Genomic DNA, 57,671 nt, shown 5'->3' on the forward strand with positions numbered 1-57,671 from the left:
AGCCAGCGCCTTCCTGAATTTGGCTGCCACCTTCTCTATCTTGCAATACGCCGCCCCCATTTGGATAAGATCCAGTTTTGCCGTCATCCCCATAAAAGGCGCGGCGCTGAAACCCAAAAAATGGGTACGGTCATCCATCGAAGTGGTTCGGTCATAAGCATAAGCCAGTCCAATATTGATGAGGTCCACTTTGAGCTCAAGCAGTTGGTAGCTGCGGGTGCCTTTTGAATCCGGATCGGGCGCCAGGTATTCTTTGGTATAACCCAGCAGTTTTTCCACCCGATTGATAGCCTCTAAATTGGGCAGAGTTTTCCTCACCTTATTCACTTCCGCAAACTTCGCCGAGTAATCCATATCCTGAACCGTTAAAGCATATTCGACGTTAATGGCCGTCTGTCGGGTCAGATAAAATGGGTCCGTATGGGTTGTCCACCCACTGCGCAGTTTATTGCCATTTTTAGGCTTGACATTTTCCATCGCCAGACGCGCTTTTTTCTGTTCATCACGCCGCTCCTTTACAGAACGTTCTCCATGAGAAAAATCAAAGCTCAATCCAACCGAAACCATAAAACTGACCGACGGGTAAACCGCTATCGTCGCGTACTGTCGACTCTCCAGGCAACCTTGAGTTATTAACTTATAATAACGCGGCTCACTGTACATATCTGTCGGGTTGGCAAGATTAGATAAATAAAACCAGACACTTTCCAGGTCACTTTCAATCTCAGCGTCTTGCAGTTGATCTTTATAAAATAATGTCACCTCCTGTGGCGCATTAAATTCTAGCGTTTTCTCTTTCTGTCCCCCCGTCAGCACCGCATGATGTTTAGCCGTGTTATTACATTTACCTTCAATCTGTATCGTCCCTTTTTGACCTTTTCCATTATCAATCAGGCTCATCTTAATTACCGGCTTTTCAGGCCAGACCTGCGTATTCCGACCAAAAGTGACGCTGATTTTATAAATACAGGGGTCCGGGTTGTCGCATGTCATGCAGGCAACACCAGCGCGGGATGAAATAGTTTGTTCAGCCATATCTATTACCTTATCAATTACCTTTTAATTACCTAATCGGGGATAAAACCCAATTCGCTTTTTAATAACGTTTCCATCCGATAATAACCCGGCCACTGGGGGTCTCTGAGCGCGGTTAACCATGCCGGCGCCAGAGCAAAACAGTCACTTTGCCCACCACCAAACATCGTGTCTGCGCGGAGTGCTTCCAAACGAAATTGACTCATGCGCTCGCCACGCTCATCTTTAAAACGCCCGGGAAAATCATAGTAAGTGTAACTGGGCAAATCTGAACGTTGGTGGTTAATTTGGCGTTCGTGATAGTAATAGTCAGCCCCCCACAGTGGATTTTTAAACGTACGATCCTTCAACTCAATATTGGCAATCCCGACCTGTAAGAGAGCCGACAATAAGTGTAAAAATCAATCCTGAATCTGCCATTACATTCCTCCTGATCCCGTGAGGTCGAGGCTCAGGGAATTAAACAGATCATGTAAAACAACCATAATTTCACCCTCTTTTACTTAAATGATTACCGAACATATTCACCGGCAGATTCATTAACCAAACTTTTCCCTGTTCAACATATGAACGGGAGGGTAGCAGATGGAAGAAATAATCAACTTATTTTTTTGAAAATACGATATTTTATTCCAATGTGAATGAGGGGTTTTAGCAGAAAACTTCAATATATTGAATGGGTTACGTTAAAATGAATTATAATGATTTTATTAACCAAAATTGCTGGCCTAAATCAGTAATAAAAATATTGATAAAAGGAAAGCAGAGAGCAGGATTATTTAAATAATAAATAATTATGCAGGATATTTAATTGAGAAAATCGCTGGCCTGAAAACCAGCGATTAAAGTAAAAATGAAAATTAAATTAACGAAATATTTCAAACAACGACATGCCTTTCATATCGGTAAATGTCTTATACGATGCTTGAAGTACGGCTTGTTGTTGATAATAATTCGAAATCGCTGAGTTCCATTCTACGTCAACCAGTTGACTCAAACGGCTTTTATTCGCCAGGCTGCGTTCCGCCCCCAAACTATCTAAGTCTTCTATTTCTCTCAGTTGTAAACCCAATACCGATTCCACCGAAGAGATATTATTCAACGCATTGCGGGCGCCGCGGTTAGCCTTATTCAACAATTCCAGCGCATCATCACGACTCTTTTGATCTGCTTCGACAAATGGTGTTTTCAATGACTGAATCGCCATGTCTATGGTTTTAAATATATCAGATTCACTCGGGCTGCCATCCGGCTCTTTGATCGGATTGCTGGTAGACGAGAGAAAAACTTGCTCTCCGGTATGTCCAATAATCATAGAGCGGTTGTTATCCACTTTCTGCGTCATTTCCTCAGAGCCGCCTCGATAGCTAACTGTACCGCTTGTACTCTCATCAAAAGGTTTCGCATCCGTTTTATAGCCGGCAAAAATATAGCGACCATTACCATCGGTGGTGTTGCCCAAATTCACCAGTTGTTCTTTAAATCCTGTCAGTTGAATAGCCAACGAGTTACGATCTTCATCACTCAATACACCATTTACTGTGGCTACCAAACTTTCATGAATATTTTGAACCACCCCGACAGCTTTGGATACCACACTCAATTGCATGGAAATCGCGTTCTTAGCAAACGAACGAGCCGTTATATATTGCTGGTTCTGAGATTCAGCTTGAGCGACCATGACCCCCTGAGAGGCCGCCATCGGATCATCGGATGGATTTATCACCCGCTGACCACTGGATAACTGTGCTCCCTGCTGCATCCATTTCGACTGAGCAGTCGTAATACTCGTCATTTTCTGGTCGTACAATATATTGGTACTTACGCGCACAATTTCATTCCTTTTAAATATTCAGCTAAATGCCTAAGATATCTCAGGCTATTTTTTATTAAATGGCACGTTTATTAGCGACGGAGATCCAAAATGGCATTAAATAACGTTGTGGCAGTCTGGATAACTTGAGCATTAGCCAGATAATATTGTTGAAAACTTTGCAACGCGCCATATTCTTCATCGATGTTGACGCCGGAAACCGACTGCTGATTAGCGTAAAGTTGTTTAGTAATATTATTCTGAGTTTCTAACTCAATATTCGCCGTGCTGGTTTGGTTACCAATGGTGCTGACCATCGAAGCATAAGCGCCAGAAAATGATGCTTTCCCCTCTACCAATTTTTTATTCTGCAACTCAATGAGTTTTTTGGCATTGACGTTATCACTCGCCCCACCATCTTTAGTACCGGCAGCCGCCAATTGCGACGCATCTTTAATATTTACCGCCATACTGCCAATAACACCGTTGACCGCTTTCAGTGTATATCGGTCATGCTCTTTTGCATTGGTTGGGTCAATTTCAACTTTTAATCCATCAAATTCCAGTGTATTACCTGTTACTTTGGCAGCAATATCCGCCTTATCAGAGGCACGCTGAATTTTCCAATTAGCCCCATCGTAGCTAATATGGTAATCACTGGCTTTTACCGCTGAGGTATCTGTATATTCCACTTTAAAATCAGCAGAACCTTTATTTCTACTATTGGCAACCACATCTGGGTTATTAAATGTGAAGAAATCTTCACCCGGTTTGCCTTTTAAATCAAAACCAGCACGGTGAACCTGATTAAATTGATCGCCCAATACCAACGCTAATTGGTTTAACTGATTACGGGAATTATCCAGCACTTCACTACGCGCCCGTAATGTGCCGCTTAATTGCCCTTTATCAATGAATTTTTCATCAATTTCAACAACATCACCAAAACCACGATCATAACCTAATGTAATGCGACTGCTATCCGCGTTGGATGAAATCGCTTCTACTCGGTAAGCGGTTGTTCCCTGAACCAGTGTCAATCCTCCTGCAAAAGTGACATTGTAAGAATCGCTATCCTGCTGAGTCACACTCACGCCAACCAGCTTATTCAGTTCATTGACCAATTGATCACGCTGATCCAATAATGCATTCGGCTCAGCACTACCGCCGCCTCTCATACGGGTAATTTCACCATTGAGTTTAGCAATTTGCTGCGCATAGTTATTAATAGATTCAGCCGAATTAGCTATTCCCCGATTAATGTTATTTTCCATTTTACGCAGGAAGGCATCCGCACTTTGCAACTGGTTTACCAGCCCCTTTGATTTACCAATCGTTGTCGTTCTGGCTGCATCATCTTCCGCGTTACTGACGACATTTTGTAAACTGGTAAAGAAGTCATCAATGGTGTTGGACAGGTTATTCGCTTTGTCTGCCAGCAAATTATCAATCTGGGAAATTTGCTGAGAATAAGTGGTTAACGCGCCTTGTTTCGCCTGAGCCGCAGACAATTGTTGATTAATAAATTCGTTATATTGACGGTTAATACTGGTAACAGTAACACCATTTCCGATAAAGCCAACGGACGTCATCGTGCCGCCGTTTTGATTGACAACTGTCGATTGCCGGTTATAACCAGGAACTTTGGAATTTGCGAGGTTATTACTCACGGTTCCCAGAGCAATTTGAAACGCTTGAAGGCCACTCATCGCGGTATTAATAAGACTGTTGGACATCAGAAGATCCTTTTACGTTTTATTTATGTCTCCGCTAACGGCGGCAAACAATCTTTCAGATAACTAAAAACAAAGTCTGAACTGCTTTAATTTATCGGCTGAACTCAATAAAACTTGAGCAAAATAGCGATCAGAATAGTTTACTCAAATCGTAGGTATAGGCTTTCACCGCCTTTTCTCCGGCATCTTTTAGCTGTTGAATAACTGAGACCAGTTTTTTCGCATATCCGGGATCGGTCGCATAACCTGCCTGTTGTAAGGAATAAGCCCCTTGCTCCGGGGTAACAGAGCGGGCAACGTTGGCGTAACGAGGACTTTCTGTCAGTAATCTGACGTAATCCTCAATCGCTTCCACATAAGAGCCATAAACACGGAAGTTATCCTTCATTTTCTGAGGCTCGCCGTTGATATATTCTGTGGTCAGGATATTGGTTACCGGCCCTTTCCAACCTTTACCCGCTTTAATACCAAACAGATTATGACTTGGCTTGCCATCAGCGGTCAGAATCTCTCTTTGCCCCCAACCAGACTCTAATGCGGCCTGAGCAATAATCAGCAAATGAGGAATACCGCTGCGTTGGCTGGCTATCCGGGCAGGGGTCGAGAGCGTGGATACGAAATTCGTACTGTTCAGCGGCAGCGGTTTAGGCGTCGTCTCGGGTTTTGGTACCGTTCGACGGATAAATTGCTCAAGCGCCTGCCTCGGCAAAGTCTGCAAAACTTCGTTATCCAGCGTCATGGGTATTTTACCCGCTATTTCGCCAGGGGCGGTTTTAGCGCCAGAAAGTTGCTTGAGCATCATATCGGCAAAACCTAGCCCCTTCTGAGCCAAGTTCTGCGCGATTTGCTGATCGTATATCGAAGTGTAGAGGCGGGTCTGTTCACTGCTCAACATGCCATCTTTAGGCAGAGCCGAGCGCATGCTTTTCAGCATCATCTGAACAAAGAGCCCTTCCATTTGTTGGGCTACTTGCCGTAGCCCCTGTTGTGGATCTTTCGCCAGATTGGATTTTAATGTGTTAACCGACTGGACATCGTAAGCCGCACCGGGCAGGGTTAATAAATCATTCATCAAATGATCTCCAGTTTCGCCCGCAGACAGCCTGCACTTTCCATTGCCTGTAAGATTGACATTAAATCATTCGGGGTCGCACCCAATGCATTCAATGCTTGAATAACATGGCTCAAACTTGCACTGGCGTTAACCTGCTGCAACGCGCCATTTTGTTCACGGACAGCAACAGCGGGATTACGGGTGACAACGGTACTGCCGCCTGCTAACGGTGTATTTGGCTGACTAACAACCACCTGATTATCAACAATGACAGAAAGATTCCCTTGAGCAACCGCGCAGCTATCCAGCATGACATTGCGGTTCATCACGACAGAGCCGGTGCGAGAGTTGATAATCACTTTGGCATCACCGACATCAACGCGAAGAGTCAGATTCTGCACATGAGAAAGGAATTTAACCTGCTCACTTTTATCTCTCGGCATACGCAATTGTACTGTGCGAGCATCCAGCGGCGTTGCCGTTCCCGTTCTCCCAGCACGATTGATGGTATCGCTGATTTGCTGCGCCAGTGAGAAGTCTTCGTTATTTAATTGAAGATTCAGTATGCCATTTTCGCCAAATTGCGTAGGCAATTCGCGTTCAATCACTGCACCGTTACTAATCCGACCACCCGCAAGCTGATTGACTTTTACACTGCTTCCCCCCGCGCTGGCGCCGGCGCCGCCAACCAGAATATTACCTTGCGCCAGAGCATAGACCTGATTATCGACACCTTTTAGTGGTGTCATCAGCAAAGTACCGCCACGTAAGCTTTTAGCGTTCCCCAGTGAGGAAACCACTACGTCAATGTTCTGCCCGGCACGGCCAAACGGAGGCAATTTCGCGGTGACCATCACGGCAGCCACGTTTTTTAACTGCATATTGGTTCCCGGAGGAACAGTAATCCCCAATTGGGATAACATGTTGCTTAAGCTTTGAGTGGTGAATGGCGTTTGAGTCGTCTGGTCGCCGGTTCCATCCAATCCAACCACTAATCCATAACCAATCAACGCATTTTCCCGTACTCCTTGAACCGTGGTGAGATCACGGATACGTTCTGCGGATACCGTCGTTGTCACCAGAGTCAGCAATACAAGAAGAAGGCTGACAGCAAATTGTTTTATCATAACCATCCCCTGTTAAAATGGTGCGACATTCAGGAAGAAACGCTGTAACCACCCCATGTTCTGCGCTTCATTAATATAGCCGTTTCCTACATATTCAATGCGGGCATCCGCGACCTGATTGGAACTGACGGTGTTATTAGCATTAATTGTCCGTGGATTAACGACACCGGAGAAACGAATAAACTCGGTTCCCTGATTGATAGCAATCTGCTTTTCACCGACCACATGTAAGTTGCCATTTGCCAGTAATTGATCGACTGTCACGGTAATCGTCCCTCTGAAGGTGTTATTCGCATTAGCGCCGCCTTTCCCACCAAAAGTATTCTCAGCTTCCATATCCAGATCGGTTTTATCTCCACCAATCAACCCTTTCAGGAAACGGGGAGTCAGTGCCGCGGAAAACGTGTTTTTCCCATTACGGCTGGCATTGGCCGAAGAGTTCTTACTGGCGCTGACATTTTCCTGCAATGTAATCGTCAAGGTGTCGCCAATATTTCGTGGTCTGCGATCTTCAAATAGCGGCTGATAACCATAATAAATCGGCTGTACTACTTGAAAAATAGCGCCATTAGGGACTGGCGCGGTTGCCACAGAAGGTGCCGCGGTGGTTGCCCCTTCAACCAGGGGTTTCTGCGGTATATACGCGCAGCCCGTTAGTGACAATACCGCCAGTGCTATACTGCAACGCCATTTATTCGCCATATTTTTCCGTAAACGGCGGAACTGGCAAACGGCGCTGGTCTCGGCAACAGCCATTGTATCCATCTTCGATACTCTTAATTTATCCCTGAATAACGGGGAAACTGAGTGTTTCCCCGCGGTTCTGATTGACGATTAGGTTATAACTGAGTCAGTTTTTGTAGCATCTGATCAGATGTCGATACCGCCTTACTGTTAACTTCATAAGCACGCTGAGTCTGAATCATGTTGACCAATTCTTCCGCGATATTGACGTTAGATGTTTCGACATATTTATGCTGGAGCAACCCTGCGCCATTGATTCCCGGTGTGTTTTCAATCGGTACGCCAGAGCTGCTAGTTTCTACATAAAGGTTTTCACCAATACTTTCCAACCCACTGTCATTGATAAAAGTTGTCAGGGTAAATTGACCAACTTGCTGAGGCGCCGATTGCCCCTGTACTTTCACACTGACAATACCATCACTGCTAATGGTGAGGTCCGTCGCGTTATCAGGAATAGTAATGGTAGGGAATATCAAAAAGCCGTTAGCGGTTGTCAACTGCCCATTTTGATCTTCCTGAAATGAACCGTCACGGGTATAGGCGCTGGTCCCGTCAGGTAACTGAACCTGAAAGAAACCCTTCCCTCTAATGGCGACATTGTGACTGTTATTAGTTTCAGATAAGTTTCCCTGACTATGTATACGCTCTGTCGCTACCGGACGCACCCCGGTACCTATCTGTAAACCAGAAGGCAGGCGGGTTTGCTCCGATGACATCGCCCCCGGTTGACGAATGTTCTGGTAAAGCAGATCTTCAAAAATAGCACGCTGGCGTTTAAAACCATTGGTGCTGACGTTCGCCAGGTTGTTGGCAATCACATCCATATTGGTTTGCTGGGCATCCAGCCCAGTTTTAGCAATCCATAATGATCGGATCATCGGTTTTTTATCCTCTGTGTCTAAATCAACCCATTGCTAATAGCTGATTTGCACGTTGTGCGTTTTCATCTGAGCTATGAATGACTTTCATCTGCATTTCAAAACGACGGGCGTTGGCAATCATACTCACCATACTTTCCATTGGGTTGACATTACTGCCTTCAAGCACACCGGGCACTAATTTCACCTCGTCGCTGGCTGGCAAGACGTCACCCTGTAACGCTCGCGCCTGTTCCGTCATGTGAAAGAGGCCATCATCACCGCGGATTAGCTGATCGCTCTCCGGTTTCACCATTTTCAATCTGCCAAGTTGCCCCAACTGTGTTGGCGGATCACCGGGAATCAGCGCAGATACAGAACCATCTGTCGCCAAGGTTAACTCAGCCTGTGGCGGAATATTGATCGGGCCGTTGTCCCCCATCAGCAAGTTACCTTGGATGGTTAACTGACCTTCCGCTGAAATCTGAATGCTGCCGTTACGGGTGTAAGCCTCAGAACCCTCTTCAAGCTGAACCGCCAGATATCCCCCCTGCCCAATCGCCACATCCAACGGACGAGAGGTATAGTTCATCGGCCCCTGACGATTGTCAGAACCGGGCGTTGAAGCCACAACCAAAGTTCGGGTGTTAAAGGCGGCCCCTTCAACAGGTACCGCCCGCAAAGCAGCCAGTTGCGCCTTAAAACCCGGCGTCGATGCATTCGCCAGATTATTTGCCGTCACTGCCTGATGCTCTAGTGTCTGACGAGCGCCGCCCATTGCGGTATAAATGACATGATCCATAATGCTATCCTGAAACTATTAGCGCATACTGACCAGCGTTTGCAGGATCTGATCTTGGGTTTTAATGGTTTGCGCGCTGGATTGATAGTTGCGCTGGGCAACAATCATATTAACCAGTTCCTGGCTCATATCGACGTTGGACGCTTCCAGCGTACCACTGAGCAATTTGCCAAAACCGCCAGAATCCGCAATACCAACAACAGGGTTGCCAGAAGCCCCCGTCTCTACCCAAACGTTGTCTCCCTGCGCTGACATCCCCTCTGGGTTAGAAAAGTTAGCCAGCACGATCTGACCCAATAACTGGGATTGTTTATTGGAATAGGTGCCGACAACGCTGCCATCTGACTCAATACGGTAGCCACTGAATTCACCTGCGGCATAACCGTCTGTCTTGAGTGTCGATATGCTATCAGCATCAATTTTTTGCTGTTTACTGCCATTAAAATCAATAGTGATATCAGCGGCATTAGAACCATTCAGAGAGGGAACATTAAATGTAAACTGATTATTGTCACCAATCAGTTTACCGTTGCCATCAAATTTCAACGTCCCCAACGAAGCGGCTTTGGCGCCCTCTACCGCACTATCCTGAGCATGAACCTGCCATTCATTATCGTTCGTTTTCACAAAGAAGACCTTGATATTATGTGGGTTACCCAAGCTATCAAAGGTGGTGACACTAGCAGGATAGTTATACGAATCCTTGTTTTCTGGCGAGAAAGCGTCTGTCGGTTTTTTATGCATCGAATTAAGGTTGGTTGTCATCGTAACCTTAGTTGTCGCCTTAGCCGCCAACATACCTTGAGGTATTGTAATCGGCTCCGGGTTAGCCCCTTTCTGAATCTCCGGTGCGCCGCCATTGACACTGGCTGCGGGATAGCCGGTCAATTTCATGCCTTGCATGTTGATAATATTACGGTTCTCATCCATCTTGAATTGACCGTTACGGGAATAGTAGATCTTACCATCACCGCCTTGCATACGGAAAAAACCGCTTTGAGTGATCGCCAAATCAAGTGGGCGATTGGTCGTCGTCGGCGTACCATCTTTAAAATTCTGATTAACACCCGATATTTTTACCCCCAGCCCCACTTGAGAACCGGCGAAAATGTCAGAAAAAGCAACCGTGCTGGATTTAAAGCCATATGTCGCCGCGTTGGCGATATTATTACCAATAACATCTAAATTACCCGCCGCGGCATTCAAACCACTTACTGCTTGTGAAAAAGCCATACTACTCTCCGTTAAAATTCTTACTTGTTAAAGAATCTGACGTATCTGATCCATAGTGACGGCGCCAATCCGTCCTAAATCTAACTTAGCGCCATCCGCGTCACGAGTTACACCATTCACCGTCGCGAACCTCAGCGGCTGAAACACTCTCTGCTCACCTTGATAGCTGGCCGCAATGGTGATTCTATAAGCGCCATCTTCCGCTATAGCGCCATCTTCTTTTGTGCCATCCCAAGTGAAATTATGAACACCCGCTTCCAACGCACCGATATCAATTTGGCGTACAACCCCGCCTTGCTTATCAATAATGGTGACTTTCACACTATCCGCCGGTCTTGCCAGCTCAATACCAAATGGTGTCGTACTGACGCTCCCATTTTCTTTATTTGAACCCACCAGAATGGTATCCCCAGGGATCATCACGCCTCGTCCAATCAGAGCCGACGCCTGTACAGGCTGATTATTATTTATCTGACCGACAATAGACCCCAGTGTGGTATTCAGCTTTTCGATCCCCGCTAGTGTGTTAATCTGCGCCAAATGGGAGGTCAGCTCATTGTTCTTCATCGGGTTAGTTGGGTCTTGATTTTTCATTTGCGCGACCAGCAATTTCATGAAGTTGCTATTTAGCTCTTCACTATTCTTTTTCTTGCTAGTCGACGCTGACTCCCCAGCAATCATGTTATCCAGAGATCCATTTACTGAACCGGTAATAGCCATGAGCCGCTCCTGTTATTGGCCTAACGTTAATGTTTTCAACATTATCGATTTAGTTGTATTAAGCACTTCAACGTTGGCTTGATAACTACGGGAAGCGGAAATGGTGTTAATCATCTCTCCGACCACATCAACGTTCGGCATCCGCACATAACCCTTCTCATCGGCCAACGGGTGTCCCGGTTGATACTCAAGGCGGAAAGGAGTGGGATCATCCACAATTTCACTGACCCGTACTCCCCCGGTTTCCTGCCCTGCCGGTGCGGCAACACGGAAAACCACCTGTTTAGCCCGATATGGCTGACCATCAGGCCCCGCGACACTATCGGCATTTGCCATATTGCTGGCGCTGACATTTAATCGTTGGGATTGCGCTGATAACGCCGAGCCGGCAATATCAAAAACACTGAGTAAAGACATTGCTCTTATCCTTGTTGTAAGACAGACATCATGCTTTTAACCTGAGAGCTGGTCGCAGTCAGTTCAGCCTGATATTTCAAGCTGTTATCCATAAAATTACCGCGTTCCATATCCATATCCACCGTGTTGCCATCCATCGCCGCCTGATAAGGCACCCGATACAGCAAATCCATCTCCATTCTCTTCTGAGGCTGAATAGGAATATGCCGATCGGATGTCAGCGTCAGCCCGATCCCGTTTCCGGTGACCCGACCGTGTGCAATGGTTTTTTTCAGTTGAGTGGCGAAATCAATATCCCGCGCTTGATAACCGGGCGTATCCGCATTAGCGATGTTAGCGGACAATATTTCTTGCCGCCGTGATCGCAATGACAGAGCTTCCTGCTGAAAATGAAAGGCTGCATCTAATTTATCGAGCATATTCCTCCCTCTGATGTGACTGACCTGTGTTGTGAACCTTTAATAGCGAATAGCGCTTTTCGCGATCGCGAAATTCGCAGTAAACAGAATAAACGCAGAAGGAAAAGCCTATCGGATGAATAGACGCTAATTGGATTGCTATTTATCCCATTGACCGATATTCAATGCGGGTAAACTTACACGCGACTAAACAGCGGCGTATTGACCGACAGAAATAATGAGAGCGAGAAGATGCAAGCTATAAACATTATCGGGCTGTTCGCATTTTTCTTTATCACTTCGATGGCATGGGGCAATAATTTACCCCAAGCCATAGAGCACTATTTCCAACAGATACATAGGGATAATCATCACAAAGTTTCTATTAACATCAAAACCCCTGAACAACAATGGCCCCAATGTGAACGGCCAGAAATTCAACCCGCTATTAGTGGTCAAAACTGGGGAAATCTCTCTTTACCTGTTATCTGCCATCAACAACGCAAATTCATTCAAGTCGCTGTCAGTGTGACAGGAAATTATCTGGTTACCCGTCGTGTCCTCGCACGTAATGATATTTTGTCAGAGAAAGATTTTCAGGTCAGAAGCGGATTGCTGGAAAAACTCCCGCATGATCTGGTTATTAACAAAAATGAGATAAAAAACAGTATCGCTATACGTAACATCCCGGCGGGGCAAGCGATAACGCATAATATGTTACGCCGCCCGTGGGTTGTACGGTCAGGCCAGAGTGTCGCGGTAGTTGTTCAGGGAAATGGCTTTCAGATACGGAACGAAGGGAAAGCTATTAATAACGCCGCTATTTCTGATAAAGTCAGGGTTCGAATGAATTCAGGGCATGTTATAACCGGCCAGGCATTAGAAAACGGCAATGTAAAAATCATGTTATAAGTCACTAAAGTTTTCTTTCATTGTGCCGATATAACCAGCAGAGCACGATTTGCAGGTATGCAAATGGCATGTAACCTGCTCCGATCCATAGGTGAACCTATGCCTGGCCATAAAGGATAATAATTATGAGTATCGAACGCACTCACCCCTTATTAGCTATCGCTGCTGTTCAACAGCGCCCCACTAATGAAAGCGCCCAAGGCACCCGCAAAACCTCCGGCGTTGCCTTACAAAGCAGCGATGCACAAGTAAAACTGAGCGAAGCACAAACAAAACTGGTTCAACCAAGCAGTCAGGATATCAATATCCAAAAGGTACAAAAGCTGAAAGAAGCGATTGCTCAAGGAACCTTAAAAATGAACAGCGGTAAAATCGCAGATGCTTTGCTCAAAGAAGCCGCCGAAAACTTTCAGTACGATAAGAAATAATTGAACCCGCTATGGAAGAACTACAACAATTACTCGAACAGCAAGTGACCTATTTGACCTCGCTGACCCAAACTATGGCGGAAGAACAGCGTATTTTGTGCGAGGGTTTTATTGAAGCACGAGATTTGCACCAGATGACAGAACGAAAAAATTTTTTGTTATCTGCGCTTAGCCATTCAGAACAGCAACGTCTTAATTTGAGCAAAGCATTAAACATCATTGCGCCCTATGATAAGCAACCTTTGCTTGCCACATTATGGCAACAGATCGGCAAAGCGGTTACTCAGGTTCGTGATTTAAATACCCATAACGGCCTGCTATTAACCCAACATCTTGAACTAAATAGCCAAGCTATCGCTTTTCTAAAAAGCCGCCATAGCCCTTCTCTTTATGGCTCAGACGGCCAAGCTGCCCGTCACTCCGCGCTTTCCGGCCATAGAGCTCAAGTTTAATTCAGCGCATTACCGCCCATTGCGGTAGTGCTGCTTTTTATTGTTGATAACTCCCTTTATTGTTGATAGTTCCCTACTTTCATCCCACCTCCCGGTTATTTTCTGCTACCGACAATTAATTTCCTACCACATTGACAACTCAACGCCTCCCACAAGGTAATACTTTGGTGAAAATAATATAAGCAAAAAATATTCATAATAAAAACTATGAAATTTATGAAATATGTAGAAGCACCTACATTTGCAATAATATCAAATTAGACTGCTAATATTTAATGTTTTTAATTTGGCAAATCAATTATAAATAAAACAATCCCTTAATACCATACACTTAAATTATGAGCCGTTTCATCGATATTTTTATAAGTGACCTCATAGGTGTTTTTATAATTTATCGTCTACGCTTTGAGAATATATACCCTATAGATTTCAAGATACATCGCAACGGCAAGGGAGCGAATCCCCGGGAGCATAGATAACGATGTGACTGGGGTGAGTGAGAGCAACCAACAAAAAGGCAACTTGAAAGATAACGGGTATAGACTATTAGCAAAACAACAATCGTGATTCATTATAAATAATACAATATCAACTTAACTGTATTACTATAGGACATATTTACAACATTATAATTTTCAATGAAATATATAATTGCCTAAATGCCCGTGGTACTTCCACTCAATGTTCATAACTATTTGTTTTAATAAACAAGTTATTTACTCATAACATTTACACTATGCAGAGAAAACTATGACAGAACAAACGATCGATACAATATCTATCACTGAGTTATCCTTACCAAAAGGAGGCGGTGCGCTAAAAGGGCTGGATGCAGAATTAAATTCTGCTGGTGTCAGTGGCATGGCGACTTTCACTATACCACTACCCATTTCATCCGGCAGAGGCTACGCGCCTTCATTGTCTTTGCAATACAGTAGTGGACAAGGGAATAGTGAATTCGGCGTCGGATGGCAGCTCCCTTTATTACGTATCAGCCGAAGAACACAAAAAGGGGTTCCTAATTATGGCCAGGAAATCGATAAAACAGGGAAAATTGATCAATTCGTTGGCCCTAATGGTGAACTATTAATATCAATAGAAGAAAAAATAAAGAAAGATATTATTAATCACGATGAAATTCCCATATCCTATAATATCACTCGTTATTGTTCACGCTCGGAAGGTAACTTCTTACGATTTGAACATTATCAGTTAAATACAGAAGACGCAGGCCATTGGCTTATTTATTCTCCAGACGGGCAAATTCATTGTTTAGGTAAGACAGAAAAAGGCCGAATTTCCGACCCTGAAAATAAAAACAAAGTCGCCATCTGGTTATTAGAAGAGTCGTTATCTCCCACCGGAGAACATATTGGCTATCACTATTTGGTTGAAGATGGTGAAGGACTACCAGAACCACTTCCAGAGTGGGAATTAGGAAGAAAACGTAACGCACAGCGTTATCTTAGCAAAATTACTTATGGCAATTTAGAACAACATGAATTCCTTTATCTGGCATCGTCATCTGTGTTACCTCAGGAGGGATGGCTCTTTACTTTGGTTCTCGACTACGGAGAAAGAGGAACCAATTTCGATGAAGTTCCCCCCTTTGATATACCAGAAAACGGACAATGGTTAGTGAGATCAGATATTTTTTCTCGCTATGAATATGGTTTTGAGCTACGGACTTATCGCCTTTGTAGACAAGTGCTGATGTATCATCATTTTCCTGAACAATTAGGTGAAAATAATGTGCTAGTAAAACGCCTGTGGCTTGAATATGAAGATAACCCGGTATTAAGTACACTACGCAGCGTAACGGTAACAGGTTATGGAGAGCTGTCGTCTCAATCTCTTCCTCCTATAGAATTTAGTTATACACCATTTTCTCCAAACAATAATACTGGCTGGCAATCATTTAATTTACCGGATACAGATTTTGAAGGTGTATATAAAGGTCAAAAATTTCAACTAGTTGATTTGTATAAAGATGGCGTTGCCGGGATCTTATATTTTAATGCGGGAGAATGGAAATACCGTTCACCAATACGTGATGTGACAGCCGATAATCCCGATGCTGTCACCTATTCCGATTGGGAAACATTACCGTTAATTCCGGGATTAAGGCCAGAAAATTCCTATCTCGCCGATATAAATAACGATTCTGAACTTGATTGGATTATCACATCGCCGGGATTGTCAGGCTTCTTTACTCATCAAAACCATAGCTGGTCAGAATTTACACCTTTTAATGCATTGCCGCTCGAATTCTTTTCCAGAGATATTCGTTTCGTTGATATTAATCATCGTGGTTTTAGTGATTTAGCGTTATTAGGCCCTATGTCAGTTCGCGTTTATCTCAATAGTGGCAATGGATTTGAGGCAGGTGTTGATGCCTCTTTACCCGCAACAGCCGCTATTGGTAATTGGCGACACGATCATGCTAGTGTCGTCGCTTTTAGTGATGTTGCCGGCTCGGGTCAACAACATTGGATGAAGGTTAGTGAGGAAGGAGTTAGCTTTAGTCCAAATTTAGGAAACGGCCAATTTGGCCCTATTATTAAGCTTAGTGGGTTTAGTCCAGAAATACCGTTTAATCCTGAACGTATCTATTTAGCCGATATTAATGGCTCAGGAACTACCGACCTGATTTATGCTGATTCAGACAAACTTTATTTATATCTAAACCAAGCAGGGAATTCATATGGAGAACCTCATATTATTCCGCTGCCTGATGGGCTCCGCTATACAGATCTATTAAGTAAGCTACTGATCGCAGACATAAGAGGAGTAGGTGTTCCCAGTTTAATATTAAGCGTTGTCGGAGACGATGGTTATTACCATCATTGGCGCTATGATTTCACCCCAGTTAAATCCTATTTACTGTCTTCTGTGAGTAATAATATGGGAGCTTATACCGAATGGGGATACCGTAGTTCCGCGCAATATTGGTTGGATGAAAAAAAGGAAACACCTGAAGCAATATCTCGTTTACCTATGCCGATATATGTCCAAGCATATTCATACGTAAAAGATGAAATTAGCGGTAATTCATTAAGCCAGTCTTATACTTATCGGCATGGAGTGTTTGATCAGAGTGAGCGAGAATTTCGTGGATTTGGTTATATATCAATCACTGAGTCAGCAATCGATCTCAGTAAGAATGACTCGCCAGATGATAAAAATACGCGCATTGATTCCTGGTATCATCTTGGTTATGAAGGTGATGATAATCATCTTATTAATTGCTGGCTTGGTGATGAAGAGGCTTTTACACCTGCGCCAATACAATTGACCTATTACGATGCAGAGAAACAGCAAGATATTATTTTAGAAAATCCAGACGAAGCTACGCTCAAAGGATTATATCGTGGCTTACAGGGGATGCTGATACGTAAAGAAATTTGGGATATCAATAACACTGCGCCGTTTAATGTACAAACTACTCGCCTACGTGCCAGATTAGTACAACCCGTTGTTTACGATGATAATCGTAATAATAAGGTAATAAAAGAACCCGTGATTATGCCTGTAGAGTTAGAAAAAATAAACTATAACTATGAAGGAATAACTAATGATCCCGTAATATCTCAACAGATTATGATACAGCAGGAAGAATATGGCGCGATATTGCATCAGGTAAGCATAAATTATCCACGCCGGGATAAGCCCCTAACGAATCCCTATCCTCCCCAATTTCCTGAAGAGGTTTGGCACAATAGCTACGATGAGCAACAGCAGACATTACATGTGCTTGAAGAACGATTTCAGTTTATTCATTTCGATGAACAAAATATTTGGCGGCTAAGTGTGCTTCAAGGAGAAAGACGAAATTATCTGACACCGGATCTTGCGGATATTCCACAAGGGCAAGGATTTAGTTTTGAAACAGTGACGGCGCCAGGAGGTATATTATCAGCGAACCGTCCCCGCCAATTTGCCGGACAAACCCAAATCCATTACGCTACTAATGTACCAGAAGTTTTAGCTCTGATTGATCATATCGATATTGCCAAATTTGATGATGAAAGTTTATCTGCATTCAAAGACGTTATGAGTGAAACAGAACGCGACAATTATCTGATTTCAGCCGGATATCACCAAAGTGAACGTATTTTACCGGTACAGGGAGTAGAACCTGAAACAAAAGTATGGGTTGCAGGTAATACATATACAACATATGCAGAAAAGAGTGAATTAAAATTCTATCGACCATTGGCTCAACAAAAAAGTCTACTCAGTGGAGCAATTAACTATGAATATGATCAATTTATCTGTGGCATTATAAAAACTCGTGACGCTGCCGAAAATATCACTACGGTTGAATATGATTATCGTTTTATGCAACCTTGGAAATTAATAGATTTAAATAATAATTTTTTCGAAATTAAATTCAATGCATTAGGACGCATCATTACTAATAGTTTTTATGGGAAAGAAGGAGAACAGGGTGATGATGGTTCCTATATCATCAGCGGGTTTTATCCAGTGAATGATTTTGTCTTACCTGACGGTCATGTTGCAGAGATGATTGAACACGCTTTGCAAAATAAAGAACAAATAGTTTCCCAATATAGTGGCATTGAATGGTTTAGTTGGATGGGAAATGTCAGTAAAGAAAAGGTTGAAAATATTGTTATTGATAAGAAACCAATAAATGTAGCCAAGAATTTATGGGATTATTTACTTAACCGCCAATTTATCACTCCATCTGGAAATGTTCGCACCGAAGCCTATCGCTGGTTGGAAAGGCAAAAAATTTATGACTACGGAGATGCTTTACTTTCGTTATTTGGTAACAAAGATTGCTTGAAAAAGAAAGATATTCATCAAACTAAAACCCATTTGAATTTATCCAGTGAAGCACTCTGGTGGCGTTTAGTTAAAGCAAGAATTATCAGTGTCCAGGGAGAGATTCTTCTTCCTATATCCTGTTGGCAACAGGATGCTCAAAGTGATGGATGGGGAGGAATAATGCGCAATGTGTTGGAAGAGGTTTCACAAACGCCGGTGCATGAAGCTAGCTTTATTGCTGACAACTATGCCCGACCTAAACGTGAACAACGTATTCGTATTACAGTTAGATTTAGTGATGGTTTCGGCCGCATATTACAAGCATCGGCGCTCAATGAACCTGGTTTATCTTATTTACTTGACCCATCAGGGGAATTAGTTTTGGACGATGAGAATAAACCAAAACAAAGCGAATCTGAACCTCGCTGGGCTGTCAGTGGACGAACTGAATATAACAATAAAGGATTAGTCAAACGTACATATCAACCCTTTTTCCTCAACGACTGGCATTATATGTCCGATGCCAGTTTACGTATTAATCAGTATGCGGATAAATATGAATATGATGCTTTAGATAGAGAAATCAGAGTAGAAACAGCCAACCAGAAGTTACGAAGAACGTCTTACTTCCCCTGGTTCAATGTGCATGAAGATGAAAATGACACAGAACTAGAAATGGAGGAACAACGTAATAATATGAAATAGGTGATATTATTTCTTGAGAGTGTTGACAATATTCAATATGCTGTGGTGCGACACAGGGCTGTTCCTATGATTATTTTAGCCAATAAATTAATCTGGGCGAAGAAGCTTGCTGTCTCACCACAATCTTTCCTCGTGTCTGTATATTAACAGTGACGTTAATGTACAAAACTCAGGTAATACTGTCGCTCGGATTTATTAAGCTATAGAATATAATGAATGAAAGAACACTTCACTCGCAATATATTATTTTTTCATTAAAAAATACGACCATTAATATAAAAAAACAAGAGTCATCTACTTGTAATCTATATGTAAATAACTTTTCCAGAATGACACTATTTAATATCATTACAATATTTTTATTGATGAAATTATTATTCCAACAATGGAGAATAAGTTTTTATTCAGTTAAACAATATAACAAAAATGTATATATCTGATTTCAAGCTAATAATTAATTTTTCACATGAGAATTATTGATTAATTTCAGACATAAGCTACTGTTTATTGCATCTGCCTGAAATTTTAGCTGCTAAGACATACCATTGAAAAAACCTTACTTAGATAGAGGATTATGTATGGCTGATAAAAAAGTCCCCCAAGATGATGGCAATTTATATATTTCCCCAGATCCAGGCACCAAAGATTTAAAAGAGCCTGAAAAAGTATGGGGAGCTGGCGCTGCTGAAAAAACCTATGCCGCTAATAAGTTCGATCCTGCCACATCAGATAAACAGCTCTCTTATACTCCAGGAAGAGTGGTTAAAAACCTATTTAATAACTACCAAACTAACCCTGATTTTCAGGTATTTGGCTACCTTACTGACTGGGGTATTTATGACAGCCGCTATGGTGAATTTGCCGGAGATACCAACGTCGATTATACAATAGGAGGCCGTGGTACAGATATCATGCGTTTGAAACATGATAACTACCCACGTTACGACAAAATTATCGTGGGCTTTGCAGGAATTATTGGTGATGAAGGATCAGAAAAAGACTCGATCAACAAAGGAGCCGTAGATTTCGCGATTGCCCAAGACGCAGAAGACCTGATTAATCACCGAGGTAAAGTGACCTTCATTGATGCCTGGGCAGATGTTCAAGCTTACCTAAACTGTGGGTTTGCAGGTTGGGTACCCGGCGATCCGCCGGAAATGTTTGATCCAAATAAAGCGCAAGGTGTTCTAGGCGCATTAGTCAAACTCACTAAAGTCGCCAAGCCCCCCAAAGTTGGTTTGAGCTTGGGTGGTTGGACAATGAGTCAGGCATTCCACCATATCGCCAAAGAACCTGAATCCCGCGAAAGCCTGGCTGAAAGTCTTAAAAAAATCTTTGATACCTTCCCGATGTTTACTGACCTTGATCTTGACTGGGAATATCCCGGTGTCGAAGGTGCTCCAGGCAATGATTATGGTGACGAAGATGCAGCAAACTATGCCCTATTAATTGAAGCGGTTAAGCAGAAAGTACCTCACATAAAAATCAGTATCGCACTCAATGCTGATCCGAAAAAAATGGAGAAAGCAAATGTCCTTGAGCTAATCAAAGCCGGCGTTGAGGGACTCAATGTGATGTCTTATGATTTCTTTGGCTCTCCGTGGGCGGAAACTTTAATGCATCATACTAATCTTAAACGTGACCCCGCAAATAACGAGCTGAATTCAATGGAGGATGCGGTTAACTATCTTCTAGGACTGAATGTTAATCCAAAAATGATTTTCTGCGGTTTCGCCGCTTATAGCCGAAATGCCCAACAAGCATTCGTCACCCAGGTATCTCCGCTGAAAGGCTTCTATACACCATACGATACTGACCCTGACGAAGATAATACTTTTGGTAGCTTTGCCGAAGGTGTCACCGAATTTCCAGATCTGTTACGTCATTACTTAGATAAGAATCTACAGGGTAAAAACAGTTTCACCCTTTATACCGATAAAGTCTCCGATGCAGATTTTCTCTATAACGAGAACAATGGCGCATTTTTATCAATAGAAACTCCGCGTACCGTGCATGAGAAAGCAAAGTTTGTCAAAGAAAAAGGTTTGGGAGGGTTGTTTGTCTGGACAATTGATTCAGATAACGGGCTATTGGTTAACGCCGCCCGTGAAGGATTAGGCGGAACTCCCATTTCTCCAGTGACGGTAAATATGTCCAAATTCTATGGTATTGGGAAAATAAAGCTAAGTTCCCAACGTAGACGCACTCAGTTCCCCTTTATAACCAAACGTAAACAAAGAAAAATGGTTATTGCCAGAAAGAAATAAATATCCAGATTATATAAGCTGGCTCGACTCTTTAATATTAATATTGAGTCGAGCCTTATTTACGCGTTATTTCAGTTTATAAGGTGGGTTATGAACGATAAAACAACGCTCCAATCCAGTAATAATGCTTCTCAGACTATTTCGCCACTTTTAATGAGAACAATCCCAACAGAAGCAAAAAATCATTTCATCACTCAACTCAGTACCTTTGGTTATCAATCTGTTTTCGATATTATTCGCGTAAGAAAGTCTCGTTTTATTCGCCGCCATAAACATCATTTCTCTGGTCACGCAGGCGAAATTTATGACCGGGCACTCAGTTTTGCCACCCAGCTTGTTCATATGCAAAGGGAGAGAGGGTTACGCGATGGTGAGCAGTTGCGTCTGAAACGCATTGCAGAGGGAAAACCTGAACTGCCCAATTATGCTGAACTTTTTCCTGAACCTTGGGATAACTTCTGTCGCGAGGGAGCACTGGAAGCGCTTAACTCCCCGATAAGTTACTTACTTGAACTCTATCTGTTCGCACGGCAAGTCGAGTTGGACTCCACCGAAGGCGCAACAACACTTGAACAACGACGCCCTGACTTAGCCGAATTAATGCTGAACGCAGACAATACTTATCAGGAACTTCCAGCATTAAAAATAGTCAATGAAGTGCTCAGTTATTCCGCGGCAAACTATATCGATATCACAGAGGATACAGGTAAACCGGTTAACCAAGTGTTAGGTGAAACTCGCTACCCCTTTACGTTGCCTTTCAGCCTGCCAACACTGCAAATTACACTGGGACTAGAGCAGAAGAAAACCTCTCTGGCTAAGGTCATTCAGGCATTAAGTACTCAATTACCCTGGTTTACTAGCGAGATGGCGCCAAGTAAACAGGATAATATCTTACTGGCAGGTACCTTGCTGAGTAAGGAGCAAATGGCATTGTTGAGCCAACCTAGCCCATTTGCTCAAGTCCATCTGACTCGTCCTCGCTTACAAGCGGTTTATCTTAGCGGCAGTACGACAGAAACTGTCACAGACATTGTGCTTTCTGCTCATGGCTATATCGTGCCGCCGGAGGAGCAACATAACGCCAGTGGCCCAGAAAAGCTGACGTACAGTGACATTGAACCCGCACCAGATAACGGCGAACTTATCACCGTCACTTGTACTAATCAGGATCAAAAATCCATTACGATTAATCTACGCGGTAAATCAGTACTTAGTTATCAGCGTATTAAGGCCCGATTGGTTCCATTTGATGATACTCCTCCCTACCCGCGCCAATTAGAGCTCAGTTGGCATGACTCAGATAATCCTGGACTTGATCTTTCTGACGGCCCTTATTTTGGTGAAGTCAAAATTGAAGTTCAAGAATGGCAAGAGAAGAGATCAATCCTGACCTTAACATATCGTTTCGCCATTGCGAATGATGATATTGATGAAGATAAATTGCTGCCGGAAGCCCCCGATTTCTTCTTAAAAAACTATGGTATTACACCTCAACAACGGCAACAGCTGGAAGAAATACTGTTTTTTTCCGAACAAACCAAAGGTTCAGTCGAAGAGTTGGAACGTGCATTTAGCCACGGTGATTATCATCCCATCGTGTCACCGAATGTTCAGTTCAACAATACTATATTTGACAATGGGCAAAGCAATACAATATTCCCGACACCTTATCAATATGGTTCAGTATATTTGAATTCCGCCCACCCAGAAGCACTGAATATTAATACAACACGTCCCCGTAGCATGGTGGCAATGACAGAATATCGGTTTGATCGTTTGAACCGCTTATTACGTCTGCAACGCTGGACAAAACTACCACATGATAAATTAGATCTGTTACTCACTTCATCTGCCCGAGCAGAAAATACCGACAATTTAGAGTTAAATATCAACTACAATAGCCTGCGTGCTCTGGGCCTTTTCCGTCATTTAAATAATAACTATCATTTGGAAATTGAAGCCTTCGCCGCTTTTATTTACCAAATTACTCCTTTTAATATCAGTTCTAATGTCCCGTTCTTTGATCAGGTATTCAACCAGCCTAAACTGTTTGATACCCCAATGACACTAGACAATAGCGAATTTGACTATACTGCCCGCCGGGGCAACGATGCCAGAACGGTGAAACAGATTTGTGCTGGTTTGGGGATTTCTTCAGCGACTTTCCAAATCTTAGCTCAACAGGTCAGTTCCGCGTTCTCACTGCCAGAAAAACACCTCCGACGCTCTTTGGACGTCATATCCGCACTGTATCGACTGGTTGTGATCCCCAGACTGTTTAAATTGACCGCAGAACAAGGGATCATCATCGTTGATATTCTAGCCAAAATTGGCAAGTTTAATCCTTTGCTACTGGCGGGAACACCGCGTTTAAGTCCGTTGGGGAGTGACGGAATATCCACAACAGAAATCGATATTCTTGACATTATTCTCGCTATAGAGGCGATGTCAGCCTGGCTATCACAGTCAAAATTGACTCCAGAAGAGCTGAGTCTGTTCACTCAAAACCAAAGCTTACCCATTGTTGCTACCGATAGCAGCGCAGCGTTTTTTGATGGCATCATTACCGGTCTGCAAGAAAATAAATTAACGGAACAAGATTTCCAGGCATCAGATATTATTGACGCTGGTGGTTGGATACCGAAACTTCACGAACTCATCACCTCAGAAGGTCTGGTGACGCCATTTCCTTTTATCTGGGATCAAAGTGATGAGGAATACCTTGAAAAAATCATTACACCTATCGTTAATGCATTAGATGCCTCTCCAGAGGACAAACAACTGACAATTACAGCGCTAAAACTCATTATTCTGCAATATAAAACAGCGCAGGATAATTTAGTCTCTACCTCAGTCGCCAAAGAGTATGGCGTTTCCCGCGATGTGGTTCCTCTGTTATTGCGCTGGATTGGCAGTAGTGTAACGGAATTATTAGAGATGCTGAGTCAGCAATCACGCCAATACAATAGGCGTATCCGTTATCCACGGCAGGTTTCCGATGATCTTCTGAAAATTTCATATCATCTGGCAATGAACGGCGCATTGATTAAGCAACTGCGCTTGACATCTAAATTACTATTCTTGCGCCTGGCCGAACCGGCATGGCTGGATCTATCTCCTGTTAAGGCGGCGGATACCGAACAAGGTACCCCCTTGACATTGAAAGAAGTCTTTATATTGAGCCGTTATCGTAACTGGTTGACCTCTTCATTACATACAGAAGACGAATTAATAGAATATTTGTCTTATGCCAATAATCCGTCGGTTGAACGTAATGAAGATGATATTAATCTCGATTGCGCAGAGCTGTTAGCCGATATTTTAGGCTGGGACGCCAGTGAGGTCGAACAGGCATGCGAAGAATTTACCCCAGCACGCGCCTGCAATATGGGGCAGATTGATTGGTTGCGTCGTCTCCAAGCACTTTCACAACAGACGAAGCTATCCGTTTTACCGCTTCGTGAAGCAGCGGCAATCTCCTCTTCTTCCACATTCGATCAGATTCAGACTGTCGGTGAAGCTGTCATTGCAGCGACACGATCCTGATCTTGCCGGAGAAAACAACAATGAGCGAAAATACAATAGAAGCCCGTCTGCTGGAAGCACAACGAGATGCATTGCTGGACTATTTTATTGGTCAGGTAGTTGCTCACTCTCCTACGATGGCGTCGCAGCGTGACGATATTAAAAGTGTGGATGATGTCTATGATTATCTGCTATTGGATATTATGGTTTCTGCGAAAGTCAACACTAGCCGTGTCGCAATGGCAACCAACACCCTGCAACAATACATTAACCGCATCTCGCTAAATATTGAAAAAGGCCTGTTTATGACCGTAGAGGAGAGCGAGAACTGGCAAGAATTTGCGAACCGTTATGGCTACTGGTCCGCCGATCGCATGCTCAGAACCTACCCGGAAAGTTATTTGGAACCAACGTTACGGCTGAATAAAACCGAGTTTTTCTTTCAGTTAGAAAGCAGCCTGAATCAAGGGAAAATTACTGAAGGATCTGTACAACAGGCAGTGCTAGGGTATTTAAACAATTTTGAAGATGTCAGCAATCTAAAAGTCATTGCCAGTTATGAAGATGGCGTTGGAATCACGCGTGATAAGTTTTTCTTTATCGGACGCACACGAACCCAGCCTTACCAATACTACTGGCGCTCTCTGAATCTGTCTATTCGTCACCCAGATACTGATGCACTTTCGCCCAATGCCTGGAGTGAATGGCGTTTGATTGACTTGCCGTTGGGAGGCGTAGAAAGTACAGCGATACGCCCTATCTTTTTAAATAACCGCTTATATATTGCCTGGGCAGAAAGCGAAGAAGTTATCCCCACGTCAACAAATATGCGTATATTTACGGGCACAGCGGAAGAACCGAAAACCTACAACACGCAATTAAAAATCGCCTACGCAAAATATGATGGAACCTGGAGTGCCCCAAGTACCTTACGAGGAGGCGAGTTACCCTATCAGATGACCGATATGGTTGCCGTCATGGATGTCATGCAAGGCGAACCGAAGCTCGCTGTTATTGCCTTTACTCGTCTTCAAGGTACAGACCCAGAAACTGGCGACTATGATTACGACTATTGTTTCGAATTTATCTGCGATACCTTGCTGGCGGAAATTACCGATCTACCTGACACATCGGAAAAATATGCCGCAGATCTGGTGTGGTATTACTCCCGCGAGCATAAAGATGAATCTGGAACCCCCATACCTTACCGTACTATGGTGCTTTACCCGGCAACACGTAATACCAAATATATGATTGCGGGAGAAGCTAAGGAAGAAGGCAACGCAAAGCTAGGAAAAGGGACGATAGAACTTGTTGTCGATTTTGTCTACGGCTCCAGTACCGAACTTCAACTGACCGCCAGATCGACTTTTGATTATGGTTCTGATCCACTTCATGACAACTTTCCAGACGAAATTGAGTTCTGCATTTGGCAGCTCAATATCACCAAAACTCTAGATGATGATGGGCAAGAAATCGAAGTCCAGTCTGGGGAAAAACTAGGATCAGTTACCATACACAAACATCAACCGGTACCAGAACTTGTTGTTCCCCGCTTAGATCTGGAAGACCACCGCTCCGTTACATTAAAAGCTGGAATTGATATCGTCGGCGGTGGATCATATACCAATGATTATCGAGTCGGGATGTTGATCCGTCCGTTAGTTCAATTCAAAGAAGAACGCCAGGTTCAATACCTTTCCTTCCCACCGGATGATGATGAAAATATTCCACCCACCATTCGGCTAAATACCTTGTTTGCCAAAGAATTAATCAGCCGCGCCAGCCAAGGAATTCATCAAGTACTCAGTTGGGATACTCAGCATATTAAGGAACTCCCTCTCCCGCCACACAGTGGAATGACAGCCATTGATCTCGATGGCGCCAACGGTATCTATTTCTGGGAACTGTTTTTCCATATGCCATTCTTAGTGGCCTGGCGCTTAAATATCGAACAGAGACTTGAAGAAGCCACACAGTGGTTACACTATATATTCAATCCGCTGGAAGATGCCGAAAACGCGGAGTTATCCAAAGGAAAACCTCGTTACTGGAACAGTCGGCCACTGCTTGATCCACCACCGAAATTTATGCGCAGTTTTACCCAACCTACAGATCCTGACGCCATAGCCGCCAGTGAACCCATTCACTACCGCAAAGCTATTTTCCGCTTCTATCTGAAAAATCTACTGGATCAAGGTGACCGGGAATATCGCAAGCTTACACCGACATCACGCATTGTCGCACGACTGCTCTATGCATCAGCTAACTCTCTGCTTGGAACCAGTCCAGATATTCAACTTGCCGCTGAATGGAAACCTCTGACGCTGGAAGACGCGGCAACCTATACCCATTCTCAACCACGTCAACTGGAAGTGATGATGGCTGACACACTGCCACTGCTGCCGGTAACATGGGATTCATCAGTAGCCAATCAACCCTCTGATTTATTCCGCAAACCAGTTGATACGGAATATCTAAAACTCTGGGAACTACTCGCGCATCGTCTGTACAACCTGCGCCATAATTTGACCCTGGACGGAAAAGAGTATCCCGCGGGACTTTTCGATGAATTGATTAGCCCTCGCGATTTGCTAAAACAGCGCTATCAACGTGTTGTCGCTAATCGTCAGGCTGGCGCTAAACGAATGTCGATCCCCAACTACCGTTTCGCACCGGTGTTTAACCGAGCAATGAGTGGGGTGGAGACATTAATTCAATATGGTAATAACCTGCTCAGTTTACTGGAACGTAAAGATAATCTGGATTTCGAACGATTCAGAATGCAGCAACAGTTGGGGTTATATAGTTTTACACTGAATCTGCAACAACAAATGATCGATATTAATCAAGCTTCCTTGGATGCACTAAATGTGAGCCGTCGTGCCGCTCTTGAACGGCAACAGCACTATCAAGCTCTGCATGATGAAGATATCTCCGGCTCCGAACAGGAAGTCATTGCGCTACAGGCCGGCGCGGCTGACGCGGTGATTGCGGCACAAGCCATCTCGACCGCAGGGGCAGTCGCCGATCTTGTACCCAATATTTTCGGCTTCGCAATGGGAGGGATGCAATACGGGGCCCCACTAAGGGCTATTGCAGAAGGTATACGCATTGAGTATGAATCCAAAAATGCAAAAGCGAACAGCCTGAGCGTTTCAGAAAATTACCGTCGCCGCCGTCAGGAATGGGAAATTCAATATAAACAGGCTGAAATTAACGTTGAAGAAATCGATCAACAAATTGCTATTCAGAACCGCCAATTGCAAGCATCCATCACTCAGCTATCCCAGATACAAGCCCAAAAAGAACACGATAATACGCTGTTAGAGTATTTTTCCCAGCGGTTCACCAGCGAAAGTTTGTACATGTGGATGATAAGTCAAATATCCGCACTGTATTTACAAGCTTACGACGCCGTAATGTCTCTCTGTTTATCTGCTGAGGCTTCCTGGCAATATGAAATGGGGAAATTTGACACACAATTTATTCAAGGCGGCGCCTGGAACGATCTTTACCAAGGGCTGCTGGCAGGCGAGTCTTTGAAGCTTTCCTTACAGCGTATGGATCAAGAGTATATAAAACAGAACGTTCGCCGACTGGAAGTCGTTAAAACCATTTCATTAAAATCACTGCTAACCTCTCAAGCATGGGAAGCAGGTAAGTCAACGGGGCGCTTTAATTTCCCTCTGGACGCTGACATGTTTCTCAAGGATTATCCCGGTCATGTTGATCGCCGTATAAAAACTGTTTCGGTTTCTTTAGCCACTCTGGTAGGCCCTTACCAAGATATTCGCGCAACATTGACACAAACCAGCAACAGCATTAACTATGCAGAAGACATTGATACCATCGACCATCTCCTTGATCCGCTTATATATAACGAACCTCGAAGCTTACTCCGTAATGTTCAGGCTAACCAGACAGTGGTGTTATCAACCGGTGTAGATGACAGCGGCATGTTCCGACTTGATTTCCAAGATGAACGTTTCCTGCCCTTTGAGGGAACAGGGGTATTTTCTAACTGGACTCTGGAGTTTGGTGATGATCAATCTGATCTGCTGGAAAAGATGAGCGACATTATCATTCATCTGCGTTATACGGCACGTCCTGGCAGCGACAGCTTCGCTAAAAAAGTCAAACAGCGATTACTACAGCACGAAGCTCAAAAAAAACAAGACTAACCGACTCACATTTCGCACCTCAGTAATGAGGTGTGAAAAACATAAAGGTAAAAAAAATGACTGATAATAGGAAATATCAATATACCTGCAAAAAAGCCATGTCCGATGCCAGTGAAAATATCGGAGCACCGCTAACCGCCTGGAGCAATCAATCCGGTGGAGAAACCTATTACGTTATCTTTGATGGTCAAGTCTATAAAAACACTTACTGGGTAGAACGTTGGCACATTCCTGAACGTAACAATATTCCATCATACGAAAATGCCTGGCTCTGGGTAAGAGAAGCAACGGCGGAAGAAATCGCTAATCACGGTAATCCTAAGGAAGGCACCGTTGAACCTATCCCCGGAGATGTCGCCATCCTAAAACCCGATGCTCTCACAGAACAGACTTATCAGGAAAAGGGCTATAAGCCTGATGGATCAGGCACGAATCTGTCTTACACCTCTGCACGAGTATGCCATTCCCTCTATAACCCATATGAAACAGATAAGACACGCCCTAAAGTTTCTGCCTATATCACTGACTGGTGCCAGTACGATGCGCGTTTGCCTTCAAACAAGGATAAAGATGAAGATGACGACCCGGGTCGCGGGTTTAATCTGGCTGATATTCCGCCAACCGCCTATGACAGATTGGTATTCAGCTTTTTAGGTATTTATGGCGATAAAGGAGAAAAAAGTGAAAAAATCAACTTGTCTGCCGAGGGTTGGAATAAACAATTAAAACCGGAAGATCCTCCTATCACATTCGGCCACATCGTTCCCGTTGACCCTTATGGCGATCTAGGAACCACACGCAACGTCGGATTACCCGATGAAGACAAAAGAGATGCCGGTCCTAATACATTCTTGCAATATTATAATCAGCAAGCCGCATCGGGCTTACTCGGAGGGCTGCGGAACTTGCAACAACAGGCCAAACTGGCAGGCCATCGTTTGGAACTGGCATTCAGTATCGGCGGCTGGAGTATGTCCGGTTACTTTTCTCCAATGTTAAAAGACACTGTGCAACGCAAGACCTTTATTGACAGCATTATTGACCTCTTCCAACGTTTCCCCATGTTTACCGCTGTCGATATCGACTGGGAATACCCAGGCACCACTGGCGCAGACGGCAATGAGTACGATGAAATTAATGATGGACCTAACTACGCCATACTGATTAAAGAATTGCGTCAGGCTTTGGATCGGGCATTCGGCACCAGTGCCAAAAAACAGATCACAATTGCGTCCAGTGCTGTCGTTGGGAAGCTGAAAAAATCCAATATCAAAGAACTTATTCGCAATGGCTTGGATAATATCTTTGTCATGACTTACGACTTCTTTGGAAACGGATGGGCAGAATATATTGGACATCACACCAATCTCTATTCTCCTGACTATGCGTCAGAAGATCCTGATCGCCTGTACGATCTCTCCGCTGATGAAGCAATTAAATACCTTATTGAAGTTGAAGGAGTTCCCCCCGGAAAAATTCACCTTGGTTTTGCCAACTATGGCCGTTCCTGTGTAGGTGCTGATCTGAAAACCCGTCTATACAACCGTAATGGTCAAGCCCTAGGCACAATGGAAAACGGAGCGCCTGAATTTTTCTGTTTGCTGAACAATCAATTTGATTGTGAGCAACAACTCGCATGGGCAAAAAATGGTTTTAAATTAATGACGGACACCGCCACCGACGCAGACTTTCTTTATAACAGCACAGGCGGACATTTTATCTCTCTAGATACCCCTCGCACGGTGTTCAAAAAAGGCATTTACGCAACGGAACATAAGCTAGGAGGCATATTCTCTTGGTCCGGCGATCAAGATTGCGGCCTATTGGCAAATGCAGCCAGAGAGGGAGCCGGCTATATTCCGATTAAAGGTAAAGAAAAAATTGATATGGGGCCACTGTATAACCGGGGAGAACTTGTAGAACTTCCTGATGTTAATAAAAAATAATCTCACTTCCTCCTAAGCATAAATAAGCTTTAATCAAGTGCCGCTCATCACAATGAGCGGCATCCTAATTTCTTTCTCAGTCATCATATTTCCTCAAAAGCTGCATTAGACAGTCACCATCACCTGTCTTCTATTCTCTGTCTTCATTTGACATTCTCAAAGATATAGACCGCACCCGCGCCAGACACAGAACCAACTTTGGTTAAACTCGCACCAACTGCCAAATTCGTTCCCGCCTTATTCAAACTGATAGCCTTACCAAAATCATTTAAATTGTCTGAATTACCTGAAGGGTCCAAAATCTCGATAGGTTTTTCCATATTCCACTTACCATTCAGATAGGTATACACATATACCCGGGAAGCCGCCCCCACTACCAAACTGTTTCCCGCATCATTCAGTTTGATGGCATTGCCAAAATACGCTACGCCACTTGCAGGAGCCGAAAACTTAATGGGATTTTGCCTATCCCAGATCCCATTGGTACGCATATACAGATAAACCTTCCCCTTGGTGGGTAAATAATAATCCGCCCCCACCGCCAGACGATCTCCCGCTGCATTCAGGCTAAAAACCCAGTTAAGAAGGGGTACGCCACCTTTAGTGGCAAGCTTAATGGGATTTTCTATATCCCAGATCCCATTCGTGCGTGTATACACATAAACCGTATTTATTGAAGGATAAGAAGGATAAGAAACATCAGCACCATGCACCGCCAGACAGTTTCCCGAAGTACTCAGGCAGACAGTCGGACTAACCCCTTCCGCCCCCGGAGGAACCAACTTAATGGGGTTTTCTCTATCCCAGATCCCATTCGTACGTCTATACATATAAAACGAATAGCGGTCGCCACCCACCACCAGACAGTCTCCTGCTCCGCTCAAGCTGACATTCACAACAAAATATTCTTCTGTACTTTCGATCGTAAACACCACGGGATTTTTTGTATCCCAGATGCCATTCGTGCGCGTATACACACAAGCTTCCGCGTTTTGAGAACCAATTTTGTATCCCAACGCTAGGCAATCTCCCGCCGCATTCAAACTGATATCCCATGAAGAACTACGAGATCTATTTCCATTAGCCTCAAACACAACAGGAGTACTTGTATTCCACCCACTCTTCCCGCCTGTATACACACAGACTTTATCACCCACCCCAACTGCTAAACAGTCTCCCGCTGCGCTCATGCTAACAGAGGCGCCAAAGCGCTCATTCGCTTTAGGGGAAGGAGAAACAATACGTGTTATTTTTTTACCAGTCATAATATGTCCTCAAAAGCCGTATTAGGCAGTCACCGTCATCTGTTCTCTCTTTCACCATCATCTTTTCCTCATTTAGCTAGTCGTAAAGGTAAACTTTCCCTTCTCCACTCTTCCAGCCCAGCTAAACGCCGATCCTCCGCCGCTATTTGTGCCAATTGAGTATAATTTTCACTTTTCGGCAGGGAATATAATTTAAACCAAGATTTAACCTCCTCTTTATTCAACAGATTATTCTCTCTGGATGTAGATATCTTATTATGAGCCATTGATTACCTCCAATGCAGAATGACAGATAAGTTAACGTTGCCACACACCGTTCTATTTTTTTATTTTCGATATAAACAATATCCTGGCTTTATCCCTCTCTTAAAGTTAATTCGATTAAAATCAACCCATTAAAAAAATCACCAAAAAAGCAAAAAAATAATCAACAACATAACAAAACATCATTATTTAAATATAATCTTTTTATTATCATTCAGTAAATGTATTTCATTTTAATTTCCAAAGAAAACTTAGCACATATTCAAACAATATCAAAATCATAATTACCCATGTTAAATAATTCGCAATCGCAAACAAAACCAATATAAAGACAAGAATAATGGTTAATAAATAAATTTAAAACTCCTCATAAATACAATTACCACCAAATTGAAAATAATATAAAATCACCCGAGATGATAACATCATATCCTTTTACAATATGTCCCTGTTATGTTTATTAGTTTTTCTCAGATGTTATCATGTGCTTATTTTCCATCTTTGAAGGTAAAAAAACAAAATAATTGTTAGATACCCATATTCTATTATGTGCCACCAATAACTCTACAAAAACTGAATAAGAGAACAATTGAATTAATTAATCATGATGCTAACACACTTTTTTAGCGAAAAACGCCGTAAACCTTCATCTAATGCGAACGGGGATAATAAGGCGAAAAATCCGAAGGATTTTAAAAAGCAATCCGACATCTCCGAATTAATATCCAGTTTAGTGATTATAGTTATCATTTGACATTCTCAAAAACATAAACTGCACCGGCTTTGGATTTAGAATCAACACTCTCCGAATCTGCACCAACAGCAAAACCCGTTCCCGCCTTATTCAGGCTGATAACATTACCAAAATCATTTAAATTGTCTGAATTTCCTAAAGGATTCAAAATCTCCATAGGTGTTTCCATATTCCACTTATCATTTAGGCAGGTATACACATATACCCTGGAATACGCCCCCACTACCAAGCGATCTCCCGCATCATTCAGTTCGAGAGAGCGGCCAAAATATGTTACGTCACTTGCAGGAGCTGAAAACTTAATGGGATTTTCTTTATCCCAGATCCCATTCGTGCGCTTATACAAATAAACCTCCCCATCTGTGGAGTTATAAAACTCTATCCCCACCGCTAAGCGATCTCCTGCTGCATTCAGGCTAAAAGCCCTACCTATTGATAGGTTATCTTCAGGGACCTTGAACTTAATGGGGTTTTCTCCATCCCAGATCCCATTTGTGCGTGTATACACATAAATCATGGGAGCGTAATCACGCACCGCCAGACAGTTTCCCGCGGCACTTAGGTGGGCAATCCAGCCAAACTCATAAGAATCCGAAGGGATCGGAATCTGAATGGGGTTTTCTGTATCCCAGATCCCATTCCGGCGCATAAATATACGGAACGGAAGGTAGTGTTTGCCCCCACCCACCAGACAGTCTCCCGTGGCGCTCAAGCTGACATTCACACCAAAGTATTCAATTCCAATCGGAAACACTACGGGATTTTTTGTATCCCAGACGCCCTTCCTGCGCGTATACACACAAACCCGCCCTCGGTTATAAGTGGGATACGGCAACATGTTTCCCAACGCTAGGGTATCGCCAGCCGCATCCAGACTGACATCCCATGAAGATCTATGATATTCATCTTCAAAAGCCTCAAACACAATCGGCTTGCCTATATTCCACTCACCACTCTTCCGGCGCGTATATACATAGACTCTATTAATCATCCCAACCGCTAAGCAGTCTCCCGCTGCGCTCATGCTAACAGAGGCGCCAAAGCGCTCATTCTCTTTGGGGGAGGGAGAAACAATTCGCGTTATCATAGTACGTTTCAAACCCAACACCTGCGTGATCTCCATCCGCTCTCGCCGCGATAAACTGAAAAAATCCGCAAATTGAACCTGCCGATCAGCATCCAATTTCAGATACCCTCCTCCATCAAAAGAGAGTCCACCTTCTGGTTTCAGTGATAGCGCCAAAGCGCCCTGATTAGAATTTAACCCGCCAGAATGATGAGTGTTGAGGGCCAATTTTCCTTTGCTATCTCGTTTCAGCCCTGCGATTGGACCATCACCCTGAGCGCCATCAATGATTTCAGATGCCTTATATGCCTCATCAATCAAATGGGAAAAGGCTTCCGGCATCAGCCGAACACCAGACTTAAAACTCGCTTTCAAAGAATCAACAGTACTAATTTCTTTATCAGCCATCATATTTCCTCAAAAGCCACATCAGACAGTTCTCTGTTTTCTGTTTTCTGTTCTCTGTCCTCTGTCCTCTATTTGACATTCTCAAAGATATAGACTGCACCGGCTCCGGACTTAGAATCGACACTTTCTGACGTTGCCCCAACAACCAAACTCGTCCCCGTCTTATTCAGTCCGACAGACCCACCAAAAAGATTTAAATTGTCTGAAGGGTTCAAAATCTCCATAGGTGTTTCTATATTCCACTTATTATTCAGACAGATATACACATACACCTTGGCAGCAGCCCCCACCGCCAGACGATCCCCCACATCATTCAGTTCGAGAGAGCGTCCAAAATCTGTTACGTCACTTGCAGGAGCCGAAAACTTAATAGGATTTTCGCTATCCCAAATCCCATTTGTGCGCGTATACAGATAAACCTTTCCATTAATAATGGGGGAATTCTCATCCGCCCCCACCGCCAGACGATCTCCCTCTGCATTCAGGCTAAAAACCGTGCCAAAACGGGATGAACTATCTTTAGGCGCCTTGAGCTGAATGGGGTTTTCTCTATCCCAGATCCCATTCGTGCGGGTATACACATAAATCGTGCCTCTTTCTCCAAACACCGCCAGACAGTTTCCCGCGGCACTCAGGCGGGCAACCCTGCCAAACTCAGAAGAATCCGAAAGGTTCGGAAACTTAATGGGATTTTTTGTATCCCAGATCCCGTTCGTGCGTGTAAACAAATGGATCGTAGAGAGGTATCCGTTCGCAACCACCGCCATCAGACAGTCTCCTGCCGCACTCAAGCTGACATTCTTACCAAGGTATTGACCAGCACCCGGAAACCAAATGGGATTTCTCGCATCCCAGACGCCATTCGTACGTATATATATACAAGCTATCCTGCTGCTTCCCAACGCCAGGCAATCTCCCATCGCATCCAGACTGACATTCAATGAATCGCTCACTACACTACCACCATGTTCAAACACAGTAGCCGTGCTTGTATTCCATTCACCGCTCTTCCGGCGCGTATACACATAGGCTTTATTCTCCATCCCAACCGCTAAGCAATCTCCCACCGCGTTCAAGCTAACAGAACTACCAAAGGACTCCCACTTTTTGGGGAAGGGAGAAACAATTCGCGTTATCATGGTTCGTTTCAAACCCAACAACTGCGTGATCTCCATCCGTTCACGCCGCGACAAACTGAAAAAATCCGCAAACTGAACCTGCTGATCGGCATCCAATTTCAGATACCCTCCTCCATCAAAAGAGAGTCCACCTTCTGGCTTCAAGGATAGCGCCAAAGCCCCTTGTTCAGGGTTTAACCCGCCAGAATAATAAGTGTTGAGGGCCAGTTTTCCTTGACCATCCCGTTTCAGCCCCGCGGTCGGACCATCATCCTGAGCGCCATCAATGATTTCATATACCTTATATGCCTCATCAATCAAATGGGAAAATGCTTGAGGCATGAGCCGAACACCAGACTTAAAACTCGCTTTCAATGAGTCAACAGTACTAATTTCTTTATCAGTCATAATATGTCCTCAAAAGCCGTATTAGACAGTCACCGTCACCTATCTTCTGTCCTCTGTCTTCTATTTGACATTCTCAAAGATATAAACTGCACCGGCTTCAGGCGCAGAATCAACCTTGTTTGAAACTGCACCAACCGCCAAACTCGTTCCTAACTTATTCAAACTGACAGCCTTACCAAAACCATTTAAATTGTCTGAATTGCCTGAGGGGTCCAAAATCTCGATAGGCGTTTCCATATTCCACTTATCATTCAGACAGGTATACACATACACCTTGGAAGCCGCCCCCACTGCCAGACGGTTTCCCGCATCATTCAGTTCGAGAGAGCGGCCAAAATACGTTACATCACTTGCAGGAGCCGAAAATTTAATGGGATTTTCTGCATCCCAGGCCCCATTCGTGCGCGTATACAGATAAACCTTTCCACTAATAATGGGTAAATCATCATCCGCCCCCACCACCAGACGATCTCCCTCCGCATTCAAGCTAAGAACCTTGCCAAAACCGGATGAGCTATCTTCAGGGGGCTTGAACTTAATGGGGCGTTCATCCCAGGTCCCATTCGTGCGGGTATACACATAAACCGTGTTTCTTTCAGGTTTATAAGAATCATCGACAGCATGCGCCGCCAGACAGTTTCCCGAGGCACTCAGACAAATCGTGACCATCTCGTTACCAGAATTAAAAAAACCAAGCTTAATGGGATTTTTTGTATCCCAGATCCCATTAGTGCGGGTATACACCTCGAACGTATAGGTGTTCCCCCCCACCGCCAGACAGTCTCCTGCGGCGCTCAAGCTGACATACACACCACCAAAGAATTTATGCTGATCTTCCATCGGAAACACAATAGGACTTTTTGTACCCCAGACGCCATTCGTGCGCGTATACACACAAACCTGCATTCGGTTAGTATTAGTGAAGTATCCCACTGCCAGATTATCTCCCTTCGCATCCAGACTAACATTCCATGCAGCACTACGATACTTACCTCCATCAGCCTCAAACACAATGGGCGTGCTTGTATTCCAATCCCCCCACTTCCGGTACATATACAAATAGAGCACTTTCCCCATCCCAACCACTAAGCAATCTCCCGCCGCGTTCAGGCTAACAGAAGTGCCAAAGTGTTCATTCTCTTTAGGGGAAGGAGAAACAATACGCGTCATCATGGTGCCACGTTTCAAATCCAACAACTGAGCGATCTCCATCCGCTCCCGCCGCGATAAACTGAAAAAATCGGCAAACTGAACCTGCCGATCGGCATCCAATTTTAGACGCCTTCCTCCATCAAAAGAGAATCCACCTTCTGGCTTCAGTGATAGGGCCAAAGCCCCTCGTTCAAGGTTCAACCCGCCAGAATAGTCAGTGTCGAGGGCCAGTTTTCCTTTGTCATCTCGTTTCAGCCCTGCGGTCGGACCATCCCGCTTATCACCATCAATGATTTCATATGCCTTATATGCCTCATCAATCAAATGAGAAAATGCTTCAGGCATGGGCGGAACACCAGACTTAAAACTCGCTTTCAATGAGTCAACAGTGCTAATTTCTTTATCAGTCATAATATTTCCTCAAAAGCCGTATTAAACAATCACCGTCATCTGTTTTCTGTTCCCTGTTTTCTACCTCCTGTACCCGCATTCAATAACAACTTGGCAATTTGTTTCTGCGTCTCCTCAGGAAGCAATTTAAAAGCTTGGGCCGAAACCGCTACAGTCCCATCCACCGACAGCACTCCGGATTTATCTAACATCAATCCCCCATCGAGCTGTAGCTTTAACGCAAGCCCTTTCGGTTCCAACGAGATGCCATCACCAACCTTAACCGCCAAACGGTTGTCGACAACTTGCAACCCAACTCCCGGATGATAAGTTTGATCACTATCCCGCCAACCAAAAAGCTGTCGCCACAACGTAGCCCAATCAATCAGTGAATAAAATGCCGCCTCAGTCGGGATCTTACCAGGGGCGAAGCGGGCACTAAGCTGGCTAACCGTTTCATCTGTTATCTCTTTTGCCATCATTTTTTCCTCATTCAGCTAGTCGTAAAGGTAAACTTTCCCTTCTCCACTCTTCCAGCCACTGGCGCCAATCGCCAACGTATTGCCGTCACCGCTAAGACAAATGCCGGCACCAAATTTATGGTTTAATTCCCCATCCACTGCCAGTAATCTGCCCTGCGTAATCCATTGTTCATCCTGATAGCTAAACCACCATCCTGCACCGGTTTGCACACCTGTGTTATCTTTACCAACAGGTGTTGACACCACCAGTACCCGACCGTCGCCACTCAAAGAGAGTTCGCTACCAAACCTTTCCCCGGCAGTCACCGCTTCTCTCAATATCCCCATAGCTTGCCATGCATTACGGTAACGCTGGTACAAATAGACCGCACCAACATTGTTCTTCTCTCCCGGACACCCCACTGCCAAAATATCGCCGCTATCACTCAGGCTGAGACTGGCTCCAAAGCCGTCACTGCTGATGGTTAAAGGCGAAGTCAGCGAATTGAGTGGCGGTCGCGGCTGCCAATATTCCCCATGACGATGAAATATCGTCACTTCACCGTTATTACCATTACGCCCTGTTGCCGCCACCGCCAAAGTTGAACCATCAGCACTCAAGCTCAGTTTGCCGCCAAACATATCGCCCTGTGCCGGAGAAGCCAAGGTCAGACGTTCACCAAGCTGTGACCATTTCTTCCCGTCATACTGATAAAGATATACTGCGCCGCAGTTAGTCAATACACCCGATCTCCAGCCATAAGAACCTACTGCTAATAGTGTGCCATCAGCGCTTAGGCCCACAGCGCAACCGAAATGCTGCTGAACGTTCGCCTCACTAAGCCAAAGTTTGGCCGGTTTCTCCCACTCGCCATTTGACAATTTGCGATAAATAAACACTGAACCATGCCCGCCATCACTGTTCCGGTTATCAATGCCCACCGCGAGAACATTACCGTCTCTGCTCAGGCTGAGCGCTCTGCCGCCATAACCACTAACGTAATCAGCGAATTGCTGCCGCCAACCGTTATCGGTATAAGAAAATAGATATACGGGTTCCTTTCCTTCCGCCCCACTAAGCGCGATAGTTTTCCCATCGCCGCTGACACTGACAACAGAACCAAGGTTTTTATTGTCACCGTTGGCCGGCAAGTCAAATGCGGGCAACTGCACTGTACTCGCTGCCATCTCCCCAGCATGGATCAGCCAGCGGTAAAGTTCCCTTTGTTGTTCCTCCGTAAAACTCTCAAACAATTCCAGCGACAATTTAAAGTCGGGGCGTAATCCCAATTCGCCATTAATAAACTGTAAGCCGCTGTTCTTATCAATATTAACAGCAATTTCACGGTCTTCTCCGATATGCACCCCATCACCGGGATTCACTAAGAGTAAATTCACTTCATCCAGATCCCGGTTAAATCCTGCCCCTGGATTATTATCGATCTGACCTGGGTCCAGCCCAGCTAAACGCCGACCTTCCGCCGCTATTTGCACCAATTGAGCATAATTTTCACTTTTCGGCAGGGAATACAATTTAAACCAGGATTTAACTTCCTCTTTATCCAACAAATTATTCTCGCTGGATATAGTAGATGTCTTGCTGTTAGCCATTAATACCTCCAATACAGAATGACAAATAAATTAACGTTGCCACACGCCGTTCTATTCTTTTATTTTCGGAATAAACAATATTCTGGCTTTATCCCCCTCTTAATGTTTCTTTTCATTCTAATTGGCCGCTTTATCGGTAAATTTTGCAGAATCGTCTGGCGTGGCGATATGTTTAGCCCCCTAAACGGGCATTCCTTCTCTGGGTACAAACAACACCTCTGCGGCTTTTAGCTGTTCGTAGTCTTTCTTACGCCAGAAAAGTTCTTTATCGGCAAACTTCGCCAAATCGTCGGGCGTGGCAACATGTTTAATCCCCACACCACGTATTTTTTCTGCTGGTATAAACAACACCCTCACAGCTTCCATCTGTTTGTAGGTTTTCTCATTCCAGTAACCTTCTTCATCGACAAACTTCGCCAAATTATCGGGTGTAGCGACATGTTTAACGCCCAGACCAGGTGGAGTTTCTCCGGCGGGTGTAAACAACACTTCCGCAGTTTTCATCTGTTCATAGGTTTTTTCATTCCAGAAGAGTGATTGATCGGCAAACTTCGCCAAATCACTGGGTGTGGCAACATGTATCACGACAATATCTTCTTGATATAGCGGCGGTTCGGTGGACATAATGTTCCCCCTATTAATAATGTCAGACCTTGGTTATTTATAGCTGATACTGCCCTCGGCAGACTCGCTTCCGATAACACCTATTTAATATTTAATTTGACTACGTTATTCGTTTTTCGTGTGAAACAATCAGCTATATTTAAGCATTATAGAAAAGTGAATTTTTGCCAGCCATTTAATAAATTTTTAATTACTTTTTTTTAAAAATCTCACATAAAAAGATACCGTTTAAACAATATTCCACTGGTATCGCAACAACCATTAATTTAATTATATTTAAACTAATCAACCAAGGACTTTATTAGAGAAAACATAATAATCAATGACATTTATAAATGTTACGTATTTATACCAAGACATCCCACTGCCACATAATAAAAACATTTGGCAAATCAGACTAAATACAACAATTAAAAATAAATTTTCCAACATGACTAATAATCCATTTAAATGAAGAAGTTTATTAGTTAATTGTAAGGAATTAAAAATATAGAGATTTAAAATTAAAAAAATAGAGTTATTTCGCCAGTTTTATCTATTTGATAATAAGATTGGTAGTATAGAGAATGAGAGTTACCTGACGTTTTATTTAAGATTTCAAATCTATACCAAAACCGGTAACTCTCAATTTTTCAAGGGTTGTATCAGCTCAAGTCGCGCTTAATGTACATTAAATTAATCAATTATTTTCCAAATATTTTGGTTTTAGCCGGTATTCCGTCCGAGAATTTTGTACCACTCCAGTCTATCTGATTAGGCGGTATGCCAAACTTCTTCCATGTCAAATTAACGGGTACTCCAAGTATACATGCGGCAATAAACCGATGTTGACCATCCATGATATGGGTAAGCCCTGTCCGACTATTATGCCAGACAACGATTGATATTGGATTTCCATTTGTTTTGAAGCTTGCTATTTTTTCGTCAACAACTTTTTGAAAAACTTCTGCTTGAGCGGGTAGTGGTGCGAAATTCCCAATATCCCTTCGTCCTACAGGGCTGCCTTTTAATATTGATGTGTCATATGTACCCTCATTTCCTTTTAGTTGAGGTCCATTTGCTGTTTTTCTTAATGTTACGGGATTTAACATATTTTTATACATATTTAACTCTCATCCTTTTGAATTGTTTAGGGCATCAGATATTACTGAATTTTCCTTTCTCGTCACCCAATTTGGTGTGTTATTTTTTATCTTTCCTTTATCATTCTTTTATTCAATACTCGACTATTTAGTCCGTTATTTATTATTGCACTCAGTACGGATTGATTTATTTTTAAGCTATTTCGAAAATTTTTAACATCAGCCAGGATATAAAATCATCATTTATTAATTTGAAGTAAAAGGCATATTGGAAATAAATAACATATAGATTACATCCATTATTTATATCAAAATAGCGTAAAACCAGCACAATTAACGCACTGGTTTAGCAATAAAGTATTTTAAGTAACATCATCAATAATAGTGAATAAAATTACTGAGCTATTCCTGTTATACGATTTTTACTGACTTTAATTTTTAAAATCTTACTTTGAGCAAAAGCGTCATAAGCAATATTATCATGTCTTACACTGGTTTTATCAATCCCTACACATCCCGAATCATCCGAGTTTAAGCTCACAAACCAATACCAATTATAACCCCAGTTATCTACAGAAAAAGCATAAACTAATTTTCCTGTATAATCACCGTCAGCAGGTAGGTATTTTAAACAAGTAAAATCGCCTGGAACAGCTTCCTCCTCTATTTTATTAGCCGATACTTTTTCAGCTGCTACTCCTGTTCCAGCAATTAAAGATAAAAACAATCCTGCAAGAACACTCACTTTTTTATTTATCATAACAACTCCTTATTCATGTTAATTAACTTTGCCAAACTTCTGCTAGATATTACCTATGCAATATCCGTTCAGCCATATTAAAATAAGGAAAATACTGATAACTTAACTCAATCAGAAGGAGCTCATAAAAATCAATTAATAACAATTAGAAAAGTTATAATTATCACAATGAGATTTTAGTTAATTATTTTACAAGCCCATTTATCCACTTCTAATTTTGCCTCTGTCATAATTAAGCTAATATTAAACTAGGGGAACCCGGCATTGATATTATTCATTTTGATGATTAAAAATGACTATTACTGTCGAGAGATGATTATAACAGGTCATTTTGGAATAAAACGGCCTGCTATTTTCTATTGATACAGCTACCCGTTACCACCGATGGTCGCTGTCATACGAATTTGACGGTTATCGCTGATTTCAAGATTAGATAAAACCACTAATTGCGGCAAAGTTCTACGCAAGAAACGTGATAACAGCGGGCGTAATGCATGATTAACCAACAGTACCGGAGGCGCTCCCAACATTTCCTGACGTTGTAGTGCTTCCATTGCCTGCCGTTGTAAGTTATCCGCCAATCCGGGCTCCAGACCTCCGCCATTTTGCAACGCCTGAATTAATAAACGCTCAAGGCCCGCATCCAATCCGATGACCTGAATTTCCTGCGCACCGGGAAACCACTGTTGAGCAATTGCTCGGCCAAGTGCGATTCTAACCAAAGATGTCAATTCATAGGGATCAGTTTGTCCCGGGGCATGTTCAGCCAAGGTTTCAATAATTGTCCGCATATCCCGAATCGGCACTTGTTCGGACAACAGATTTTGCAGCACTTTATGCAAGGTTGTCAGATTCACAACATCAGGAATAAAGTCCTCCGTCAGTTTAGGCATCTCTTGGCTGACCCGCTCAAACAGTTGTTGCGCTTCCTGACGACCAAATAACTCATTCGCATATTGCGTCAACAGGTGATTCATATGGGTCGCAACCACCGTACTGGCGGCAACCACCGTATATCCCTGAACCTGAGCTTGTTCTCTGAGGCTGTCATCAATCCAAACCGCAGACAGACCAAAAGCGGGATCTTTCGTAATATCACCTTGCAATTCCCCCACGGCGCCACCGGGATTAATCGCCAGCCAGCGCCCCGGATGCGCTTCACCGCGACCAATTTCCACTCCTTTCATCAGAATACGGTAGCCAGCCGGAGCCAGTTCAAGGTTGTCCCGGATATGAACAACCGGTGGTAAGTATCCCATTTCTTGGGCAAATTTCTTACGAATACCGCTGATTCGCCCCAATAACTCACCATTCTGGCGAAAATCAACCATCGGGATCAGGCGATATCCCACTTCCATACCCAAGGGATCTTCAAGCTGAACATCAGACCATGAAGCCTCCGACGCCTGTTGTTGCTCTTCTATTTTTGGTTTTTCTGTGTTCATTACCGGCGCATCAGTGCGACGATATAGATACCAGCCAAGACCGGCCAACGCCACGGTAAATAACAGGAAAACAAAGTTTGGCATTCCCGGCACCATACCCAACAATCCGAGAACACCCGCACTCAACATCATCACTCTGGGGTTATTGAACAGTTGAGTCACCATCTGCTGACCAACATCCTGATCCGTTGCTACACGGGTAACAATCACACCCGCCGCAGTCGAAATAATCAGCGCAGGCAACTGTGCAACCAGACCATCACCAATGGTTAACAGGGTATAAGTCTCTCCCGCATCCCCAAGACTCATACCGTGTTGTGCCACACCGACAATTAAGCCGCCGACGACGTTGATAACCAAGATCATCAATCCGGCAATCGCGTCGCCGCGCACAAATTTACTGGCGCCATCCATCGAACCATAAAAATCCGATTCTTGGGTCACTTCCGTGCGGCGTTTCTTCGCTTCGTCTTCACCAATTAATCCGGCATTCAAATCGGCATCAATCGCCATCTGTTTACCCGGCATGCCATCGAGCACAAAACGGGCGCCCACTTCGGCAATTCGCCCCGCACCTTTAGTAATGACCATAAAGTTAATCAATACCAAGATGATAAATACCACAATCCCGATAGCGAAATTGCCGCCAACCAGAAAATGACCAAATGCTTCTACAACGCGCCCCGCCGCCGCAGAGCCAGTATGCCCTTCCAATAGAATGATACGGGTTGAAGCTACGTTAAGAGACAAACGCAATAATGTGGAGAACAGCAAAATGGTCGGAAATGCGGCGAAATCCAGCGTACGCCGGGTAAACATCGCCACCAGCAACACCATGATTGATAGCGCTATGTTAAACGTAAACAGCAAATCAAGCATGAATGGCGGCAATGGCAATACCATCATCGACAAAATCAAGAGGATCAATACCGGCCCGGCAAGCATTTGCCATTGCGAGCCTTTCATATTGCCCGGTAAACGAAGTATAGAGGCCAGATTAGCCATGACGATTATTTTCTCCAGCAAAATCCAGTGCTGGCGGCACTGGCAGATTTTCAGGTTTCTTCGGCTTCAAGCCGCCTTCCTGTTTCCAACGTTTCAATTGATAGACCCAGGCAATGACTTCCGCGACTGCCGCATAAAGTGTCGCGGGAATATGCCCGCCGACTTCACTATGGCGATAAAGTGCTCTGGCAAGTGGCGGCGCCTCAAGTAATGGAATGCGGTTTTCTGTACCTATTTCCTTAATACGTAAAGCAATTAACCCCGCCCCTTTCGCCAATACTTTCGGCGCGCTCATTGCTTTTTCGTCATATTTCAACGCAACAGCATAGTGAGTTGGGTTGGTGATAATCACATCCGCTTTCGGTACATCCGCCATTATACGCTGACGGGCAGCCGCCCGCTGTTGCTGACGGATACGCGCTTTAACATGTGGGTCCCCCTCTTGTTCTTTAAATTCATCCTTTATTTCCTGCCGGGTCATTCTCAGTTTTTTCAAATGGCTGTAGATCTGGTAAACAACATCAAAAGCCACCATCGGTATCAACATGAAAACAACCACATAACCGGCGAAGATCAGCATTTGCATAGCATCATCCAGCGCCAACAGTGGCGGTTGAGCTATCAGCCTCAACATGTCGGGCCAATTCATCCAAAGAAACAGTGCGGCCCCAATACCGACAAATCCTGCTTTAAGTAGTGCTTTGAATAATTCCGCTAACGCATTCATTGAGAAAATACGTTTCAGGCCAGAAATGGGATTTAATTTTTTCGCATCAAATTTGATGGATTTGGTACTGAACACTAACCCACCCAATAGCGCCGGGGCACTTAATGCAACTAACACTAATCCAGCAAAAACCGGCAACAAAGCCAAAACAGCCTGTTGAAGCAATCTGCCAATCTGTTGAACCATCTGCTTATCATTGCTGACCATACTGTGATCGAAGTTAAACCCTTCAAACACCATCAACGACAATTCATGCGTCATGGACTGACCACTCATCCAGAGCAAACTTAAGCCACTGGTCAACATCAATATAGAACTCAGCTCTCTGGAGCGGGCTATTTGCCCCTCTTTGCGGGCTTTCTCCCGCTTATGGGGCGTGGGTTCTTCTGTTTTCTCAAGATCGCTATCTTCGGCCACGGCTTTCCTTGTCAGATTTCTAAACGCTATCGCTCAGAAAATATGGAATCAAATAGCGGTTAGCATGACAAAAGAGAGAAAATCCGATGGCTGGAACAATGAGAAATTTGACCGGGTATTTGCGGGATAGAGCTAACAGCAAAAAATTCGATTTTATTTTCATTAATTTCTGAACTTTTCTATATCTCTTTAACTAAAATATATTGCATTACCGATCAATTATTACCTTTTAAGTTGTAGCAATATGGTAATTATTTTAGTTAAACAAATGATTAATGTGGTTAGTCAAAGGGGAAGAAGTGAAGTAGATGGCAATAGGGTACGTTGGTAGTCAACATAAAGAGGAGATTTTTCTTAAGAGTCAATTCATTAATCAGTAGTTTAAAAAATTAAACTGAAAATACATTTGAATTGACTCAATCAAAAATGGAATAATCAATTGAATTTTGGGCAGAAAAAAAGCACCCTCCCCTCAAACTATGCTCGCCATTTTTCATCCACAAATTGTATTTTAGTAAGTCCATCAATACCTTCTAGAAAATGAATAAAACGCTCGCTTTTACCAATATCCAAACGCAAGCAATGCAAATAATTCAGTCATATATTAGGATTTGAGCTTTTTGTAGAGTGCGTCGGATGCCAGATCAGCATCATTCGGCCAGCACACTGCGCCATACTCATCAACACGCGCTTGGGCAAAGAATTTCTGCTCTTTCAGTGGCTCAAACATAGGTCCGAACAACCGATCTGCGATGCACACCTCTCCATAGGTGCCATCATCGAACGTCACCGCTAGGGTGTATTCTGGCTTTATTTCCACTTTCGTTACTCTGCGCATGATAATCACTCCAGCGGTTCAATCTTGTTGAGAGGCTGATGCTGCTCAGCCAGTTGCCAGTCATTCAGCAGATCCTGCCTGTGCTCAACCGCCCATTCGATGACCAGAGCCTTTGCTCGTTTGGGCAATGAGCCTTCCATGACCTCCAAAGTTTCAATTGAGATAATAGCCTCATGTTCACCGTAGTAAGCATGGAAATGAGGCGGATTATGGTCGTCGTAGTACATCCGGATCAGGATGCCAAAAAACTCTGGCATTTATAATGGCCTGAGAAACAATGATTCACCAGTCATATAATACTATTCACCGTAGCACTAAGATTGACACCACTCAAACATTAAATACGAGATATAAATATCGAGAAAGGGAATCCTTTAGTTGGTTCATCAATCCCCAAATACGGATACCCAATATTTCTCAGATAGAACATTCACGACCCTGTAGTGTGCAAGGATTAATGTTAAATGTGTTAGGGGGACAGATAACTTATTGTCACAAAGATAACAAAGTCACTGAATATTTCCTGCTTAAAAATGGATATGTTAGTAACGGCTTAAGCAGAACTCAGGTTATTTAAATCATTTTCCATTCCGAAACTCATTACTACCACTCATTGAAATTATTTTCCAATTTAAATATTAGATTAAAATAATTTCAATAGTCATTTCCATCTTTATCATTACAACAAACATTATCTCTAATATATTTCTCCATTTTATTTTCAGTAAATTTAATATTTCATAGGCTAGTACCTGATCCCCTTCATGAGATGCTCATATATATTAATTGAAAAATCTTATATAATCCTTTTATCACTCAAATTACTTATCCTGATCTATAATTATCTTCATGAATATAATCTTAGATACTTTATCTCTGGCAGAATATCATGGCATTCTCGCAACTCACCAAGCACTAGCATATGTTTAATTCAATTTATCCCAAGTTAAACCTTTAATTCTTCTGGGGTTCCTTCTCTATATGGCACCAGCGTCGTCCTATCTTGCGAATCAACCGCACAATGATTATTACCGACAACAAGCATAACCAAATCGCTAGTTGCTTTAATCGCGTGATCTATTTGTCCATTCACAAAATAACAAACTCCAGGTTCTATTTTATGCTTTTCACCAGCATAAATAACATAACCCGTTCCTGAGAGGACAAATAAGATATGATGACCTAAGTGAGTATGATTCTGCATCCCTTCATCTTTGCTGAAACGAATTAGATCAGCACCAAAGCCATCAAACGAAACTAATCCCTCGCCCGTTCCCATACTGTTTACCATTTTATGACTTCTAGCCATTGTATCGACAACGAGATGTTCACCGTTCCAGTGACAAAATCTATTTTTAATAAATTCCATATTACTTTCCTTTTATCTCTATAAATAAGATTTTATTTTAAAGTAACTATCATCTCTCTTTATTAATTTAAATAACACTATCTCTCTATCAAATAAATAATATTTCCCAGTAAAATTTCAATCATCACAAAATTATATCGATAAAGAAACTAACTGGTTATTAACAATATATCAAACAGAAATATGTAATTCCATAGTAGTATTTTACAAATATTCACTTTGTGATAACAATCACTGAAAAACGATTATTTTAAATATCTTTGTAGAAGATAACCTAAGTTTAAAATAATACCAACCAAAAATTAGGTTAATTACATTATTAAGTCATGACAATAATGAAACTAATTAAATTAACCTTAACCCTCACTAAAAATAACTATTTTAAAGATGTATAAACGCAATTTCTTTATTTTAGTACAGCAACTAAAATATTCATTATAAAAATACCCTTTAACTGCTTGAGCATCGTTTTAATTAAATTAAATACTAATTTCTTAGCCAAATCCGCCGAGGCTCCTCTTTCAATGCAAATCGGAACATAAGACAAACAAAACAAACCCCACAACCTCTTCCGAGATTGTGGGGTTTCCACCACGCTGTTTGGTTTTCCTGTTCCGCTTCACCGCCTACTGTTTTGCAACCACAGCTTCATTGTGAGGCAACCAATAATGCCGATGTTCAAAAGCATATTTGGGTAATCGAATACGCAACGGTTTCTGCCCGGAAGGCCAACAGGTACGCCAATCTATATCCTGACCTTGTAACCATAAGAATCGAGAGTCGTCTTCTGCCATATGAAGCCATTGATCTTCTTTGGTTGAAACAGACGAAGCAAAATCCCGTAGCTGTCTTAGTAGATCCTGTCGTGATGTGGCAACAAACAGTGCCCTATGGGGTAACGCCGCCCTGCCAAACTGTAATGTCCAACTCACCGCCGACAACTCAATGTTTTCATCGTTCTCAATAAAATCCCCTAGCGTAGCCACCATTTTTTGTAACGATGCCTGGCTATTAGCCGCAATGGGATAATAATACCCCTCCGAATTGGCTTTAATCTGTTGCGGCGCTTGAGTTGGCGCCTCCTCCAAAATGACGTGGGAATTGCTGCCACCCAATCCGAAAGAGCTCAGTCCAGCGAAGCGCTTTTGCCCAGCTCCCACCCGCCAAGGGTTTTCCTCTATAGCCAGTTGTAAGCGCGAATCCACACTATCAATTTCAGGGTTCAAGCGCTGAAACGCGGCACAAGGCACAATGGATTTATGCTGCAACATTAATAGAACTTTAACGATACCCGCTAACCCCGCAGCACCTTCTAAATGCCCAATATTGGCTTTCACTGAACCAATATAGCAAGGTTGTAACGCTTCTCTTGATTCATCGCGATTAAAGATCTCATTAAGCGCATTGAACTCTATGGGATCACCCAATGAGGTTCCTGTTCCATGCGCTTCAAGGTAACTGATTTGCTCCGCAGAGACTCCAGCCTGTTGCAAGCAATCCTTAACCAACGCAATTTGCTGTTCAGGATTAGGTGACGTCAGTGAGTTAGCACGCCCACCGTGATTGACCGCCGATGCCCGAACGTATCCATAAATAGGATCACGATCCTCTAATGCCTGTTTTTGCGTTTTCAAGAACAGACACACAGCCCCTTCACCACGGACAAAGCCATTAGCGTCCGCGTCAAAAACCCTGCAACAACCATCTTTAGATAACATCCCCGCCCGGTAATAAGCAGCCATGTTGAATGTGTTGCTCAATAGGTTAACACTGCCAACTATCGCCTGTTGGCACTCCCCTGAACGTAATGAATTCACCGCTTGTGTCAATGCTGTCAATCCACTTGAACACGCGGTGTCAATTTGCAAACTCGGACCAATAAAGTTGTAGTAAAACGACAATCTGTTAGCCAAAAGGCAATTCAGTGTCCCTGGCGTTGCATAAGCGTTTGCCATCGCCATATCGGCCGCGACAAGTTCACGATAATCATTACTGCACGAGCCAATAAAAACACCCGTCTTTGATCCTGAATAGCCCTGCGGATTAGCTCCACTATCTTCTATCGCCTGCCAGGTCAGCTCCAACAGCATTCTCTGTTGCGGGTCCATCATGGCCGCGACTCGTGGGGAAATGCCAAAGAATGGCGCGTCAAAACCATCAATACTCTCAAGCAACCCGGCTTTTAAGGCTTTTTTCGGCAATGGAATGACATAAGGTTTTCCCGATGCAAACCGCTGCTCTGGAATCTCTTTTATTACACTGTGTCCGGCTCTTAAGATCTCCCACATTTGTTCCGGTGAATCTTCCGCCCCAGGAAGTCGGAAAGCCATGCCCACAATAGCAACAGGCATCTGTTTCGTATCACCCACACAACTTACCGAGGGAGTAATGGAACTTAAATGCTCCAACAAGGCAGATTTAGCTATCCGTTGTTCATCCGGGCTAAGCGAATGATATATGTGGTGCAGATTATCCATGCTTTCCTCCTTCTATGAGGCGCTGTAACCTTAATGCTGCTTCGCCATCAAGACTTCGCATCGCATTAATAAAGTCGTCTAAGGAATGTTTATTCTCGGTCAGTTCGGTTTTGGCCGTGTCAAGATATTCAATCAATCGATGTGGCGAGCTATAACGCCAGAACAGCGTTGGCGATAATTTTCGACGAAAATGCACTGACATCCGCTCTGCAAGTTTGACTGCCTTGAGCGAATCAATACCTAAATCAGCCCAAGTGCGCTGCATCATTGATTCAGTAAAATCTTCATCCCAATTCAGGAAATCCGCCAGCAGCGTACGTAACTGCCCAGCAACCGATTTAACCGGTTTAGCTTCTATCTGATGCGCAACCGATCGTGATCCAGACAGAGTACGAACCTGAGCAATAATCTCAGTCAGAAACTCAGACGCCTCGACCCCATTAAGCAGATAGTGATTAAATGCCAGAACGAGGTTCATCTCTTTGTTGTGAGGAGCGCCAATGAACAATGTTGACTGGGACGGCGGCACAATAACCGGTACGGCAAAGGTGGCGCCATCGTTGCCGGTATATGAGACCATCATAGGAACATCAACATCGACAGGCAGTTTTTCCGCATCTGGATCAAGTACGCTATTTAGATGCTGTCTGAACTCAAAAAAGTCCATTGTCTGTGTTTTCGGTACTTTTAATGAACTCAAATCGCCTTTTTCATCCAGAAAAGCAATACCCAGGTTGATATCCGTATAAGTGTGATAGCGCTCTTGATCAAGCGGCCTCGAACGCAACATCGGGAATTTTTTCAACGCCTGAGAAATCGCATAAGTGATTACCTGAAATGGCGTTATCCACTCTTGCTGCCCGGAAGTCTCCGTTAAATGATGAATGGCGTTATCAACAAGTTCAATCGATAAGGGTTTAGCTGCCCAACACGGCTGTACAGCAGCGCTATTCAGCCGTATTGCACGATTAAGACGCTGCTGATCTCTTGACAGAAAACCGACATTGCCATCTTCTGCATGGCTCTTTTCTGATGGCCTGGTTTCTTCTGATATCTTAGTTGCACTGTGCTGTCGAAGGTAATCATCTATATGACCGGGCAATAATGTGCCATATTTTTCCGCCAGTTGATTAAGAATGTGCGGCTCAATTTGGTGTTCTTGTGCGTATTGACGGGTTTTGGGCGGAATACGCGCAGGAGGAGCAGATACCTCAGGAACAGCGGCCTCTACTTTTTCTACTTCCTCCACCCTCTCCACTTTCTCCGGCGGAGGCGTTAACTCTTCACTGACCGGGGAAGGCTCTGCCGCCTCACCGACGGCTCTGATGACTGCAATAGGCGCTCCAACAGGAATAATATCATTTTCCGCAGCCAACCATTTTTCCAAGATCCCCTCAACATCAGACTCAATGGTAAAGGCGGCCTTATCCGTCTCCATTTCATAAACAGGCTCATCACGCTTGACATGATCTCCCACCTGCTTAAGTAACTGGATGATGACGACTTCCGTGGTTCCTTCTCCCATCGGGGGAATAAACAACTGTGCCATAAATTCTCCTTAGCTCATTACCGCATAGACGGAAGCTAAAATGTCATCCGTGCCGGGTAAAACAGCTTTCTCTAAACAAGGATTAAAAGGAATATGAATATCTTCACGCGTCACCAAGCGCGGAGGGGCCAGTAAAGAGAAGAAATTGTCATTCTCATCCAAAAGATCAGCAATAATGGATGCCCCAACACTGGCCGTCCGGGTATCCTCTTGCACAACGATAAGCCGCCCGGTTTTGCGCAAAGATTCCGCAATCCGTTGTTTATCCCAAGGTACCAGACTACGTAATTCAATCACTTCAATGTCAATATTGTTTTTTTCCGCTTGAAGAGCCGCCATCGTCGCCAACTGAATAGTATTTCCCCAAGCAACCAGTGTAATATCCTTTCCTGCCCTGACGATATTTGCCTGCCCAAGCGACACAGGCGTCACCAACCGACGCTCATGGCGCTCTCTCATAAGGTGTTTAGGGATCAAGATCAGACTCGGCATGTCCAGACTTAACGCGGTACGGAACAATGCGACGGTATCAGCCGGTGTCGTTGGAACCATAACATTAATACCGGGAATATGCGCCAGGATACCGTCCGAGCTTTGACTGTGCCATATACCGCCTCCTGGGAGATAAGCGCCATAAGGCGCATATATCACCACCGGACAACGCCATTTCCCTACCGTTCTCCAACTTAAAGTGCCAAGTTGCGACTGTAACTGATTGAGACCCAGCCCAACAAAGTCAATAAATTGCAATTCAACAATTGGACGCCAACCACAGGCGGATAACCCAACCGATGAGCCAATAATCGTGGCTTCTGAAAGTGGAGCATTCATAACGCGATCAGGATAGCGAGTGGATAAGCCACGGGTGAAACCAAAAACACCCCCTTTAGGGTCTTCAATATCCTCACCAAATATCAGCACTTTCGGATTCTGGCTCAACGCCTCGTCCAAAACCTGATTCACCGCTTTAAACTGCGTCTCTTCGGCTTCCATCTCAGCATATACAACAGGAGCGCTTTCACGATTACACAAATAGGTACTGACACTGGCCGGATCAGGCTCTTCCTCGTGATAAACACGCTCAAATATTTCCGCGACATCAGCTTTAATGCGCTCTTTTTGTTCAGCCAGAGCCTGTTCAGTAATCGCCCCCTTTTCTTTTAAATAGGCGACATAATTTTCAATAGGGTCCTGTAGTGTCTCCAGCTCATCCGGGGTACGGTACAATTTGTGAGAATCTGAATTGGAATGAGAATCCAACCGATCCATACGACAAACCAATATGCAGGGAGTCCGCTCAAATCGCGCCTTATTGAATACCTCCTGTGCGACAGGAAATAAAGTTTCCGGCTTGCGGGCATCAACACGGCGAATCCAACACTCGTTAAATATTCCCAATCGATACGGAGCCATCTTCTCCGTTGAGGTACTAATACCCAATTTATTATCAGAAACTACAAAGACGACTGGCAAACGCCTTTCAACCGCAAAGCTGACCGCTTCATAAAATTCTCCCTGCCGGGTCGCCGCATCGCCGACACCGCACACAACAAGCCCGTTTTTATTGTCCAACGCGCTTGCCCAAGCAGCGCCAGCCGCAGGAATACATTGGGTTCCCGTCAGGCTGACTACCGAGAAGATATTATGCTCTTTGGAACAAAAATGATTCGACATGGTGCGGCCGGCTGAGTGAGAAGTGCCCTTTCCCATCAGTTCCCTTGTCATTTCAGTGATAGACATACCACGCGCTAATACTAATGCCCGATCACGATAGTAAGGAACCAGCACATCATTCTTTTCCATAAGCTGCGGCAGTACTGCCAGCCCTTCATGTCCAGCAGCCGATACATGGAACCAAGCTCGGCCTTGCCGTGTAACTATCGCACTACGATTATCAAATTCCCGTGACAGCAGCATGTCATAAAGTAACTTTTGTTCATCCAGACAGTTATCCATTGAAGGGCTGTGTTCCTTAAGAGGTACTTCATTGATCTGTACGTCTATCACTCTCTTTTTCCTCACAAATAGTTAACGTGGTAGTTGTCGTTATTGCGCTTAATGCTTGATAAAAAAGCGAACACGGGGTTAGTCCCGTTCATGATTACTTGAGAGACTATAGATCCCGATAAAGAAGCGAACGTAGGGTTATTGCCTACACGAATTGCAAAAGATAGAGGTATACGGTCACAATTTTTAATTACGTTTATACCCGTCATGTTTCAAGTTGCCTCTTTGTTGGCTGCATTCACTCACCCCGGTCACATAGTTTGCTATGCTCCCGGGGATTCGCTCCCTTGCCGTCGCGACGCATCTTGAAATCCATAGGGTATATACACCTAACATGGGGGGAAAAATGATCTCCGTAACCATAAATGGTTTCGGCTGTCATGGTATTCCCTAAATTTTTAGCATTGTCCTGAACATAATGTGACACCATTTAAAAAACTCCAACCGATGAACAACAGCCATTCGTTAAGAGTAGGACCAACAAACATCGGCATTTCCATGATTACAATACAATTAAAAAACAGGCTCTTACCTATGTTTTTAAATCCTGCAATAATAAGACATAGGAATAATTCATTACTTTGCTAAATTATTATTAGTGATCAGATTTTTTCGACAAGCTCTTCATTAGGTATTTTTATGTTTAACCAAGACATAGCCTCAATAATAACATGTATTATATCAATCGAACTTGAGACTTTATGCTCACATTAGAATTCATTATGTTTTGTGATGAATATCAATAATGACCTCCTCATATCAAACAATAGATAAAGCTGAATTGACGAAATCATCCAGCATCAATCCTGATATTTTATTAAAATTTAGCTTATTATCTCCTATGTTTTATCATAAAAAAAATTGTAGTAATGCGGGAATGATCACAAAAAGGACACCAAAAAATTTAACTATATGATTATTATGAATTTATCATCCCAAACAGCGCTGATATTATAATGCAATTAGTAGGATATCAACATATAAAAATATATTTCATAACCCTTTGAATATATTATCAATCATTCAAATAGTAAATTAAAAAAATGATAATAAAGAAATATCATTTTCACACTTTGTAAAATGATTAATTCATGGGATTATTTCCACTTCAAAAACTCTTTCTCATTTTTAAATAACACCAGTTTTGACGCTCCTCTTGTTTAACATAGATAAACAACTCCACCACTTTCACCATGCCAATCATTCCTGTCGATCTTGCAAACTCAAACCAGAACCCACAGTGGTGAACATTCATCCCACCGTTACTTATCTTTCTACCGAATTTGCGTATTCGATCACAATAGCTTTATCTGGTTAGTGGACTTGATTGCGATCTGCTAACCAACTCAATTATCTTCTAATCTAGAAAACCAGCTTGATAATTTAATTACGATATAATAACCAATATCCTAAAAGAACAGAATATCATGAAAAATCTTCGCTATTTGATTGTCACACCAGGATTGATGTTTGCAACTTCCGCCCTTGCTTCACCTGCTAACAGCATCGAAGCACGCCTCGATGCGCTTGAGCAGCGACTACAACAAGCGGAAGCACGAGCTACAGCCGCTGAGCAACGCGCACAGCGACTGGAACAGCACGCTATCGAAACCAAACAACAGGCCACACAAGTAGCACAACACCCCACTTCGCTGGAAAATAGCGCTTCATCAACTAGCAACTTGAAATTGAATGATTTTGGCGATCTAAAATTGTACGGCGATGTGGAATTCAATCTCGACGGCGCCAGCCGAACTGGTCAGCTTACTTCACTTAAAACCAGCGAGAATAAAGACTGGAAACCCGGCGACAAAGAGCGTTGGAATGTTAATGGCCGCATTTTGGTCGGGCTGGACGGCTACCGCCGTGATCAAAACAACAACTTTGCCGGCTTTCGAGTGCAACCGTTGGCAGACATGACCGGTAAAATGAATCTCGACGACGCCGCTTTCTTCTTCGGCAATGAGAAAAACTGGCAGGTAAAAATCGGGCGTTTCGAAGCCTACGATATGTTCCCACTCAACCAAGACACTTTTATTCAGTATTCTGGTAATACCGCCAACGATTTGTATGCCGATGGTTTCGGCTATATCTACATGATGAAAGAAGGACGTGGCCGCAGTAACAGCGGCGGCAACTTGATGTTGAGCAAATACGTCGGTAATTGGTATTTCGAACTTAATACTTTACTTGAAGATGGCACTTCGCTATTCCGAGATAACACCTACCACGGCAATACATTGGAAAATAAAAAAAATGTCGCCTATGTGCGCCCGGTAGCAGCCTGGAAAAAAGATCAATTTAGTGCAGCCGTAGCAATGGAAAGTAATATCGTCAATAACGCCTATGGCTACCAGAATAATCAAGGGCAATGGGTCGATCAATCCAGACGCAATGGTTACGGCCTGACACTCAGTTGGAACGGTCTGGAAACCAACCCTGACGACGGCATTGTCGCTAACCTGAATACCGCCTATCTGGATGCTTCAGATGAACACAATTTCACGACCGGAATTAATGTGATGTGGCATCGTTTCGAACTGGGCTATATCTATGCCCACAACAATATCGAAACATTCAATACCGACAATATGCCCGCGCGTATTAATCACCCATTCAATGAACCGGGTAAATACGATATAAATACCATCCATATGTCATATCAGATTCCTAGTATTATGAATATGAAGAACTTTAATCTCTATCTTGGCGCCTATGTCTCTATGCTGGAGGCGAATGATAACAACAAAATTGCCAACAGTAATAATGACCGACGCTACGGCGCACGCGCCAGATTTAAATATTTCTTCTGACGCAGGTTAATTGATTTCCGTTGTACCTTACCTACAGAGATATTTCTGCTTACGAGTAAGGGCATGGATATAACCGCCCACGCAGCGCAATACACCCTGCTTTCAAACACCCTCTAATAGACATCAATGATGAAATTAGAGGGCTGTATGAATTTATGATAGCTGGCGCATATCGCCCAATCTTAATTCACATTGACTACCAGAAGCAGAATTAAGATTATCTAAAACCCACAAAACAGATAAATATTTAATAAGTACTCGTATCGTTTCTACAAAGATAATCAAACAAAAATCGTATTAATCGAGAAATTAAATCCACGTTTTCTTCTGAAGATAGTAAGAATTGATGGATATTTGAAAAATTGGCAATCTATTTATATTCAAACAATATAAATAGCAGAATTTTGCTACTGACAAGCCTTTAATGGCTAAACTGACACTGGATAATCCATTAATTTCTTGAGTTGATAATATACCAGATTTAAAATCAATTAAAAATAATATAATCT

39 protein-coding genes and 2 pseudogenes are annotated in these 57,671 nt (G+C 43.4%); 10 read left to right on the plus strand and 31 right to left on the minus strand.

The window, feature by feature from the left end; translation table 11 throughout:
* The 13 genes and pseudogenes from Phpb_RS12485 to flgB form a co-directional block, all read right to left on the minus strand.
* A pseudogene (locus Phpb_RS12485) lies at nt 1-1,035 on the minus strand (hypothetical protein); the annotation flags it as partial.
* Nucleotides 1,036-1,067: 32 nt separating this feature from the next.
* Complete coding sequence (locus Phpb_RS12490) at nt 1,068-1,424, minus strand: contractile injection system protein, VgrG/Pvc8 family (RefSeq protein ID WP_065390605.1); 357 nt, start codon at nt 1,422-1,424, stop codon at nt 1,068-1,070.
* A gap of 476 nt (nt 1,425-1,900) precedes the next feature.
* Nucleotides 1,901-2,866: a flagellar hook-associated protein FlgL gene (gene flgL, locus Phpb_RS12495; RefSeq protein ID WP_065390606.1), complete on the minus strand. Its 966-nt coding sequence runs from the start codon at nt 2,864-2,866 to the stop codon at nt 1,901-1,903.
* 74 nt (nt 2,867-2,940) lie between these two features.
* Nucleotides 2,941-4,584, minus strand: a complete 1,644-nt coding sequence (gene flgK / locus Phpb_RS12500) for a flagellar hook-associated protein FlgK (RefSeq protein ID WP_065390607.1) — start codon at nt 4,582-4,584, stop codon at nt 2,941-2,943.
* Between the two features lie 130 nt (nt 4,585-4,714).
* Complete coding sequence (gene flgJ, locus Phpb_RS12505) at nt 4,715-5,656, minus strand: flagellar assembly peptidoglycan hydrolase FlgJ (protein WP_065390608.1); 942 nt, start codon at nt 5,654-5,656, stop codon at nt 4,715-4,717.
* The gene (locus Phpb_RS12510) at nt 5,656-6,765 is read right to left on the minus strand and encodes a flagellar basal body P-ring protein FlgI (RefSeq protein ID WP_065390609.1); all 1,110 of its coding nucleotides are present in this window, start codon (nt 6,763-6,765) and stop codon (nt 5,656-5,658) included. The genes flgJ and Phpb_RS12510 overlap by 1 nt, the downstream gene beginning before the upstream one ends.
* Before the next feature lie 12 nt (nt 6,766-6,777).
* Nucleotides 6,778-7,467 (minus strand): flagellar basal body L-ring protein FlgH, encoded by a 690-nt coding sequence (locus Phpb_RS12515; protein ID WP_205634783.1) that lies wholly within the window; start codon nt 7,465-7,467, stop codon nt 6,778-6,780.
* Nucleotides 7,468-7,604: 137 nt separating this feature from the next.
* Entirely contained in the window at nt 7,605-8,387 is a 783-nt protein-coding gene (gene flgG, locus Phpb_RS12520; RefSeq protein ID WP_065390611.1) for a flagellar basal-body rod protein FlgG, read from the minus strand.
* A gap of 25 nt (nt 8,388-8,412) precedes the next feature.
* Entirely contained in the window at nt 8,413-9,168 is a 756-nt protein-coding gene (locus Phpb_RS12525) for a flagellar basal body rod protein FlgF (RefSeq protein ID WP_065390612.1), read from the minus strand.
* Between the two features lie 18 nt (nt 9,169-9,186).
* On the minus strand, nt 9,187-10,401 hold the full coding sequence (gene flgE, locus Phpb_RS12530) for a flagellar hook protein FlgE (protein WP_065390613.1): 1,215 nt from the start codon (nt 10,399-10,401) through the stop codon (nt 9,187-9,189).
* Between the two features lie 27 nt (nt 10,402-10,428).
* Entirely contained in the window at nt 10,429-11,121 is a 693-nt protein-coding gene (gene flgD / locus Phpb_RS12535) for a flagellar hook assembly protein FlgD (RefSeq protein ID WP_065390614.1), read from the minus strand.
* A 12-nt stretch (nt 11,122-11,133) separates the two neighbouring features.
* A complete protein-coding gene (flgC, locus tag Phpb_RS12540) occupies nt 11,134-11,538 on the minus strand; it encodes a flagellar basal body rod protein FlgC (RefSeq protein ID WP_036771447.1) in 405 nt (134 codons plus the stop codon).
* Nucleotides 11,539-11,543: 5 nt separating this feature from the next.
* The gene (gene flgB, locus Phpb_RS12545; protein ID WP_021326489.1) at nt 11,544-11,957 is read right to left on the minus strand and encodes a flagellar basal body rod protein FlgB; all 414 of its coding nucleotides are present in this window, start codon (nt 11,955-11,957) and stop codon (nt 11,544-11,546) included.
* 231 nt (nt 11,958-12,188) lie between these two features.
* On the opposite strand from flgB, the gene flgA reads away from it, so the two are divergent.
* The 8 genes from flgA to Phpb_RS12585 all read left to right on the plus strand — a co-directional run bounded on the left by flgA (nt 12,189) and on the right by Phpb_RS12585 (nt 31,152).
* Nucleotides 12,189-12,848: a flagellar basal body P-ring formation chaperone FlgA gene (gene flgA, locus Phpb_RS12550; protein WP_065390615.1), complete on the plus strand. Its 660-nt coding sequence runs from the start codon at nt 12,189-12,191 to the stop codon at nt 12,846-12,848.
* Between the two features lie 125 nt (nt 12,849-12,973).
* Complete coding sequence (flgM, locus tag Phpb_RS12555) at nt 12,974-13,276, plus strand: flagellar biosynthesis anti-sigma factor FlgM (RefSeq protein ID WP_065390616.1); 303 nt, start codon at nt 12,974-12,976, stop codon at nt 13,274-13,276.
* 11 nt (nt 13,277-13,287) lie between these two features.
* Nucleotides 13,288-13,728: a flagella synthesis protein FlgN gene (locus Phpb_RS12560; protein WP_065390617.1), complete on the plus strand. Its 441-nt coding sequence runs from the start codon at nt 13,288-13,290 to the stop codon at nt 13,726-13,728.
* Between the two features lie 750 nt (nt 13,729-14,478).
* Nucleotides 14,479-19,227 (plus strand): SpvB/TcaC N-terminal domain-containing protein, encoded by a 4,749-nt coding sequence (locus Phpb_RS12565; RefSeq protein WP_065390618.1) that lies wholly within the window; start codon nt 14,479-14,481, stop codon nt 19,225-19,227.
* A gap of 578 nt (nt 19,228-19,805) precedes the next feature.
* Nucleotides 19,806-21,494 carry a glycosyl hydrolase family 18 protein gene (locus tag Phpb_RS12570; RefSeq protein ID WP_065390619.1) on the plus strand — a complete coding sequence of 563 codons (1,689 nt, stop codon included), beginning with the start codon at nt 19,806-19,808 and terminating at the stop codon, nt 21,492-21,494.
* A 90-nt stretch (nt 21,495-21,584) separates the two neighbouring features.
* Complete coding sequence (locus Phpb_RS12575; protein ID WP_065390620.1) at nt 21,585-25,043, plus strand: Tc toxin subunit A; 3,459 nt, start codon at nt 21,585-21,587, stop codon at nt 25,041-25,043.
* Between the two features lie 20 nt (nt 25,044-25,063).
* Nucleotides 25,064-29,206: a Tc toxin subunit A-related protein gene (locus tag Phpb_RS12580; RefSeq protein ID WP_065390621.1), complete on the plus strand. Its 4,143-nt coding sequence runs from the start codon at nt 25,064-25,066 to the stop codon at nt 29,204-29,206.
* A gap of 56 nt (nt 29,207-29,262) precedes the next feature.
* Entirely contained in the window at nt 29,263-31,152 is a 1,890-nt protein-coding gene (locus Phpb_RS12585) for a glycoside hydrolase family 18 protein (protein ID WP_065390622.1), read from the plus strand.
* A 143-nt stretch (nt 31,153-31,295) separates the two neighbouring features.
* Here Phpb_RS12585 and Phpb_RS12590 read toward each other — a convergent pair whose 3' ends face one another.
* The 14 genes from Phpb_RS12590 to Phpb_RS12655 all read right to left on the minus strand — a co-directional run bounded on the left by Phpb_RS12590 (nt 31,296) and on the right by Phpb_RS12655 (nt 47,204).
* Nucleotides 31,296-32,417: a hypothetical protein gene (locus tag Phpb_RS12590; protein ID WP_065390623.1), complete on the minus strand. Its 1,122-nt coding sequence runs from the start codon at nt 32,415-32,417 to the stop codon at nt 31,296-31,298.
* Nucleotides 32,418-32,485: 68 nt separating this feature from the next.
* A complete protein-coding gene (locus Phpb_RS12595) occupies nt 32,486-32,683 on the minus strand; it encodes a hypothetical protein (RefSeq protein ID WP_065390624.1) in 198 nt (65 codons plus the stop codon).
* Nucleotides 32,684-33,427: 744 nt separating this feature from the next.
* Nucleotides 33,428-34,912 (minus strand): hypothetical protein, encoded by a 1,485-nt coding sequence (locus Phpb_RS12600; RefSeq protein WP_065390625.1) that lies wholly within the window; start codon nt 34,910-34,912, stop codon nt 33,428-33,430.
* 65 nt (nt 34,913-34,977) lie between these two features.
* Entirely contained in the window at nt 34,978-36,438 is a 1,461-nt protein-coding gene (locus tag Phpb_RS12605) for a hypothetical protein (RefSeq protein ID WP_065390626.1), read from the minus strand.
* A 57-nt stretch (nt 36,439-36,495) separates the two neighbouring features.
* Nucleotides 36,496-38,001 (minus strand): hypothetical protein, encoded by a 1,506-nt coding sequence (locus Phpb_RS12610; protein ID WP_065390627.1) that lies wholly within the window; start codon nt 37,999-38,001, stop codon nt 36,496-36,498.
* Nucleotides 38,002-38,033: 32 nt separating this feature from the next.
* The gene (locus Phpb_RS12615) at nt 38,034-38,456 is read right to left on the minus strand and encodes a hypothetical protein (RefSeq protein WP_065390628.1); all 423 of its coding nucleotides are present in this window, start codon (nt 38,454-38,456) and stop codon (nt 38,034-38,036) included.
* Nucleotides 38,457-38,474: 18 nt separating this feature from the next.
* Entirely contained in the window at nt 38,475-40,049 is a 1,575-nt protein-coding gene (locus Phpb_RS12620) for a WD40 repeat domain-containing protein (protein ID WP_065390629.1), read from the minus strand.
* A 180-nt stretch (nt 40,050-40,229) separates the two neighbouring features.
* Nucleotides 40,230-40,673, minus strand: coding sequence for a hypothetical protein (locus Phpb_RS12625; protein WP_065390630.1), 444 nt, complete (start codon nt 40,671-40,673; stop codon nt 40,230-40,232).
* 683 nt (nt 40,674-41,356) lie between these two features.
* On the minus strand, nt 41,357-41,776 hold the full coding sequence (locus Phpb_RS12630) for a hypothetical protein (RefSeq protein WP_065390631.1): 420 nt from the start codon (nt 41,774-41,776) through the stop codon (nt 41,357-41,359).
* Between the two features lie 373 nt (nt 41,777-42,149).
* Nucleotides 42,150-42,515, minus strand: a complete 366-nt coding sequence (locus tag Phpb_RS12635; RefSeq protein ID WP_065390632.1) for a hypothetical protein — start codon at nt 42,513-42,515, stop codon at nt 42,150-42,152.
* 368 nt (nt 42,516-42,883) lie between these two features.
* Nucleotides 42,884-44,965, minus strand: coding sequence for a flagellar biosynthesis protein FlhA (flhA, locus tag Phpb_RS12640; protein ID WP_065390633.1), 2,082 nt, complete (start codon nt 44,963-44,965; stop codon nt 42,884-42,886).
* Nucleotides 44,958-46,109, minus strand: a complete 1,152-nt coding sequence (gene flhB, locus Phpb_RS12645) for a flagellar biosynthesis protein FlhB (RefSeq protein WP_065390634.1) — start codon at nt 46,107-46,109, stop codon at nt 44,958-44,960. The genes flhA and flhB overlap by 8 nt, the downstream gene beginning before the upstream one ends.
* Nucleotides 46,110-46,713: 604 nt before the next feature.
* A complete protein-coding gene (locus Phpb_RS12650) occupies nt 46,714-46,947 on the minus strand; it encodes a DUF2442 domain-containing protein (RefSeq protein ID WP_065390635.1) in 234 nt (77 codons plus the stop codon).
* Nucleotides 46,948-46,952: 5 nt separating this feature from the next.
* Nucleotides 46,953-47,204: a DUF4160 domain-containing protein gene (locus tag Phpb_RS12655; protein WP_065390636.1), complete on the minus strand. Its 252-nt coding sequence runs from the start codon at nt 47,202-47,204 to the stop codon at nt 46,953-46,955.
* Between the two features lie 128 nt (nt 47,205-47,332).
* Between Phpb_RS12655 and Phpb_RS26875 the strand changes: the two are divergent.
* Nucleotides 47,333-47,504: pseudogene (locus Phpb_RS26875) on the plus strand (IS982 family transposase); the annotation flags it as partial.
* 389 nt (nt 47,505-47,893) lie between these two features.
* Here Phpb_RS26875 and Phpb_RS12660 read toward each other — a convergent pair.
* The 4 genes from Phpb_RS12660 to Phpb_RS12680 form a co-directional block, all read right to left on the minus strand.
* Nucleotides 47,894-48,316: a cupin domain-containing protein gene (locus Phpb_RS12660; RefSeq protein ID WP_036775759.1), complete on the minus strand. Its 423-nt coding sequence runs from the start codon at nt 48,314-48,316 to the stop codon at nt 47,894-47,896.
* A gap of 626 nt (nt 48,317-48,942) precedes the next feature.
* A complete protein-coding gene (locus Phpb_RS12670) occupies nt 48,943-50,793 on the minus strand; it encodes a type I polyketide synthase (RefSeq protein ID WP_065390637.1) in 1,851 nt (616 codons plus the stop codon).
* A complete protein-coding gene (locus Phpb_RS12675; RefSeq protein ID WP_065390638.1) occupies nt 50,786-52,342 on the minus strand; it encodes a biotin/lipoyl-containing protein in 1,557 nt (518 codons plus the stop codon). The genes Phpb_RS12670 and Phpb_RS12675 overlap by 8 nt, the downstream gene beginning before the upstream one ends.
* 9 nt (nt 52,343-52,351) lie before the next feature.
* Nucleotides 52,352-54,349 (minus strand): dehydrogenase E1 component subunit alpha/beta, encoded by a 1,998-nt coding sequence (locus tag Phpb_RS12680; protein WP_065390639.1) that lies wholly within the window; start codon nt 54,347-54,349, stop codon nt 52,352-52,354.
* A gap of 1,427 nt (nt 54,350-55,776) precedes the next feature.
* On the opposite strand from Phpb_RS12680, the gene Phpb_RS12690 reads away from it, so the two are divergent.
* Complete coding sequence (locus Phpb_RS12690; protein WP_065390641.1) at nt 55,777-57,162, plus strand: carbohydrate porin; 1,386 nt, start codon at nt 55,777-55,779, stop codon at nt 57,160-57,162.
* The last annotated feature ends 509 nt before the right edge of the window (nt 57,163-57,671 follow it).

This window comes from Photorhabdus namnaonensis, from assembly GCF_001684335.1.
GTDB lineage: Bacteria > Pseudomonadota > Gammaproteobacteria > Enterobacterales > Enterobacteriaceae > Photorhabdus > Photorhabdus namnaonensis.

What these genes read in the sequence shown, in the direction of transcription:
- flgG (WP_065390611.1), bottom strand. Translation starts at nt 8,387, where the DNA reads ATGATCCGATCATTATGGATTGCTAAAACTGGGCTGGATGCCCAGCAA.
- Phpb_RS12585 (WP_065390622.1), top strand. Translation starts at nt 29,263, where the DNA reads ATGACTGATAATAGGAAATATCAATATACCTGCAAAAAAGCCATGTCC.
- Phpb_RS12675 (WP_065390638.1), bottom strand. Translation starts at nt 52,342, where the DNA reads ATGGCACAGTTGTTTATTCCCCCGATGGGAGAAGGAACCACGGAAGTC.
- Phpb_RS12690 (WP_065390641.1), top strand. Translation starts at nt 55,777, where the DNA reads ATGAAAAATCTTCGCTATTTGATTGTCACACCAGGATTGATGTTTGCA.
- Phpb_RS12570 (WP_065390619.1), top strand. Translation starts at nt 19,806, where the DNA reads ATGGCTGATAAAAAAGTCCCCCAAGATGATGGCAATTTATATATTTCC.
- Phpb_RS12670 (WP_065390637.1), bottom strand. Translation starts at nt 50,793, where the DNA reads ATGGATAATCTGCACCACATATATCATTCGCTTAGCCCGGATGAACAA.
- Phpb_RS12560 (WP_065390617.1), top strand. Translation starts at nt 13,288, where the DNA reads ATGGAAGAACTACAACAATTACTCGAACAGCAAGTGACCTATTTGACC.
- Phpb_RS12635 (WP_065390632.1), bottom strand. Translation starts at nt 42,515, where the DNA reads ATGATAAATAAAAAAGTGAGTGTTCTTGCAGGATTGTTTTTATCTTTA.
- Phpb_RS12510 (WP_065390609.1), bottom strand. Translation starts at nt 6,765, where the DNA reads ATGATAAAACAATTTGCTGTCAGCCTTCTTCTTGTATTGCTGACTCTG.
- flhA (WP_065390633.1), bottom strand. Translation starts at nt 44,965, where the DNA reads ATGGCTAATCTGGCCTCTATACTTCGTTTACCGGGCAATATGAAAGGC.
- Phpb_RS12615 (WP_065390628.1), bottom strand. Translation starts at nt 38,456, where the DNA reads ATGGCAAAAGAGATAACAGATGAAACGGTTAGCCAGCTTAGTGCCCGC.
- flgJ (WP_065390608.1), bottom strand. Translation starts at nt 5,656, where the DNA reads ATGAATGATTTATTAACCCTGCCCGGTGCGGCTTACGATGTCCAGTCG.
- flgK (WP_065390607.1), bottom strand. Translation starts at nt 4,584, where the DNA reads ATGTCCAACAGTCTTATTAATACCGCGATGAGTGGCCTTCAAGCGTTT.
- Phpb_RS12590 (WP_065390623.1), bottom strand. Translation starts at nt 32,417, where the DNA reads ATGACTGGTAAAAAAATAACACGTATTGTTTCTCCTTCCCCTAAAGCG.
- Phpb_RS12620 (WP_065390629.1), bottom strand. Translation starts at nt 40,049, where the DNA reads ATGGCTAACAGCAAGACATCTACTATATCCAGCGAGAATAATTTGTTG.
- flgD (WP_065390614.1), bottom strand. Translation starts at nt 11,121, where the DNA reads ATGGCTATTACCGGTTCAGTAAATGGATCTCTGGATAACATGATTGCT.
- flgM (WP_065390616.1), top strand. Translation starts at nt 12,974, where the DNA reads ATGAGTATCGAACGCACTCACCCCTTATTAGCTATCGCTGCTGTTCAA.
- flgE (WP_065390613.1), bottom strand. Translation starts at nt 10,401, where the DNA reads ATGGCTTTTTCACAAGCAGTAAGTGGTTTGAATGCCGCGGCGGGTAAT.
- Phpb_RS12525 (WP_065390612.1), bottom strand. Translation starts at nt 9,168, where the DNA reads ATGGATCATGTCATTTATACCGCAATGGGCGGCGCTCGTCAGACACTA.
- flgC (WP_036771447.1), bottom strand. Translation starts at nt 11,538, where the DNA reads ATGTCTTTACTCAGTGTTTTTGATATTGCCGGCTCGGCGTTATCAGCG.
- Phpb_RS12650 (WP_065390635.1), bottom strand. Translation starts at nt 46,947, where the DNA reads ATGCGCAGAGTAACGAAAGTGGAAATAAAGCCAGAATACACCCTAGCG.
- Phpb_RS12600 (WP_065390625.1), bottom strand. Translation starts at nt 34,912, where the DNA reads ATGATGGCTGATAAAGAAATTAGTACTGTTGATTCTTTGAAAGCGAGT.
- Phpb_RS12625 (WP_065390630.1), bottom strand. Translation starts at nt 40,673, where the DNA reads ATGTCCACCGAACCGCCGCTATATCAAGAAGATATTGTCGTGATACAT.
- Phpb_RS12655 (WP_065390636.1), bottom strand. Translation starts at nt 47,204, where the DNA reads ATGCCAGAGTTTTTTGGCATCCTGATCCGGATGTACTACGACGACCAT.
- flgA (WP_065390615.1), top strand. Translation starts at nt 12,189, where the DNA reads ATGCAAGCTATAAACATTATCGGGCTGTTCGCATTTTTCTTTATCACT.
- Phpb_RS12515 (WP_205634783.1), bottom strand. Translation starts at nt 7,467, where the DNA reads ATGGCGAATAAATGGCGTTGCAGTATAGCACTGGCGGTATTGTCACTA.
- Phpb_RS12580 (WP_065390621.1), top strand. Translation starts at nt 25,064, where the DNA reads ATGAGCGAAAATACAATAGAAGCCCGTCTGCTGGAAGCACAACGAGAT.
- flgB (WP_021326489.1), bottom strand. Translation starts at nt 11,957, where the DNA reads ATGCTCGATAAATTAGATGCAGCCTTTCATTTTCAGCAGGAAGCTCTG.
- Phpb_RS12630 (WP_065390631.1), bottom strand. Translation starts at nt 41,776, where the DNA reads ATGTATAAAAATATGTTAAATCCCGTAACATTAAGAAAAACAGCAAAT.
- Phpb_RS12660 (WP_036775759.1), bottom strand. Translation starts at nt 48,316, where the DNA reads ATGGAATTTATTAAAAATAGATTTTGTCACTGGAACGGTGAACATCTC.
- Phpb_RS12565 (WP_065390618.1), top strand. Translation starts at nt 14,479, where the DNA reads ATGACAGAACAAACGATCGATACAATATCTATCACTGAGTTATCCTTA.
- Phpb_RS12595 (WP_065390624.1), bottom strand. Translation starts at nt 32,683, where the DNA reads ATGGCTCATAATAAGATATCTACATCCAGAGAGAATAATCTGTTGAAT.
- Phpb_RS12575 (WP_065390620.1), top strand. Translation starts at nt 21,585, where the DNA reads ATGAACGATAAAACAACGCTCCAATCCAGTAATAATGCTTCTCAGACT.